Origin of the sequence: Proteiniclasticum sediminis (assembly GCF_018128025.1) — a bacterium.
Taxonomy (GTDB): Bacteria; Bacillota; Clostridia; order Clostridiales; family Clostridiaceae; genus Proteiniclasticum; species Proteiniclasticum sediminis.
In genome coordinates this window covers 170,781-228,451 of sequence record NZ_JAGSCS010000003.1, presented here as the reverse complement: position 1 = coordinate 228,451, position 57,671 = coordinate 170,781, and the positions used below count along the sequence as shown (strand labels likewise).

General features: G+C 52.8%; 59 protein-coding genes and 1 other annotated feature (2 of these 60 cut by a window edge). Of the genes, 5 read left to right on the top strand and 54 right to left on the bottom strand.

Annotation, left to right across the window (positions count from 1 at the left end; genetic code table 11):
• The 10 genes from KCG48_RS04195 to KCG48_RS04150 all read right to left on the bottom strand — a co-directional run.
• On the bottom strand, positions 1-84 hold the beginning of the coding sequence (locus KCG48_RS04195) for a DUF1292 domain-containing protein (protein WP_211800050.1). 186 nt of this gene lie to the left of the window's left edge; only the first 84 of its 270 coding nucleotides appear in the window; the start codon lies at positions 82-84; its stop codon lies off the left edge, out of view.
• A 17-nt stretch (positions 85-101) separates the two neighbouring features.
• Positions 102-521 carry a Holliday junction resolvase RuvX gene (gene ruvX / locus KCG48_RS04190; RefSeq protein ID WP_211800049.1) on the bottom strand — a complete coding sequence of 140 codons (420 nt, stop codon included), beginning with the start codon at positions 519-521 and terminating at the stop codon, positions 102-104.
• Positions 522-661: 140 nt separating this feature from the next.
• A complete protein-coding gene (locus KCG48_RS04185) occupies positions 662-919 on the bottom strand; it encodes an IreB family regulatory phosphoprotein (RefSeq protein ID WP_211800048.1) in 258 nt (85 codons plus the stop codon).
• Positions 920-1,008: 89 nt separating this feature from the next.
• Positions 1,009-3,639 carry an alanine--tRNA ligase gene (gene alaS / locus KCG48_RS04180; RefSeq protein WP_211800047.1) on the bottom strand — a complete coding sequence of 877 codons (2,631 nt, stop codon included), beginning with the start codon at positions 3,637-3,639 and terminating at the stop codon, positions 1,009-1,011.
• A gap of 27 nt (positions 3,640-3,666) precedes the next feature.
• Complete coding sequence (locus tag KCG48_RS04175; RefSeq protein WP_211800092.1) at positions 3,667-4,542, bottom strand: formate/nitrite transporter family protein; 876 nt, start codon at positions 4,540-4,542, stop codon at positions 3,667-3,669.
• A gap of 64 nt (positions 4,543-4,606) precedes the next feature.
• Positions 4,607-4,780: a binding site (T-box leader), on the bottom strand.
• A gap of 203 nt (positions 4,781-4,983) precedes the next feature.
• The gene (locus tag KCG48_RS04170) at positions 4,984-5,505 is read right to left on the bottom strand and encodes a GNAT family N-acetyltransferase (protein WP_211800046.1); all 522 of its coding nucleotides are present in this window, start codon (positions 5,503-5,505) and stop codon (positions 4,984-4,986) included.
• 53 nt (positions 5,506-5,558) lie between these two features.
• Positions 5,559-6,653, bottom strand: a complete 1,095-nt coding sequence (gene mnmA, locus KCG48_RS04165; RefSeq protein ID WP_331000371.1) for a tRNA 2-thiouridine(34) synthase MnmA — start codon at positions 6,651-6,653, stop codon at positions 5,559-5,561.
• A 32-nt stretch (positions 6,654-6,685) separates the two neighbouring features.
• Complete coding sequence (locus KCG48_RS04160) at positions 6,686-7,840, bottom strand: cysteine desulfurase family protein (RefSeq protein ID WP_211800045.1); 1,155 nt, start codon at positions 7,838-7,840, stop codon at positions 6,686-6,688.
• Entirely contained in the window at positions 7,833-8,282 is a 450-nt protein-coding gene (locus KCG48_RS04155; RefSeq protein ID WP_211800044.1) for an RrF2 family transcriptional regulator, read from the bottom strand. The genes KCG48_RS04160 and KCG48_RS04155 overlap by 8 nt, the downstream gene beginning before the upstream one ends.
• Before the next feature lie 53 nt (positions 8,283-8,335).
• The gene (locus tag KCG48_RS04150; RefSeq protein ID WP_211800043.1) at positions 8,336-9,622 is read right to left on the bottom strand and encodes a replication-associated recombination protein A; all 1,287 of its coding nucleotides are present in this window, start codon (positions 9,620-9,622) and stop codon (positions 8,336-8,338) included.
• A gap of 155 nt (positions 9,623-9,777) precedes the next feature.
• Between KCG48_RS04150 and KCG48_RS04145 the strand changes: the two genes are divergently transcribed.
• Positions 9,778-10,017, top strand: a complete 240-nt coding sequence (locus KCG48_RS04145; RefSeq protein ID WP_211800042.1) for a hypothetical protein — start codon at positions 9,778-9,780, stop codon at positions 10,015-10,017.
• A gap of 89 nt (positions 10,018-10,106) precedes the next feature.
• Here KCG48_RS04145 and aroD read toward each other — a convergent pair whose 3' ends face one another.
• The 12 genes from aroD to KCG48_RS04085 form a co-directional block, all read right to left on the bottom strand.
• Positions 10,107-10,880 carry a type I 3-dehydroquinate dehydratase gene (gene aroD / locus KCG48_RS04140; protein ID WP_211800041.1) on the bottom strand — a complete coding sequence of 258 codons (774 nt, stop codon included), beginning with the start codon at positions 10,878-10,880 and terminating at the stop codon, positions 10,107-10,109.
• Positions 10,877-11,515 (bottom strand): histidine phosphatase family protein, encoded by a 639-nt coding sequence (locus tag KCG48_RS04135; protein WP_211800040.1) that lies wholly within the window; start codon positions 11,513-11,515, stop codon positions 10,877-10,879. The genes aroD and KCG48_RS04135 overlap by 4 nt, the downstream gene beginning before the upstream one ends.
• A 66-nt stretch (positions 11,516-11,581) precedes the next feature.
• On the bottom strand, positions 11,582-12,049 hold the full coding sequence (locus KCG48_RS04130; RefSeq protein WP_331000369.1) for a MarR family winged helix-turn-helix transcriptional regulator: 468 nt from the start codon (positions 12,047-12,049) through the stop codon (positions 11,582-11,584).
• A complete protein-coding gene (locus KCG48_RS04125) occupies positions 12,046-12,819 on the bottom strand; it encodes a PHP domain-containing protein (protein WP_211800039.1) in 774 nt (257 codons plus the stop codon). The genes KCG48_RS04130 and KCG48_RS04125 overlap by 4 nt, the downstream gene beginning before the upstream one ends.
• A gap of 17 nt (positions 12,820-12,836) precedes the next feature.
• The gene (locus tag KCG48_RS04120; protein WP_211800038.1) at positions 12,837-13,346 is read right to left on the bottom strand and encodes a flavin reductase family protein; all 510 of its coding nucleotides are present in this window, start codon (positions 13,344-13,346) and stop codon (positions 12,837-12,839) included.
• A gap of 194 nt (positions 13,347-13,540) precedes the next feature.
• Complete coding sequence (gene sufU, locus KCG48_RS04115; RefSeq protein WP_211800037.1) at positions 13,541-13,975, bottom strand: Fe-S cluster assembly sulfur transfer protein SufU; 435 nt, start codon at positions 13,973-13,975, stop codon at positions 13,541-13,543.
• On the bottom strand, positions 13,962-15,185 hold the full coding sequence (locus KCG48_RS04110) for a cysteine desulfurase (protein ID WP_230976992.1): 1,224 nt from the start codon (positions 15,183-15,185) through the stop codon (positions 13,962-13,964). The genes sufU and KCG48_RS04110 overlap by 14 nt, the downstream gene beginning before the upstream one ends.
• 1 nt (position 15,186) lies before the next feature.
• Complete coding sequence (gene sufD / locus KCG48_RS04105) at positions 15,187-16,257, bottom strand: Fe-S cluster assembly protein SufD (RefSeq protein ID WP_211800035.1); 1,071 nt, start codon at positions 16,255-16,257, stop codon at positions 15,187-15,189.
• 10 nt (positions 16,258-16,267) lie between these two features.
• The gene (sufB, locus tag KCG48_RS04100) at positions 16,268-17,677 is read right to left on the bottom strand and encodes a Fe-S cluster assembly protein SufB (RefSeq protein WP_211800034.1); all 1,410 of its coding nucleotides are present in this window, start codon (positions 17,675-17,677) and stop codon (positions 16,268-16,270) included.
• Positions 17,650-18,429, bottom strand: a complete 780-nt coding sequence (gene sufC / locus KCG48_RS04095; protein WP_211800033.1) for a Fe-S cluster assembly ATPase SufC — start codon at positions 18,427-18,429, stop codon at positions 17,650-17,652. The genes sufB and sufC overlap by 28 nt, the downstream gene beginning before the upstream one ends.
• A gap of 177 nt (positions 18,430-18,606) precedes the next feature.
• On the bottom strand, positions 18,607-19,839 hold the full coding sequence (locus KCG48_RS04090; protein WP_211800032.1) for a serine hydroxymethyltransferase: 1,233 nt from the start codon (positions 19,837-19,839) through the stop codon (positions 18,607-18,609).
• 131 nt (positions 19,840-19,970) lie between these two features.
• Positions 19,971-20,876 carry a carbon-nitrogen hydrolase family protein gene (locus KCG48_RS04085; RefSeq protein WP_230976991.1) on the bottom strand — a complete coding sequence of 302 codons (906 nt, stop codon included), beginning with the start codon at positions 20,874-20,876 and terminating at the stop codon, positions 19,971-19,973.
• A 264-nt stretch (positions 20,877-21,140) separates the two neighbouring features.
• Here KCG48_RS04085 and KCG48_RS04080 point away from each other — a divergent pair, with 264 nt between their 5' ends.
• From KCG48_RS04080 to KCG48_RS04065, 4 genes are read left to right on the top strand one after another with little or no spacing between them, the layout of a single operon-like run.
• Positions 21,141-21,905, top strand: coding sequence for a threonine/serine exporter family protein (locus tag KCG48_RS04080; protein ID WP_211800031.1), 765 nt, complete (start codon positions 21,141-21,143; stop codon positions 21,903-21,905).
• Positions 21,902-22,351 (top strand): threonine/serine exporter family protein, encoded by a 450-nt coding sequence (locus KCG48_RS04075; RefSeq protein WP_211800030.1) that lies wholly within the window; start codon positions 21,902-21,904, stop codon positions 22,349-22,351. The genes KCG48_RS04080 and KCG48_RS04075 overlap by 4 nt, the downstream gene beginning before the upstream one ends.
• On the top strand, positions 22,338-22,520 hold the full coding sequence (locus KCG48_RS04070) for a hypothetical protein (protein ID WP_211800029.1): 183 nt from the start codon (positions 22,338-22,340) through the stop codon (positions 22,518-22,520). The genes KCG48_RS04075 and KCG48_RS04070 overlap by 14 nt, the downstream gene beginning before the upstream one ends.
• Complete coding sequence (locus KCG48_RS04065; RefSeq protein WP_211800028.1) at positions 22,517-23,236, top strand: HAD family hydrolase; 720 nt, start codon at positions 22,517-22,519, stop codon at positions 23,234-23,236. Before KCG48_RS04070 ends, KCG48_RS04065 begins: the two co-directional genes overlap by 4 nt.
• Before the next feature lie 113 nt (positions 23,237-23,349).
• Here KCG48_RS04065 and KCG48_RS04060 read toward each other — a convergent pair whose 3' ends face one another.
• The 32 genes from KCG48_RS04060 to ylqF form a co-directional block, all read right to left on the bottom strand.
• Positions 23,350-23,613: a GlsB/YeaQ/YmgE family stress response membrane protein gene (locus KCG48_RS04060; RefSeq protein WP_211800027.1), complete on the bottom strand. Its 264-nt coding sequence runs from the start codon at positions 23,611-23,613 to the stop codon at positions 23,350-23,352.
• Positions 23,614-23,858: 245 nt separating this feature from the next.
• Complete coding sequence (gene pgsA / locus KCG48_RS04055) at positions 23,859-24,449, bottom strand: CDP-diacylglycerol--glycerol-3-phosphate 3-phosphatidyltransferase (protein ID WP_211800026.1); 591 nt, start codon at positions 24,447-24,449, stop codon at positions 23,859-23,861.
• Between the two features lie 139 nt (positions 24,450-24,588).
• Positions 24,589-27,162 carry an FtsK/SpoIIIE family DNA translocase gene (locus tag KCG48_RS04050; protein WP_331000368.1) on the bottom strand — a complete coding sequence of 858 codons (2,574 nt, stop codon included), beginning with the start codon at positions 27,160-27,162 and terminating at the stop codon, positions 24,589-24,591.
• Positions 27,163-27,313: 151 nt separating this feature from the next.
• Positions 27,314-28,072, bottom strand: a complete 759-nt coding sequence (locus tag KCG48_RS04045) for a hypothetical protein (protein WP_211800025.1) — start codon at positions 28,070-28,072, stop codon at positions 27,314-27,316.
• On the bottom strand, positions 28,072-28,602 hold the full coding sequence (locus tag KCG48_RS04040; protein WP_211800024.1) for an RNA polymerase sigma factor: 531 nt from the start codon (positions 28,600-28,602) through the stop codon (positions 28,072-28,074). The genes KCG48_RS04045 and KCG48_RS04040 overlap by 1 nt, the downstream gene beginning before the upstream one ends.
• Positions 28,603-28,764: 162 nt before the next feature.
• Positions 28,765-30,882: a polyribonucleotide nucleotidyltransferase gene (locus KCG48_RS04035; RefSeq protein WP_211800023.1), complete on the bottom strand. Its 2,118-nt coding sequence runs from the start codon at positions 30,880-30,882 to the stop codon at positions 28,765-28,767.
• 279 nt (positions 30,883-31,161) lie between these two features.
• On the bottom strand, positions 31,162-31,425 hold the full coding sequence (gene rpsO / locus KCG48_RS04030; protein WP_211800022.1) for a 30S ribosomal protein S15: 264 nt from the start codon (positions 31,423-31,425) through the stop codon (positions 31,162-31,164).
• A gap of 113 nt (positions 31,426-31,538) precedes the next feature.
• Positions 31,539-32,468, bottom strand: a complete 930-nt coding sequence (locus KCG48_RS04025; protein ID WP_211800021.1) for a bifunctional riboflavin kinase/FAD synthetase — start codon at positions 32,466-32,468, stop codon at positions 31,539-31,541.
• An 8-nt stretch (positions 32,469-32,476) separates the two neighbouring features.
• On the bottom strand, positions 32,477-33,343 hold the full coding sequence (gene truB, locus KCG48_RS04020) for a tRNA pseudouridine(55) synthase TruB (protein WP_211800020.1): 867 nt from the start codon (positions 33,341-33,343) through the stop codon (positions 32,477-32,479).
• Positions 33,340-34,284: a DHH family phosphoesterase gene (locus tag KCG48_RS04015; RefSeq protein WP_211800019.1), complete on the bottom strand. Its 945-nt coding sequence runs from the start codon at positions 34,282-34,284 to the stop codon at positions 33,340-33,342. Before KCG48_RS04015 ends, truB begins: the two co-directional genes overlap by 4 nt.
• Before the next feature lie 16 nt (positions 34,285-34,300).
• Positions 34,301-34,657: a 30S ribosome-binding factor RbfA gene (gene rbfA, locus KCG48_RS04010; RefSeq protein WP_211800018.1), complete on the bottom strand. Its 357-nt coding sequence runs from the start codon at positions 34,655-34,657 to the stop codon at positions 34,301-34,303.
• Between the two features lie 44 nt (positions 34,658-34,701).
• Positions 34,702-36,780, bottom strand: a complete 2,079-nt coding sequence (infB, locus tag KCG48_RS04005) for a translation initiation factor IF-2 (protein ID WP_211800017.1) — start codon at positions 36,778-36,780, stop codon at positions 34,702-34,704.
• Positions 36,758-37,114: a ribosomal L7Ae/L30e/S12e/Gadd45 family protein gene (locus KCG48_RS04000; protein WP_211800016.1), complete on the bottom strand. Its 357-nt coding sequence runs from the start codon at positions 37,112-37,114 to the stop codon at positions 36,758-36,760. The genes infB and KCG48_RS04000 overlap by 23 nt, the downstream gene beginning before the upstream one ends.
• A complete protein-coding gene (gene rnpM, locus KCG48_RS03995; RefSeq protein WP_211800015.1) occupies positions 37,107-37,373 on the bottom strand; it encodes an RNase P modulator RnpM in 267 nt (88 codons plus the stop codon). Before rnpM ends, KCG48_RS04000 begins: the two co-directional genes overlap by 8 nt.
• Before the next feature lie 46 nt (positions 37,374-37,419).
• Positions 37,420-38,601 (bottom strand): transcription termination factor NusA, encoded by a 1,182-nt coding sequence (gene nusA, locus KCG48_RS03990; protein WP_211800014.1) that lies wholly within the window; start codon positions 38,599-38,601, stop codon positions 37,420-37,422.
• Positions 38,602-38,617: 16 nt separating this feature from the next.
• Positions 38,618-39,070 carry a ribosome maturation factor RimP gene (locus tag KCG48_RS03985; protein WP_211800087.1) on the bottom strand — a complete coding sequence of 151 codons (453 nt, stop codon included), beginning with the start codon at positions 39,068-39,070 and terminating at the stop codon, positions 38,618-38,620.
• A 199-nt stretch (positions 39,071-39,269) separates the two neighbouring features.
• Positions 39,270-43,532, bottom strand: a complete 4,263-nt coding sequence (locus KCG48_RS03980; RefSeq protein ID WP_211800013.1) for a PolC-type DNA polymerase III — start codon at positions 43,530-43,532, stop codon at positions 39,270-39,272.
• A gap of 23 nt (positions 43,533-43,555) precedes the next feature.
• A complete protein-coding gene (gene ispG / locus KCG48_RS03975; protein WP_211800012.1) occupies positions 43,556-44,608 on the bottom strand; it encodes a flavodoxin-dependent (E)-4-hydroxy-3-methylbut-2-enyl-diphosphate synthase in 1,053 nt (350 codons plus the stop codon).
• Positions 44,609-44,611: 3 nt separating this feature from the next.
• Positions 44,612-45,619: an RIP metalloprotease RseP gene (gene rseP, locus KCG48_RS03970; RefSeq protein WP_211800011.1), complete on the bottom strand. Its 1,008-nt coding sequence runs from the start codon at positions 45,617-45,619 to the stop codon at positions 44,612-44,614.
• Positions 45,620-45,621: 2 nt separating this feature from the next.
• Positions 45,622-46,779 carry a 1-deoxy-D-xylulose-5-phosphate reductoisomerase gene (locus KCG48_RS03965; RefSeq protein WP_211800010.1) on the bottom strand — a complete coding sequence of 386 codons (1,158 nt, stop codon included), beginning with the start codon at positions 46,777-46,779 and terminating at the stop codon, positions 45,622-45,624.
• 202 nt (positions 46,780-46,981) lie between these two features.
• Complete coding sequence (locus KCG48_RS03960; RefSeq protein WP_211800009.1) at positions 46,982-47,119, bottom strand: hypothetical protein; 138 nt, start codon at positions 47,117-47,119, stop codon at positions 46,982-46,984.
• A gap of 224 nt (positions 47,120-47,343) precedes the next feature.
• A complete protein-coding gene (locus KCG48_RS03955) occupies positions 47,344-48,135 on the bottom strand; it encodes a phosphatidate cytidylyltransferase (protein WP_211800008.1) in 792 nt (263 codons plus the stop codon).
• Positions 48,128-48,895 carry an isoprenyl transferase gene (locus tag KCG48_RS03950; RefSeq protein WP_211800007.1) on the bottom strand — a complete coding sequence of 256 codons (768 nt, stop codon included), beginning with the start codon at positions 48,893-48,895 and terminating at the stop codon, positions 48,128-48,130. The genes KCG48_RS03955 and KCG48_RS03950 overlap by 8 nt, the downstream gene beginning before the upstream one ends.
• Positions 48,896-48,919: 24 nt before the next feature.
• Positions 48,920-49,471, bottom strand: a complete 552-nt coding sequence (gene frr, locus KCG48_RS03945) for a ribosome recycling factor (protein ID WP_211800006.1) — start codon at positions 49,469-49,471, stop codon at positions 48,920-48,922.
• A 36-nt stretch (positions 49,472-49,507) separates the two neighbouring features.
• Positions 49,508-50,227, bottom strand: coding sequence for a UMP kinase (gene pyrH / locus KCG48_RS03940; protein ID WP_211800005.1), 720 nt, complete (start codon positions 50,225-50,227; stop codon positions 49,508-49,510).
• A gap of 104 nt (positions 50,228-50,331) precedes the next feature.
• Complete coding sequence (tsf, locus tag KCG48_RS03935) at positions 50,332-51,243, bottom strand: translation elongation factor Ts (RefSeq protein WP_211800004.1); 912 nt, start codon at positions 51,241-51,243, stop codon at positions 50,332-50,334.
• Positions 51,244-51,329: 86 nt separating this feature from the next.
• Positions 51,330-52,031: a 30S ribosomal protein S2 gene (rpsB, locus tag KCG48_RS03930; RefSeq protein WP_211800003.1), complete on the bottom strand. Its 702-nt coding sequence runs from the start codon at positions 52,029-52,031 to the stop codon at positions 51,330-51,332.
• Positions 52,032-52,205: 174 nt separating this feature from the next.
• A complete protein-coding gene (codY, locus tag KCG48_RS03925; RefSeq protein ID WP_211800002.1) occupies positions 52,206-52,985 on the bottom strand; it encodes a GTP-sensing pleiotropic transcriptional regulator CodY in 780 nt (259 codons plus the stop codon).
• Positions 52,986-53,366: 381 nt separating this feature from the next.
• Complete coding sequence (gene topA, locus KCG48_RS03920; protein ID WP_211800001.1) at positions 53,367-55,457, bottom strand: type I DNA topoisomerase; 2,091 nt, start codon at positions 55,455-55,457, stop codon at positions 53,367-53,369.
• A gap of 134 nt (positions 55,458-55,591) precedes the next feature.
• Complete coding sequence (gene dprA / locus KCG48_RS03915) at positions 55,592-56,587, bottom strand: DNA-processing protein DprA (RefSeq protein ID WP_211800000.1); 996 nt, start codon at positions 56,585-56,587, stop codon at positions 55,592-55,594.
• Between the two features lie 63 nt (positions 56,588-56,650).
• Positions 56,651-57,463 carry a ribonuclease HII gene (locus KCG48_RS03910; protein ID WP_230976989.1) on the bottom strand — a complete coding sequence of 271 codons (813 nt, stop codon included), beginning with the start codon at positions 57,461-57,463 and terminating at the stop codon, positions 56,651-56,653.
• Positions 57,453-57,671: the 3' end of a ribosome biogenesis GTPase YlqF gene (gene ylqF / locus KCG48_RS03905; RefSeq protein ID WP_211800085.1), read on the bottom strand. Its footprint extends 639 nt past the window's final position; only the last 219 of its 858 coding nucleotides appear in the window; its start codon lies beyond the right edge, outside the window; it ends in the stop codon at positions 57,453-57,455. The genes KCG48_RS03910 and ylqF overlap by 11 nt, the downstream gene beginning before the upstream one ends.

Sequence of the window (57,671 nt, the reverse complement as noted above, 5' to 3'; positions counted from 1 at the left end):
AATCTCCAGCCGGGTCACGATTTCGACTTCCACTTCATTCCCCTCTTCGTCGGTTAAAACGATCAGGTCGGTCATATCTTCCATAATGTTCACCTCTTTGCTTATTTTGTGCTGCTAAGTTTATCTAAATATCCTTGAAGTATATAAGTGGCTGCGATTTTGTCCACCAGCCCTTTTCTTTTTTTGCGTGAAAAATCAGCTTCGATCATGACTCTGTGTGCAGCCATGGTCGTCAGCCGTTCATCCCAGAAAATCACAGGGTAGCCGAAGGTCTCCTTCAGAATTTCACCAAAGGCCATGGCTTTTTCCGCCTGGGGTCCGATGGTTCCGTTCATGTTTTTCGGCAAACCCACAACAAATCCTTGAATTTCGTAACTCCGGAGTATTTCCCGGAGGTTCTCCAAATCCAGCTCCAGTGATTTTCTTCTGACCGTAGTCACGCCTTGGGCGGTGTAGCCCAGCGGATCGCTCACGGCAACTCCGATGGTCTTGTCACCGACATCCAGTCCGATATACCTCATAAATACATTTAAATCCTTTCGACGTTTGGTCTATTCTATTGTACCAAACTTTTCTAAAAAAATAATAAAATTTTCTTCGTTCCATTCTGACATAATTTGCCAGGGAAAGCAATAGGGATACCCGAAGGTATCCCTCATTCTCATTCCTTGATATCCAGATAGGCCTTCAGAACTTCTTCCAGGATTTCATCCCGTTCGAGTTTCCGGACGAGGGCTCGGGCCCCGTTGTAGTTCGTAATGTAGGTGGGGTCTCCGGAAATGATGTAGCCCACCAGCTGATTCACGGGATTGTACCCCTTCTCTTTCAGCGCATTGTACACCTCTTCGAGAATTGCTTTGGTCAGGTCTTTTTTATCCCTCTCAAAGTCGAATTGCATCGTATTGTCTTTATTTGTCATAAGAACGCTGCAAAGCAGCTCCACCCCCTTCGAAATCGGATTCACGATAGTTCTATTATAAATTATTCTTTCTAAATTGTATAGACAATTTAGGAATTAACTTGATCACTTAAGAGACTGTTTACAATCGCCAAGGCTTCGGGAAGCTTTGCCGGGTCTTTTCCGCCGGCCTGGGCCATATCGGGCCGACCGCCGCCACCGCCGCCGACGATTTTAGCCACTTCTTTAATGAGCTTGCCTGCATGGAAACCGTTCTTCACCTGATCCTTGGAGATCATGACGGAGAGGTTTACCTTGTCTTCCACGACGGATCCCAGAACCACCACGCCGGACTGGAGCTTATCCAGCACCTTTTCCGTAAGCTCTCGAAGATCTCCCGCTTCAATGTTTTCCAGGGCGCCCTTGACCAGCGTGACGCTTCCTACGGTTTCCCGGGAAGCCAACAGGGTATCCACATGGCCTAAGGAAGCGGACTTTCGAATATCCTCCAGCTCCTTGTGCAGGGACTTCACTTCGGCCTGCTGCGCTGAAACCTTAGCCACAAGCTCCTGTCGGCCGGTCTTCAGGATTTCCTGAAGGCTGGTGAGGATCCCCTCCCGCTCCTGGAAGAGACGGTAGGAGTTCATGCCCGTGACGGCTTCAATGCGGCGTACCCCCGAAGCGATGCCCGCTTCGCTGGTGATGCGGAAGAGGCCAATCTCGCCGGAGTTACGTACATGGGTGCCTCCGCAGAGTTCCTTGGAAAATTCTCCCACGGAAAGCACGCGGACTTCTTCCCCGTACTTTTCATCAAAGAGCGCCATGGCTCCGGAAGCCTTGGCTTCCGCCATGTTCATCACTGCCGTGGACACGGGCAGGGCCTTCAGCACTTCTTCATTGACAATTTCCTCCACCTGGCGAATTTCCTCACCCGTCATGGCCTGGAAGTGGTTGAAGTCAAAGCGGAGTTTATCGGGCAGAACGATGGAGCCCGCCTGATTTACGTGGCTTCCCAGAACCAGCTTCAGCGCCTTATGGAGAAGATGGGTGGCCGTGTGATTGCGCTCCGTGGAACGTCTCACCGTCTCATCCACCATAAACTGGGCAGTTCCGGCGGTGAGGGTTCCGGAAAGAACCTCCACCACATGGACTATATTTCCATTCTTGCTTTTGCGAGTATCCAGGACCTTCACCTGGGCATTCTCCTGGAGGATCATGCCCACGTCGCCCACCTGTCCGCCCATTTCGGCATAGAAAGGTGTGGCATCGGCCACCAGGAAGCCCTGGGCCGGTGCTTCCAGGGTTTCCACCAGTCCAAGATCCGTGTACACATGGAGGACCTCCGCCTCAGCTTTTGTGGCAGTATAGCCCAGGAACACGGTATTTACGCTTTCTTCCAAAGCGTCCATGCCAGCGGCTTCCGAACCCATGTAGGAGCTCTCTCCCCGGGCAGCTCTGGCCCGCTGACGCTGATCATTCATTTCTTTCTTGAAGGCAGAAAGATCCACGGTCATGGATTTTTCTGCTAGAATCTCCTGGGTCAGCTCCAGGGGGAATCCATAGGTGTCATAAAGCTTAAAGGCATTCTCTCCGCTAAACACGGATCCCTCGGTGTCCCGGATGAATCCTAACAGCATTTCCATGCCAGAATCCAGGGTTTCATGGAACTTGCGCTCCTCCAGATCCACAATCTTCGAAATATAGTCCTTCCGGTCCAGAAGATCCGGATAGGCTTCGCCATAGCTCTCCATGACCGCCTCAATGACGCGGTTAAGGAAAAGATCCGTATGCCCCAGCACACGGCCATGACGGGCAGCACGGCGCAGCAGTCTTCTTAAGACATAGCCCCGGCCTTCGTTGGACGGCAGCACGCCATCGCCGATGAGGAACGAAATGCTCTTGGCATGGTCAGCGATGATGCGCATGGAGATGTCATTCTTGGCATCCTCCCCATAAACCTTTCCGGTGACGGCGGATACCTTTCCGATGATATTCTTCAGAATGTCGATGTCGAAAATGGAGCTGACGCCCTGCATAATGGTGGCCATACGCTCCAGACCCATACCCGTGTCGATGTTGGGGTTCTCCAGGGGATTGTAGTTTCCCTCTTCATCCTTGTCAAACTGGGTAAAGACGAGGTTCCAGAATTCTGTCATTTCATCCTTGTCACTGGCGGCCACAAAATCCTCCACAGTGGCGATGACCTCGGTGCCCCGGTAGTAGTGGATTTCGGAGCAGGGACCGCAGGGGCCGACGCCGATTTCCCAGAAGTTGTCTTCCTTGCCTAAGCGGAAGATATGGGTAGGGTCGATATCCGTGGTGTCCTTCCATAAATCGAAGGCTTCATCATCTTCAAAATAAACCGTGGCGTAGAGCTTGGACTTGTCGATCTTCAGGACTTCCGTGACAAACTCCCAGGCCCAGGGAATGATTTCCTTCTTGAAATAATCGCCAAAGGAGAAGTTTCCGAGCATTTCAAAGAAAGTGGCATGACGCTTGGTAATACCCACATTGTCAATGTCTCCGGTACGGATGCACTTCTGGCAGGTGGCTACCCGCTTGGAGGGGGGAACCTTGACCCCGGTGAAATAGGGTTTCAGGGGGGCCATGCCGGCGTTGATGAGGAGCAGGGACTTGTCGTCCTTGGGCACAAGGGGGAAACTCTCCATGACCAGATGTTCTTTCTGGGCGAAGAATTCCAGGTATTTCTTTCGGATATCGCTGGTGCTCATATGTTGCATTTGACGTTCCTCCACTTCTTATATTCTTTACTTTACTTTCTGTACATCTTGCTGTTGGACTTTCTTCAGGTAGACAAACCAGTAGACCGCCCCCACAAAGAAGGCTCCCCCGATAATGTTGCCCAGGGTGACAGGCAGAAGATTACGGGTGAAAAAGGTGGTCCAGTTCAGGTGGTCCAGCTTCTCCGGGGTGACCCCAAGACTTAGGGCTGCTTCCACAAAAGTGCTGCTGCTTTTGGCCAGGATTCCGGCAGGAATATAGTACATATTGGCTACACTGTGTTCAAAGCCTGAGGTGATGAAGAGCCAGATGGGAAAAAACACGGCCAGAAGCTTCCCGGCCATATCCTTCGCCCCATAACACATCCACACCGCCAGGCAGACCAGCCAGTTGCAGAGAATACCCAGAACCACCGCCTGAAGGAAGGTGAGTCCGACTTTCCCCGCCGCAATCTTGATGGTGACGCCGCCCAAGAGGCCATGGCTGCTTTCAAAGAGGCCGCTAAGGTTCATTAGGTAGGCGATGAAGAGGGATCCCAGAAAGTTTCCCACATAGACAAAGAACCAGTTCTTCAGCATGGCACTGAGCTTCACCTTCCGCTCCAGGACCCCCATGAAGATCAGGGTATTGCCGGTGAAGAGCTCTCCTCCAGCCACGAGAACCAGCATGAGGCCTGTGCCGAAAATAGAGCCCGCCAGGGCCTTTCCCAAACCATAGGTTTCCGGTTTGGCCAAAAGGTTATAGGCCGCCATGTTGGAGCCCTCCGAGGCAAAGGCGATGAAGGCGCCAGCCAGGAATCCGAGAACCAGCATATGGAGGGGTTTGAGCTTTGCTTTCTTTTGTCCGGCTTCCACAGTATAAGCCGCAATTTCCGCAGGGGTGAGATACATTTTGTCCGTCATTTTTTGTAACATTCCTTTCTTCTTTGGTGCCTAGGTTTTCCCAATAAAAAAAGCCATCATCCCTCCAAGGGACGAAAGCAAACTTCCGCGGTACCACCCTAATTATGGATCCGAAGATCCATCACTTAAAAAACCAGACTCCAAGGCGGCGTTCATCAACACTCCCCAAAGGCTTTCACCAACTGCCTTCTCTCTGCGGGTGGAGATCTTGACTACTCTTCCTCTTCCACGTCTTCTATGATTACTTATTTATTATAAAGTTCCCCAGGAGTGAAGTCAATCCTTGCCTTGAAGAAGTCTGGCTCTTTCGCCGACAAAAAGAGGATCTTTCAGCTGCAGCGGATGTCGCCCCACCGAAGAGATCCCTTCAGCTTTTTCTTCTTCCCCGAAAATCTCTCGTCGAAAAGACGAAGTTTGGGGAGATTGTCTTTTTTCCAAAGATTACAGCTCCCGCTTCATGAGGTAATCCTTTTGCGGATCGTCGCCCAGCATGAAAATGTGAGAATCAAAAATCCGGAAACCCAGCTTCTCATAGAACTGAATGGCGGGATGATTATGTTCCCAAACACCCAGCCAGATATAGGCTAACGTCGTTTTTTTCGCTAGAGCCTCAGCTTCCAGGATCAGTGCCCTCCCAAGCCCCACAGCCTTATGGGTACGGAGCACATAGATCCGCTGAATCTCCAGGGACTGGGGATGGCCTTTCTCCGTCTGCGCTTCCTCGAAATTCACTTTCAGGTAAGCCGCGGGAACCCCTTCTTTTTCCGCAAGAAAGTACACCGAGGCGGGATTCTCCAGTTCTTGGCGCAGGACCTCTTCGCTGAAATTCATCTTCACATACTGCTGCATATCTTCTTCCGTATTCTCGCTGGCGAAGGTTTCCCGAAAAGTCTCTTCGCTGATCCTTTGAATCTTCTCCAGATCTTCCTTTCTACAGATACGGATTCTATACTCCTCACGCATCGTCATTCCTCCTTTGAAAAAAGCGAAAGTCACCTTTCGCTTTTCCTCATGTATTAATCCAGAACCTCCAGGATGGTTCCCCCACCCAAAAGGAAATTGTCTTCATAGAAGACCACAGCCTGTCCTGCCGTCATGGCTCGCTGCTTTTCGTTAAAGATAACCTTCACCTGACCGTTCTCCAAAGGATAGATGGTGCAGGGCGCAGGTTTTGCAGAGTAGCGGATCTTCGCCAGGGCTTCGTAGGGCTCCGTCACCGCCTCCCGGGATACCCAGTTCACAGTCCCGGCAATGAGGGTGGTCTTAAAGAGCGCACTCTCATCGGTTAAGACCACTTCGTTGCGGTTCTTGTCAATTTTCGAGACAAAATAGGGTTTTCCCAGGGAAAGGCCCAGCCCCTTTCGCTGTCCGATGGTATAATAGGCAATCCCCTTGTGGCGTCCCAGGACATTTCCCTTCTCATCCACAAAGTTTCCTTCCACCTTCAGCTCCGGTCTCACCTCATAGATGTATCGGCCATGGTTATTGTCGTCAATGAAGCAGATTTCCTGGGAATCCCGCTTGTTGTGGACCCCCAGGTCCATTTCCTTGGCAATTTCCCGGATCCGGGTCTTTCGGTAGTCTCCGCATGGCATCAGGGTCTTGCGCAGCTGCTCCTGGGTCAGGTTATACAGCGCGTAGGTCTGATCCTTGGTGTCATCCTCCGCCTTTTCGATGACCATGCGGCCATCTTTCTCGTAGATCCGGGCATAGTGGCCTGTGGCCACATAATCTGCGCCCAGAGCTTCCGCCCGGTGAAGCAGCTCATCAAACTTGATGTATTTGTTGCAGGCGATGCAGGGATTCGGGGTGCGTCCCTCCACATACTCTTCCACAAAATAGTCAATGACCTTCTCCCGGAAAACTTCCTTAAAGTTCATGACATAGAAGGGAATCCCCAAGGTGTCTGCCACCATGCGGGCATCATCCACAGCAGAAAGGGAGCAGCATCCGCCTTCCCGTTCCTTGAAACCTTCGTCATCCTGCCAGACCTGCATAGTGACCCCGATAACCTCGTAGCCCTGCTCCCGCAGAAGATATGCGGCCACAGCGGAGTCTACTCCGCCGGACATTCCTAATACGACTCTTTTTTTCATGATTAACCTCTTTATTTCTTGACCTAGGCAAGGATGTCCCCAAAAGACTATGATCTCTTCAGGGAACGAAGCCGCGCCGTCAGGCTGCGCAAAAGTTCCAGCACCTGCAGAACCTCTTCTTCCGTGGTGGCCTCGCCCAGGGTCAGCCTCAGGCTTCCCCGGATAAAGTCCTCCTCCACGCCGATGGCTTTCAGCACATGGGATTCTTCAATGGATCCGGAGGTGCAGGCGCTTCCCGAAGAAGCCATGACCCCGGCCAGATCCAGATTCATCAGTAAAGTTTCCCCTTCCAGATTCCGGAAAGAGACATTCACGTTATTGGGAAGACGCAACGCTCCCCGGGGGCCGTTCAATCGGGTACCGGGGAGGAGGAGAATCTCCTCGATCATTCGGTCCCGAAGATCCGTCATGCGGGAAAGAGCGGCTTTCCGGTGGGAAAGACTTTCCAAAGCTTTCCCCATGCCGGCAATGGCTGCCACATTTTCTGTGCCGCTGCGCCGTCCCCGCTCCTGGTTGCCCCCATGGAGAAGATTTTCAATGACGATGCCGCCGCGAACATAGAGAAAGCCCACCCCTTTGGGGCCGTGAAATTTATGGGCGGATACCGAAAGAAGATCGATATTCAGCTCTTCCACATTCAGATCCAGAACGCCCATGGCCTGGACCGCATCCGTATGGAAAATTACGCCTTTATCCCGGCAAAGGGCACCGATTTCCTTCAAAGGGTAAATGGTTCCAATTTCGTTGTTGGCCGCCATGACACTGACCAGGACTGTATCCTCCCGGATGGCATCGCGCAAATCCTCCAGATGGAGAAATCCTTGCTCATCCACGGGAAGAAGGGTCACCTCAAATCCCTGCTTTTCGAGAAACTCCAGGGCATGGAGCGTGGCATGGTGTTCCACCGCCGTGGAGATAATGTGACGCCCCCGGCGCTGGTTGCCCCAGGCAATGCCTTTTAGCGCCCAATTAATGGCTTCCGTTCCCCCGGAGGTGAAATAGATTTCCCGGGCTTTTGCGCCAAGAAGGCGAGCGGCGATCTCCCGCACCTTCGTCAGGGCTTGTTTCCCTTCGCGAGCAAAGGAATACACCGAGGAAGGATTCCCGTAGCTTTGCTGCAAATAAGGGACCATGGCCTTCCACACCTCGGGATCCATGGGGGTGGTGGCGGCATGGTCCATATAGATCATCGGATTACTCATGGAGCAGAATCCCTTCCCGGATGGGGGTGGACTGGCCGGCATGATAATCATTCAGCATATCCTCCAGGGTTACCCCCGCCATGACGCTGTTTAAGGAATCCCGGATCTTTTTCCACAGCATTCTGGTGGCGCAAGCCTCCAGCATATCACAGTCCTCATGGTCTAGGCAGTCGGAAATCTCCACGGGTCCTTCCAGGACATCCATAATTTCCAGCACCGTGATTTCTTTGGGCAGCCGGTTAAGAATATAGCCCCCTTGGGCTCCCCGGACGCTTTTGATGAGTTTCGCTTTACGCAAAGGCGCAAAAAGCTGTTCAAGATAATATTCGGAAATTCCCTGCCGCTCCGCTATGCTCTTGATGGAGATGGGCATCTCTCCATAATGCACCGCCAGATCCAGCATGGCCTTCACGCCATATCTTCCTTTCGTTGATAATTTCACTTCAGCACCTCCAGGCTTGATTCCCTAAATTGTACCAATTCCGAGTGAAAGTGTCAACTTTCCCCGGAAGTCTCTTCGTCCTTGATTTTCTTCCAGTAAAGCCGCGTGGCTTCCTCGTATTTATTGCTACCAGACCGGTAGAACTTCATCTTTTCCAGCCCCTTGGGCATGTACACCTGCTTCACGTAGTTATTTTTGTGCCCATGGGGATAAACATAGGCCTGCATTCGTACCAGGGCCTTGGCTCCCGCATAGTGCCCATCCCGAAGGTGAAGGGGCAGTTCCAGCACCGGCGTCGTATCCACGGCATGCATGGCCGCATCCACCGCCGTAATGACGGAGTTGGATTTCGGCGATGTGGCGAGAAGAATCACCGCCTGGGCCAGGGGAATCCTCGCCTCGGGCAGTCCCAGCACCAGTGCCGCATCGGTGCAGGCTTTGACGATGCTGATGGCCTGGGGATTGGCAAGACCGATGTCTTCAGCGGCGATGACCAGAAGGCGCCGATTGACGCTGATCAGGTCTCCGCCCTTCAGGAGCATGGCCAGATAGAGGAGCGCCGCATTCTCGTCGCTCCCGCGGATGGACTTCTGAAAGGCGCTGAGAAGATCATAATGGGCATCTCCATCCAGATCAAAATTGATGATCTTCTTCTGGAGAATCCGTTCCACATCCTCCTCCTCCACTTCCACCACCCGGGCATTGGTCTTGGCCTTGGACAGGAGGACCAGTTCCAGGTTATTCAGGGCTTTTCGAAGATCGCCATTGGCCAAACTGGTGATGAAGTTCAGAGAGGTTTGACTGATCTTCACCTCGTCCAGTCCCGCTTCCTCACGATAAAAATCCATGGCTCGATGAAGGCCTTTCAGAATGTCCGCGCTTTCCAGGGGTTTAAACTCCACCACGATGGCGCGGGAAACCAAAGCCTTGAAAACAGCAAAATGGGGATTCTCCGTGGTGGATCCCACCAGCACCACCCGGCCGCTTTCCATATAGTCCAGGAGCACCTGCTGATTGCGCCGGTTCATAAGATGAAGCTCATCAATGTAGAGCACCAGACCATGGACGCCCATGAACATGTTCAGTTCATCCAGTGCGTTCTTCACATCTTTCAGGGAGTCTGTGGATGCATTGAGACTAATAAATTTCCGATCGGTGAGATCCGCCAGAAGTCTGGCCACCGTGGTCTTCCCGATCCCCGGTGGTCCATAGAAGATCATATTCATCAGGGTTCCGCTCTTCACCATACTGGTTAACAGTTTGCCTTCCCCGATCAAATGCGTTTGCCCCAAAACCTCATCCAAGGTCCGGGGTCTGAGTTTGCTTGCTAAGGGTTCCATGGTCCACCTCCTACAGTCTATTATACCATGTTTTGAGGCATCCGCCCCTGATGAAGGGGCACATCCTTAAGCCCATCCCCCGCTGAGTTTCCGCTACTCTAGGCTCCCATTTTTCTCCCGGCATGCTATAATCAGGATAAGGCAGGTGGACGTCCATGGAGCAAAAATATGTTATCGCCCTCATCGTCGGGCTCATCATCTACTTTGGCGCCGTATCCGGCGTATACCTCATCTATAAGCCCAATCTGGATTATCAGCGCAACCGGAGAAAAAAACTCAAGGAAGAACGGCAAAAAGCCCTGGAAATGGCCCGAAAGGCAAAAGCTTTCCAGAAAGAGCATCCGGCACCAGAATCTTCGGAGGAGTCTGCTCCGGAAAACCCAGATAATAAATAAGAGTTGACTTCACGAAAAACCTCCCTGTCATCATGGACAGGGAGGTTTTCCGCATTCAAATTCATAATATGACAATCTTACCCCCTAAATCAAATCCCATTCTTCAACTTTTCCCGAAGAGTATCGGCATCCAGCTGTCCGGGAGCTGATGCGCTTGTCACGGCAGCAAAAGTGATGCAGCTTTGGCTTCGTCCTCGGGCATAACGGGTGTAGGCGCCTTCTTCGCCCATGGCCAGCGCAATATGGGGAATATCCAGCATCTCGGCACATCTGGCGGAAGCCGTCAGGAGGCGCTCCGCCTCTTCTCGAGTATTCGCCTTAACGGCAATTTTCGCCATATGGGCTCCTCTCATCCGAGCTTCCTGGAAACGGGCGCAAAGATACTCCACAGGAGGGGTTTCCTGGAAATCGTGCCAGGACAGCAGCAGCTTAACTTCGGTCATCTTAAGCTTTTCCAAAAGCTCCGCATAGGCTCCGGAGAGTGGAGAATCCGGCTCCAGAAGAGCCAGCTCCACATCGAGAAGATCCACCAGGCCGCTTTCTCCGGCAGCTTTTTGCAGGGTCAGGATCTCCTGTGGGGAAAGGTCGCTTTGCCCTCCCTCTTCTGTCCGCCGAAACGTGAAGATCAGGGGCATGTTGGGAAATTCCTGACCGATGGCCAGAAGCCCCTTCCCGATGGCATCCGCCATGGGGATTTCTCCAGGATCGAGATAGTCCGCCCGCCACTCCAAAAGATCAAAGAGTGAAGGGTTGAGGGTTCGAAGATCCTCGAAAAACTCGGGCATCGTCCGGGAAGTCAGGGTTCCACAGCAGTGAAGACTCCCATCCTGAAACGCCAGTCCTTTGATCCTCAGCGGTTTCATGACGTACCCTCCAATGAAGCCAGATCCTCCGGGTAATCCTCGATATTGATCAGCGCATCCAGGAAAAACCCATGGGCGTTTTCTCGGATGCGCATGAGGGAGCAGTTATAGATCTCAATCTTGGCAAAGGTGTCGATCTCTGCGCCAAAGACCCGGGCCAATACGGTTTTCATGGTCCCGCCGTGGCAAACCACCAGCAGTTTCTCCCCGTTATGGTACAGGGTCTTCATCTCATCCAGAAAATCTCGGACCCGGCTGTGAACGTCCAGGAGACTCTCTCCGCCGCCGGGACGATATTCCAGGAAGTTGCTTCGCCACTCTTCAAAAACGCCGGGATGGCGTTCCAGGAGCTCCTCATACCGGAACCCTTCCATGGTGCCCAAATGACGCTCATCCAGACGGGAATCCCGCTCCGCATCCTCCAGGGAATAGCCCATGGCCGTCAGGGTCTCATGGGTCCTGACTAGCGAAGAGACATAAATCCGGTCCGGCGTAAAATCCATGGCACGAAGAATCTTCCCGGCCTTTTCCGCCTGGGCTTTGCCCAGATCCGTCAGGGGATAGTCTGACGAACCATAAAACAGGTTCTTCACATTGGCCTCCGACTCGCCATGCCGTACAAAAATCAGTTCCATACTTTCAACCTCCTCCAAAGGAAAAGGGGAAATCGCAATTTCCCCTTCCGTTCTTTCGATTCCTTCTCAGCGGTACTTCTCATCGAAGAAGCCCATGAGGCGCCGAAGCGACTCCACCAGAACCGCTTCCTCCTGGTCATCCAGTCCGCTGATGACAGTATTGATCATATCCTGATGAAAGGCGTCGTGCATGCGTTTCGCCTCCACGCCTTGATCCGTAAGCTCCACCAGGACAATGCGCTTATCTTCTTCTGTCCGCTTTCGAACCACATACCCCTTTCGGATCAGTTTGTCGATGCCGGTGGTCAAGGTGCCCATGGTGACATTGAGATCCCGGGAGATCTCCGTCATGGTCCGGGGGTTCCCCTCCCCCACGGCATGGATGGTATGCATTTCGGTAATGCTTAAATCGCTGCCGTGATCCCGCAGAACTTTTTCTTCGATCTCCAGGATATCATGGAATAAATCCACCAGCAGTTCATTCAGGACAATCTTGCTCTTCTCGATGGTTCTCCCCTCCGTTCCATACTTCACCGTTCGCTGATGATGCGTTCTCTCTTCTTATAATAGCAAACTTTGAGGCCAATCTCCTCCATGAGTTTCAAAGCATCCTCAAAATTTCTGCCGATATCCTCCGCGATGTGGGCATCCGACGCTAAAGTGACAAACCGGCCGCCGGCCTTTTGGTATCCCGTGAAGATACTGCGAAAGCTCCGTCCCACTTCGCCTTCCAAAGGCCGCTTGAGATTCACCTCCAAGGTGACATCCGCGGCGAGGAGCGCTTCAAAAAGCCCTTGGAATTCTTCGGGGTAATCTTCCACGAAGAGTTCCGGGAAAGGCGCATACCGGGAAGGATAATCCAAATGAGCCAGAGACTGGATATAGGGATTTTCTTCCACCATTTCCTTGGCATAGGTCAGATACTGCCGGTAGAAATTCCCGGCCTCCATGCCCTGGAAGAACCGCCGGCTGGAGAGATTCTGTCCCGCCATGGTGTGGAGAGAGCCAATGACGAGATCAAAATCATATCCCAGGGCAATTCTCCGGTTTTCTGCGGTGTAGCCCCGATCCAGGCCCAGTTCGATGCCCAGGAGGTAGTTCTCGCTGCGGTAAGGCGCATAGGCCTTAAAATAGTCGTCCACGTTGAAATCGATGGGAAAACCCACGGCTTCCAGATAGTTCAGGTCTTTATGCTCCGTGGTAATCACCCCGAGATTCTTCTGCTTCGCCGAGGCCAGCACCGCCTCCAGTTTCTCCGCCGAATCAAAAGAAAACTCTGTGTGAAGATGGGTATCAAATATCATGGGTTCGTCATCCTTTTCTATAAGTCGTCTTGCGTGTAGGAGCTGACAATTTCTCCATAAAAAATCTCATGGTAATCGCCGTCCAGGTAACTGGTCACATCCACATCGCCCCGAAGAAGCTTGGGATCGACTTTATGGTTGTAGATAATCTTGCATTCATAGTAAATGTTGGCTTCCTTCACCACGGGAGTATCCATGGTCTTGGCCGGATGCTGGGTAATATTGGCCAGCTTCCACTTGTCCACTTCCCGGCCGGAATGGCTGCCCACGGTATTCAGGGCTTTCTTCATGGTGGAGGTGGTGGGGATGGACACGGTGAACTCCGTGTTGTCCTGAAGCAGTTCATGGTTATGGCGGGAGCTTCTCACCAGGATGGTGAAGACGGGTCTTCCCCATTCAAAACCGATATTGCCCCAGCTGATGGTACTCACATTGACTTCTTCCCCTTTTTTCACCGTGAGGAAGGCACCCTGGCGGTGCAGATATTTAATGCTCTTGTCTAAATAACGGATAAATTCCACAGACATCGTGAATTAACCTCCAATCTTTTCATTCTTCATTCATTATAGCTCATCCCTCAATTTAATTGCATAAAATTGATAACTATTCATAAAAAATCTACAACTTTTGAGTTTCAAAAGACTTTACACAAAAGCCAGGACTGGCCCCTCTCGGATCGAGAGGAGTCCAGCCCTGGCCATAGATTGCGTTTTTGACGGAGTTATGCCTTGGCCTTCACGGCTTCCTTCAGGGTATGCCAAGCCAGCACGGCACATTTCACTCGAGCCGGAAGATTGGAAATTCCCTGGAGAATGGAGGCCTCATCCAGCGTCTCTTCCAGGAAATCCACATCGGTGATTTCCCGCTTGATCATGCCCAGGAACACTTCCACCGTCGCCAAAGCTTCTTCCACCGGCTTACCCTTCAGAAGATCCACCATCATGGATGCCGAAGCCTGGCTGATGGAACACCCATGGCCCGTGTAAGCCAGGTCCGTGAGGATCCCGTCTTCTACCTTCGCCTCCACGGTGATCTCATCCCCGCAGCTGGGGTTGTGCCCCCGCTCCTTATGGGTGTAGCCCTCCACCTCCCGGCGGTTTCGGGTGTCCTTGTTGTGCTCCAGTATCACTTCGGTATACAGATTACCGAGATCCATAACCCATCCATCTCCTTACTTCATCCAGATTCCGCACCAGGGCATCGATGTCTTCCTTCGTGTTGTAGAAGGCAAAGCTGGCCCGGGTGCAGGCGTTGATTTTCAAGTACCGCATGAGCGGCTGTGCGCAGTGATGTCCCGCTCGGACACCCACGCCGTAGCTGTCCAGAATGGTGGACACATCGTGGGGATGAACATCCTCCACCACGAAACTCACCACGGCGCCCCGGTCCTTCAGATCGGAGGGCCCCACCAGACGGATATAGGGCAGCGCTTTAAGCTGGTCCAGCGCATAGGCCAGAAGCTCCATCTCTTTTTCATGGATGGCGTCAAAACCCAGTTCTTCCAGGTAATCGATGGCTGCTCCTAAGGATACCACCGCCTCAATGCCCTGGGTACCCGCTTCAAACTTAAAGGGCAACTCATTGAAGGAGGTTTCCTGCTCGTGAACGTACTCGATCATGTCCCCACCGTAGAGGAAAGGATCCATGGTCTCCAGCAGGGATTCTCGGCCATAGAGTACGCCGACACCCATGAGGCTCAGCATCTTGTGTCCGGAAAACACGTAGAAGTCCGCATCCAGATCCGTCACATCCACCTTCATGTGGGGAACGGCCTGGGCGCCGTCAATGAGGGCCACTGCCCCCACGGCATGGGCCCGCCGGATCACCTCTTTCACGGGAAAGATGGTGCCCAGCACGTTGGACATGTGGCTCATGGCGACGATTTTCGTGGCACTGTCGATCTTGTCCAGTTCCTTTTCCGGAAGACGGCCTTCCTCATCCACATAGAGATACGTCAGGACCGCGCCGGTTTTTTTCGCCACCTGCTGCCAGGGCACAAGATTGGCATGATGCTCCGCAATGGACAGGACAATCCGATCCCCGGGCTTCAGCTGGCTTAACCCGTAGCTGTAGGCCACCAGATTGATGGCCTCCGTGGCATTCTTGGTAAAGATGATCTCCTTCACGCTGCGGGCGTGGAGAAATCTGCGGACCTTTTCCCGGACGCCTTCAAAGGCTTCCGTGGCTCGCAGACTCAGGGTATGAGAACCCCGATGGGGATTCCCGTTATCCCGGTTGTCATATTGCCTCACGGCTTCCTGAACCTGCAGCGGCCGCTGGGATGTGGCTGCGCTGTCCAGGTACACCAGTTTTCTTCCCTGGATCTCCTGATCCAGAATGGGAAAATCCCCTCTGACCTCTCTCAATTTACTCACCTTTCAGTTCCCGTTCCACTGCATCGAGGATAATCTCCCGGATGGAATCCAGGGGGATCAGATCGATGATGGGCCGGATATGGGATTCGATGATAATTTTCTTGGCTTCTTCCTCGCTGAGTCCCCGGGACATGATGTAGAAGAGCTTTTCTTCATCGATCTGGCCGTTGGAAGCGGCATGATTTCCGATGACATCATCCTCTCGGCACAGGAGCAGCGGAATGGCATAGGACTTAACCTTAGGGCTAAGGAGAATGGTAAATTCTTCCTCATTGCCTTCGGAATGGGTGGAGCCGTGTTTGAAGTCCAGGGTTCCGCGGAAGGCTTTCTTGGACTTGTCCTTCAGGGCACCCTTGAAGATCATGTCGGATTTGGTCTTCTTCCCCATATGATTCATGTGGTGGGAAAGATCCAGGATCCGCTCGCCAAAGCCCAGGTACACGTTTTTCACGTGGCCTTCGGCCTCGTCGCCGGCAAGATCCGTCATGTAGTTGACCACCGCAGCTTCGCCGCCGATCTCCACGGAGATGTAGTTCACCTTGCCCCGGCTCTCCACGGTGGAGTAGCGGGATTCCAGATGGCGGGACCGGCTGTTCAGACGCTGCACCTTGATGATGTTGAGCTCCGCATCCTCGGCCACCTGAATTTTGTTTAAGGTATTGGAGAAGGTTTCCGTATCATCGGACGAATAGTCCATGACCAGGGTCATTTTTGCCCCGGCTTCCAGGACGATGACATTTTTCTCCAGGAGAACGTTGTTCTCCCGACCGAGACGATGGGCGATGAAGAGGGATTTTTCCTCCCCTTTCTTCACATGGATGTAGAGTCCGGCATTGGGGGATTCCTCCACCAGGGCCACCATGCGCTCATTGACGCCCCGAAAATCTTGAGACAGCGGCAGGTCTTCCCGGTCTCGAAGTTTAAAGCTGTCTCCTTCCAGTTTTCCATAGAAGTATTCCTTGGTCAGGTCCACGTCCATGGTGTCCAGGAGAAGTTCATTGGCCTTCACCCATCGGAATGTCAGACGAGGAAGGACGTTGTAGGTTTCTTTTATTGCACTCATTCTTCCACCCCTATCCTATTGTGCCTTCAAGTTCCAGCGTGATGAGATTGTTCATTTCCACGGCATACTCCAAAGGTAGCTCCTTGGAAATCGGCTCCACAAAGCCGCGGACAATCATGGCCTTGGCTTCGCCCTCGGAAATGCCTCGGGACATGAGGTAGAAAATTGCCTCTTCCGAAATTCGTCCGATCTTTGCCTCGTGACCCATATCCACATCATCATTTTCGATGTCGATGACCGGAATGGTATCGGAACGGGACTCATTGTCCAGCATGAGGGACTCGCACGTCACGGTGGACTTTACGCCGTAGGCATTGGGCGCCACCCGGAGAAGTCCCCGGTAAATGGCCTGTCCGCCGGATTTGGAGATGGACTTGGAGTTGATGTTGGACGTGGTGTTGGGGGCGGCATGAACCACCTTGGATCCGGTATCCAGAAGCTGGCCTTTTCCGGCAAAGGTAACGCCGGTAAACTCCGCCTTAGCTCCTTCTCCGCGAAGGATGCTCATGGGATAGAGCATGGACACCTTGGACCCGAAGGATCCGGAGACCCACTCGATGGTCCCGTTCTTGTCCACCACAGCACGCTTGGTGTTGAGGTTGTACATGTTCTTGGACCAGTTTTCGATGGTGGAATAGCGCAGGGTTGCGCCTTCCTTCACGTAGAGCTCCACAGCTCCGGCATGAAGATTATTTACGGAATACTTTGGCGCGGAGCAGCCTTCGATGAAATGACACTTGGCATTCTTCTCGATGATGATGAGCGTGTGCTCGAACTGCCCGGCACCGGGAGCATTGAGTCTGAAATAGGACTGGAGAGGAATATCCAGCTCCACCCCTTCCGGGACATATACAAAGGATCCGCCGGACCAGACGGCGCCATGGAGGGCCGCAAACTTATGATCCGTATTGGGGATGAGCTTCATGAAGTACTGCTTCACGATGTCCTCATACTCCACCAAAGCGGTTTCAATATCGGTGTACACCACGCCCTGCTTAACCAGTTCCTCCTTGATGGAGTGGTACACCACTTCGGAGTCATACTGGGCGCCGACGCCAGCCAGGGACTTCTTTTCCGCTTCGGGAATGCCCAAACGGTCGAAGGTCTGCTTGATTTCTTCCGGCACGTCTTCCCAGCTGGTGTTGAGGTTGGTCTTGGGTTTCACATAAGTGACGATATTCTCGATATCCAGATCGGAGATATCCGGTGCCCAGGTGGGCACATCCAGCTGATGGTATACTTTCAGGGATTCCAGCCGGTAATTGAGCATCCATTCGGGCTCGTTCTTCTTGGCGGAAATTTCCCGGATAATGTCTTCGGTCAGACCTTCCTTGGCCTTATAACTGTACTCGAAGTCGTTTTTGATGTCATAAACGCCCCGGTCCAGCTCATCTATATAAGTTTTATTTCTTTTTTCCATTCTGCGTCACCTTTCGCTTCCCTGTACTTGATGTAGCCGTTTTTCTCAATCTCACGGGCCAGGGAAATATCGCCTGTATCCACAATTCTGCCGTCGACCATGACATGGACCACGTCCGGAACGAGATAATCCAGGATGGAATTGTGATGGGTAATGAGGAGGATGGCGTTCTTCTCGTTCTTGAACTCCGTTACGCCCTTGGAGACGATCTTCACCGCATCCACGTCCAGTCCGGAGTCGGTTTCGTCCAGGATGGCCAGTTTAGGATTGAGAATCCGCATCTGCAGAATTTCATTCTTCTTCTTCTCACCACCAGAGTACCCCATGTTGAGGTAACGCTGGGCATAGCTGCGGTCAATGTCCAGGTCCTTCATTACCTGGGTCATTTCCTTCTTGAATTGGATGGCCTTCACCTGTTCGCCGGTGATTTGGCTCTTGGCGGTCCGCAGGAAGTTTTCCACGGTGATTCCCGGGATCTCCTGGGGAGCCTGGAAGGACATGAAGATTCCCTTCTTTGCCCGTTCATTCACGGCTTCGTCGGTGATCTCTTCACCCTCGAAGAAAATGGATCCTTCGGTGACTTCGTATTTGCTGTTGCCCATGATCACATTGGCCAAGGTGGATTTTCCGGCACCGTTGGGTCCCATGATCACATGGACCTCCCCGGCACGGATTTCCAGGTTGACTCCCTTAAGAATCTCTTTTTCATTCACTGTACTTTTCAGGCCAGTTATTTTCAACATTTCTGACATGCTAACTCTCCTTCAATTCTGAGCATTTTTATCTGATTTTACCTGTTTCCCATTTTACCCGTTTCTCCCCCGTGCGTCAACCGGTTTTGCCCAATTCAATCCCTAAGGGATTCTTTCCACACAAGGAAAAAAGCCCTGATGTAGGGCTTTTCACCGTTTAAGCAAATCTCGAAAGAACTAGTACAGGGGATATTTCTTGCAGAGCTCCGCCACTTTTTCCCGCAGGAACGTGAGATCATCTTCCCGATGGGTGATGGCATAATCGATGAACTCCGCCATGAGACGGATATCGTCCTCCCGGAATCCCCGGGTGGTCATGGCTGCACAGCCCATGCGAAGCCCTGAAGTCACAAAGGGGCTTCGGGTTTCGTAGGGTATGGTGTTTTTATTGGTGGTAATGCCGATGGAGTCCAAGAGCTTCTCCGCATCTTTGCCCGTGATGTCTTTATTGTTGAGATCCACCAGGATGAGATGGTTGTCCGTTCCGCCGGAAACCAGGCGATAGCCCCGTTTCTGGAGTTCCTCGGCCAGAACCTTGGTGTTGGCAATGACCTGATGCATGTAGTCCTTGTACTCTTCCCCCATGGCTTCCTGGAAGCACACGGCCTTGGCAGCGATGACATGCTCCAAAGGTCCGCCCTGCATGCCCGGGAACACCGACTTATCCAGGGCTTTGGCAAACTCTGCTTTGCAAAGCACCGCACCACCCCGAGGACCGCGAAGGGTCTTATGGGTGGTAGTGGTGACAAAGTCCGCATAGGGTACAGGATCGGGATGAAGGCCCGTGGCCACCAGACCCGCTATATGAGCCATATCCACCATGAAGTACGCGCCGGCCTCCTTGGCAATGGCGCCGATCCGCTCAAAATCGATAATTCGGGGATACGCCGAAGCACCCGCCACAATGAGCTTGGGCTTTTCGACCAGGGCCAGTTCCCGCAGCTGATCATAGTTGATGGTTTCCGTTTCCGCATCCACACCATAGGAGATGAAGTGGTAGAGCTTCCCGGAGAAGTTCACCGGGCTTCCATGGGTGAGATGCCCCCCATGGCTGAGATCCATGCCCAGAACCTTGTCGCCCGGCTCCAGAACGGTCATATACACCGCCATATTGGCCTGGGAGCCGGAATGGGGCTGAACATTGGCATGTTCGGCACCAAAGAGCTCCTTCATCCGCTCGATGGCTAACGTTTCCACCTTGTCCACCACGTGGCACCCGCCGTAGTAACGCTTTCCCGGATAGCCTTCGGCATACTTGTTGGTCAGGGCCGTGCCCATGGCTTCCATGACGGCTTTGGACGTAAAGTTCTCCGAGGCGATGAGCTCGATATTATACTCCTGCCGCTGTTCTTCTTCCTCAATGAGGTGGAAAATTTCGGGATCCTGGTCTTTTAGGTATTTGCTGTACATAATTACCCCCTAATTCAATGGTGATTCGTGGAAGAGAATTCAATACTCTTTCATCATACTATCGGATGAAAAAAAAGTATAGCCGAAACCGGAATGTAAACCGAGAGTGACCTTTTCAGCATTTCGCTCATTTAGCGGCGATAATCCCCCCGAAGGAAAGGCTCTTCAATTTTTTCCTCTAGAAGCTCCCTGTACTTTTGGGGATGCCGGTAGGCATTCCCCCAGACCTCGTGCTTTCGATAGGCGCGAAGCTCTTCCACAGGGAAATCTGCCAGGAAAATCCCCTCTTCCTCCCCGGCCTCCAGAAGAAGCATATCGTGGGAATGGGGTTCTCCGGGTTTGTATGCCATGCCATCGAAGGCCGTGGAATGCCCGTTGCAGTCGGGCTGTCCCGACGGATAATTCACCGTGGCGATGCCCACCATGTTTTCAAAAGCCCGAGCCCGGAGCTGGGCCAGCCTGTTGATCTCCATGGGACAGGCATTGGGCACCAGAAGGATCTCCGCCCCTTTCAGCATCAGGATCCGGGCGCTTTCCGGAAACTCCCGGTCATAACAGATCATGGCGCCCACCTTCAGGGGCCCTTTGGCCGTGTCCAGATTAGCCACGGCAAAATCCTCTCCGGGGGTGAGGAGGCGCTCATCATCAAAGTCACAGGTGTGGACTTTGGCATACTTCAGCACCGGGTTCCCCCAGCGGTCGAACAGACAAAGGGTGTTTCGGGGCAGGGGATCGAACTTCTCCAGATACGTGATGCCGATGGCCATGCCCAGCTCCTTAGCCAGGTTCCCAAAGGCACGGAGAAATTCATCCTCCTCCCCCACCGCCTGTTCCCGCATCTTTTCCAGATCCCGGGTAATGCCATAGCCACAGCTCCACATCTCCGGAAACAGCGCTAAATCCGCCCCGAGAGCCTGGGCTTTGCGACACTCCTCCATGCCCTTGCGAAGGTTTTCCTCCCGTGTGGATTCCGGCAGCAGCTGGAGCAGGGCAACGCGAAAATAATCCATGATCTTCTCCCCTTCCTTATGGTTCATCAGTTTCCCCTGGGGATCCAGAGGATTCCTCCAAAATGACCCCCCTGGGAATATTGCTCATAAGACGATACTAGCCTGAAGATCAGGGAATGTAAACCTTGGGCTTCTGCACCTCCATGTTCCGACTGGGATCACCATCCCCTCGTCCTCTCCACGGCAGCGTCCTAATCCCGCCAAAAGGATGCCTTGGGGCCTATTTCCTAAATTCGCAACTTCCCGTATAATAAGGGTATTATGTTGTACGGAAGAACGGAGTGGGATGAAATGGAGAACAGACGGCTTATCAAACTGGCAACCCTGGCGGGCCAGATTATCTTGGAGTCCGGCGGGGAGATCTACCGCGTGGAGGAGACCATTGTCAAAATCCTGAAATCCTATGCGGTTTCCGAGGCTGACAGTTTTGTGACCCCCACGGGAATCATGGTGTCCATGACCGATGAGAAGGGGGAAATCATCTCCATCATTCAGCGGGTGAACAAGAGCACCGTGGACCTGGAGAAAGTGTCACTGGTCAATGCCCTGTCCCGGCAGGTAGCCAAGGAGCCTCTGCCTCTGGATGACCTGGAAGCATCCCTCCGGGAGATTGATCACCGCTCCCCCTATTCCGTCCGCTTTCAGCTGCTCATGGCAGCCCTGTGCGGTTTCTCCTTCACCCTGCTTTTCGGGGGAAGCCTCTGGGATGCGTTCTTTGCCATCCTCATCGGCATCGGCGTTCGGGTGATCCAGCTGGAAACCCGGAAAATCAAGCTCAACGCCATCTTCATCAACATCATCGGCGGGGCTTTTGTGGCTCTGACCGCCACAGGACTGGCCGGATTTATCCCGGATCACACGAATCTGGATAAAATCATCATCGGCTCCATCATGCTCCTGGTTCCCGGCATCGCCTTCACCAACGCGATCCGGGACACCCTCATGGGAGACTACCTCTCCGGCGTGTCCAAAGGCATGGAAGCCTTCCTCATCGCCGTGGGCATCGCCATCGGCGCCGGGATTACCTTGGCCCTTTTAGGAGGTGTTCAGCGATGATCCTCAATCTTCTCATGGCGTATTTGGCCGCCCTGTCCTTTGCCTTTCTCTTTAATCTTAATCGACGAACGGCTTTCCTCTCGGCCATTGGCGGCTCCATCGGCTGGTTCTGCTATGCCCAGGGTCTATCCTTTGCAAAAGAAGCCAACACCGCCTATTTTCTGGGGGCTGTGGGGTTATCCCTCTACAGCGAGATCATGGCGAGGCAGACAAAGACCCCGGTCACCAGCTATATCACCCCCGCCCTCATCCCCCTGGTTCCCGGCGGCGGCCTCTATCGAACCATGCTGGAAACCCTGGCCGGCAACTATAACGGCGCGCTTCATGAAGGCATCAACACCCTCATGGCTTCCGGGGCCTTGGCCATCGGAATCCTGGTGGTCTTCACCCTCATTAAAACCTACTACTCCCTAAGGAGGAAAATTGATACTGATGAAAAGAACTAAGCTGGTCTATGCCACCCGTCAGGAGGATATCCGGGAAAAAGTGGCAGAAACCCTGAAGAAATATCATATTCCCGAAGAAGACGTTCTGGATGTGCGTTACCAGATCAAAGACAGCAACCAGAGCGCATTGATTCTCTACACTGTCCCGGACCAAGGAGGTACCCATTGAAGAATTTAACCACCGTACTGTTTGATCTGGACGGCACCTTGCTGCCCATCAATATGCAGGATTTTGAAAGAGTTTATTTTTCTCTCTTAACCGAAGCCTTTAAAGACATTGCCTCCCCCAAGGAGTTCATGACCCAGATCGGCGGTGCCATCACCACCATGGTAAAGAACACCGAACCGAGAACCAACGAAGAGGTCTTCATGACCACCTTGAAGAATACGGTGCAGGACAAGTTCCCCCTCTATGAGGAAACCTTTGCCCACTTCTACAACCATGGTTTTGACGGCCTTCGCCGAGCCGTTCAGGATACCCCCGCCATGCGGAAGGCTACGGAAATTCTGAAGACGAAAGGCTATGATCTCGTCATCGCCACGAACCCCCTCTTCCCCAGACTGGCCATCGAAAAGCGCATTACTTGGGCTGGTGTGAAACGCAGCCACTTCTCCTATGTGACCTCCTTCGAGGAAAACCACTACTGCAAGCCAAACCTGGAATACTATTCCGAAATCCTGGAAACCCTGGGAAAATCTCCTGAAGAATGCCTCATGGTGGGCAACGATGCCCTGGAAGATCTGGCCGCGGGAAAGCTGGGCCTGAAAACCTACCTCATCACCGACCATCTCCTGAACCGCCACCAGGTGCCCATCGAAGCGGATCATGTGGGCAGCTATGATGATTTTCTCCAGTTTGCCCAGACCCTTCCTTCCCTAAACTAAAGAGATCCCGCCCGGTTTACCCGGGCTTTTCTTATGCCCAAATTTCCTAAAAAACAGACAGCCGGGAACTTCCCGGCTGCCTGCCTTCAGGGTTTGTATGAAAGGGGAATTATCTAGTTTCGGTTAAGCAGGTTAATCACCCAAAGGAGGATGAGTGCACCGGCCACCGAAACGATGAAGCTCCAAAGGTTCAATCCTGTGGCGGGACCCAGGCCCAGAAGACCGGCGACCCATCCGCCGATGAACGCTCCGATGATTCCGACAATGATGTTGGCGACTAATCCCATTTTTCCGTTCTTCCCCGCAATGATGCTGGCAATCCAGCCGGAGATTCCTCCAAGGAGCAGCCAAACCAACAGATTTTGGATTTCTGGCATATTCTATCCCTCCTCTTTGCTTGGTCATCGGGAGAACCTTCATCAGGTTCTTGTCTAAATTCTAGCGGTGATGACCGATGCCGTCAACACACTGGACGGCGATTTTGGAAAGAGTTTTCAGATTGTTCCAACACTAATCTTTTTTTCAAAACTCTATTCATATTCTTCAGGACTTCGCCACGATTTGCCAAACCGCCTTAAGCCCATGAAAAAAGCAGGCCCATGAAGAGCCTGCGGTGGAATCGCTATTTGTTGGTGTCGATATAGGACCAGCCATTCTTAAAGTAGTCCACACCGGACATGATGGTGAAGAAGACGGCCACGTACATGACCACCGGGGGGAAGATACTGAAGAAGGATTCCAGGAACGGAAGCTTCTGGAACAGATTGATCAGATAGGTTTCCTTGGTGGAAATGAGCTTAATGAGCAGGGAAACAATGGCGATGATCTGGGTCGTGGTTTTCACTTTCCCCCAGATACTGGCGGCAATGACGACGCCTTCATTGGCCGCGATGGTTCGAAGACCGGATACGGCGAATTCTCGGGCGATGATCACGACGGCTACCCAGGCACCGATGAGGTTATGCTCCACCAGAGCGATGAGGGCTGAGGTGACCAAAAGCTTGTCAGCCAGCGGGTCCATGAATTTTCCAAAATTCGTGATGAGGTTGTCTCTTCGTGCAATTTTTCCGTCCAGATGATCCGTATACGCGGCGATGATGAAGACCACCGTTGCCAGCGTCACATTATAGGGAATCGCACTGACGGACATCAAGAGAAGAAAAACCGGGACCAGGATGATACGGAACAAGGTGAGTTTATTTGGCAAATTCATAATATCCACTCCAAATTCAAATTGTGCTGTGCTTAGCCCAAAGGCCCAAGGCTTTCTACAGCTGATTATAAGCGCTGGGGCTTAAGAAATTCATAATCCTTGATATCATCTTCTCACAGTTTGAAAAGATAAACAAGAACTAGTCATCCAGGAAATCAGCAGAACTGCGGAGAACCTGTCTCGGTTTCGAGCCGTCCCTCCCCGAAATGACCCCCTGTTCTTCCAACTGATCCATGATGCGGGCTGCCCGGTTGTAGCCGATGCGCATTTTCCGCTGCAGGAAAGACGTGGAGGCCTGCTGGGCCTCAATGACCACACGAACGGCTTCCAGGAAGAGCTCATCGCTCTCTTCATCCTCTTCTTCCGTCTCCCGGCCCTTTTCAATATGATTCAGGATGCTTTCATCGTAGACCAGCTGATCTTTGTGAACCTTGATCCGGGAGACAATGGCTTCCACTTCCTCCTCAGAGATAAAGGCCCCCTGGACTCGCTTGGGCTTTTGTTCCCCCACGGGATAGTACAGCATATCGCCCTTGCCCAGAAGTTTCTCGGCGCCTCCGGAATCCAGAATGGTCCGGGAATCGATGGCGCTGGAAACGGCGAAGGAGATGCGGGAAGGAATATTCGCCTTGATGACGCCCGTGATGACATCCACCGAGGGACGCTGGGTGGCAATGACCAGATGCATCCCTGCCGCCCGGGCCATCTGGGCCAGACGGGCAATGTAGTCCTCCACCTCGTTGGCGGAGACCATCATGAGATCCGCCAGCTCATCCACGATGATGACAATATAGGGCAGCGGAGTCAGTTCTTTCTTCTTTTTGGTGAGCTCATTGAAGCCCTCGATGTTCCGCACGCCATGTTCGGCAAAACTCTGATAACGGCGGGTCATCTCATTCACAGCCCAGTTCAGGGCTCCTGCGGCCTTTTTCGGATCCGTGACCACGGGAATGAGCAGATGGGGAATGCCGTTGTAGACATTCAGTTCCACCACCTTGGGGTCCACCATGAGCAGCCGGACATGCTCTGGGTCATACTTGTAGAGAATGGAGATAATCAGGGAATTGATGCAGACGGATTTTCCCGAGCCTGTGGCTCCGGCAATGAGCACATGGGGCATTTTCGCCAGATCCCCGATGATGGGTTCTCCGGAAATGTCCTTGCCCAGGGCGACGGAGATTTTGCTCGTGCTTTTTTGGAACTTACCGTCCTCAATGACTTCCCGAAGATACACCGGTGTGGTTTCCCGGTTGGGAATTTCAATGCCCACGGCAGCCTTCCCCGGAATGGGGGCCTCGATGCGGACCCCCCGGGCTGCCAGAGCCAGGGCGATATCATCGGATAGGCTGACGATGCGGGAAACCTTCACCCCAGCCTTGGGCTGGAGCTCATAGCGGGTCACGGAAGGTCCCTTGGACACATTGACCACCCGAGCCTCCACCCCGAAGGATTGGAGGGTCTCTTCCAGTTTCTTCGCGTTTTCCAGAATCTCATTGCGATCCTGGTTATCCAGCATTCCCTTGATGTTCTTCTTCAGCAGCGCGATTTCCGGAAACTCATACTGAGGTTTCTGTTCAATCTCTTCCAAAGCGATTTGCGCACCTTCCAGCTTTGCCTCTGGCGTTGCAGTTTCTTTTTTCCGTCTCTCTAAAGGAATGCGGATCTTCTCTTCCACCGCTTCCTGGGGCTTTTCTTCCAGCTCCAGGCCTACGGGAAGATCAGAATCTGGAGTTTTCAGTTCCACATGCTTCGCCAGATATTCCGGATTTTTCCCGGTGATCTGGATTTCCCGGGAAACCTCATCTTCTCCGGACAGCACCTTGGTCAAGGCTTCCTCCGGATCCAAATCCAGGGAGATAAAGGGAGACTTGGTGGTTTGCTCCGGGGCCACGGGGGCCGCTCCTGCGGGGTCGCCCTGATCCATCATCTCCAGGATCTTCAGTTTTTCTTCAATCTTTCGCGCTTCATCGCCGGCCTTTCGCTGGGCTTTGGCTTCCAGTCTCCCCTGGGAACGAACCGCCATGCGGTCCTTGGCCACGAGACGCGCCTGATTTCCCTTCTTGAGGAAATCATACACCGTGGTGTTGAACATGAGCACCAAGCCCACGATGTAGAAGCATCCGGCGATGAGGTATGTGCCCAGAGGGCCCGTGAGGCGATAAAAAGGGATGGCCACAAGAAGTCCAAGAATACCCCCGTGATGACCATCACTGAGATTCAGGAGATTCTTCAGCGTCACCAGGATCCCTTCCTTATGCACCGATTCCATGCGGTTCAGCGAGAGCAGCATGGCGGTGGTCACCACCATGAGGAGAAGTCCGTAGGTTTTCTTGTTGGAAAAGATCCCCGGACGACGAAGAATCAGCGCGGTACCCATGAGAATAAACAGGATGGGAAACACGTAGGCCAAAAGTCCCAGCAGGCCCACCATGGTGTTTCGTATAGATTGGCCCAGGATTCCCACACTGGAGGAGAGCATGGAGATCAGCGTGAAGATTCCCAAACTCAGGAGAAAGAGTCCCGCCAGCTCCAGATAGAAAATCCGGCGGTTCTCGTCGAGAGGGGTTTTTCCGCTTTTCCTCGGGGATTTACCCTTGGTGGTTTTGGTGGTTTTGGTGGTGCGGGAGGCTGTTCTCCCTGCTGTTCCAGGAGATTTGGTTCCCGTTTTTGTCCCGGTCTTTCCCGGCTGTCCTTTTCCTTGTGTGGTCTTCACGTGACCCACCTCCTGCCTTGGTTCAATACACTATGTCCATTTTACCATAATTCTGCGCACAATGGGAACTTCAGGGCCTTCTGCCCCCTGAACCCGGTGATTTTTGCCGACAAAAAAGAAGAGGATTTCTCCCCTTCTTCTCTACAACGCGTTAGTCTGCAGGAATCTCTACAATCCGGAACTCGCCCAGCATGTTGTTGAACCGCGCCCCGTGACCGGATTCGGCCTCGATGGTCAGCATTTGGCGAATCTCAAAGCTTCCGCCCTTGGTATTGTCCACATAATAGTACCGCTCCAGAACCATGGCGCCGGTATAGCTTTTTCCTCGAACTGCCCAGCCTTTCACCGGATCTTCCACTTCCTCCGGCCCTACGGTCTGCTCGTAACGCTGGGTCAGTTCCAGTCCCTTGGCTGTGGCCAGCTCCTCAGGGGATTTATCCTCCTCCTGCCGAATCTCCATGAAGTACTTGTCCGAAAGGGTCATCCCGTCCACCGGCAGTGGCGCGATGATGTCATAACCCTCCTTCTCCTCGATGAAGTAGCGGTTTTCATCAAAATAGATCGTATAGCCTGCCTTCATTTCCTTTAGGGTCACTTCCGTCTCTTCCTTCTCCCCTTCCAGCTCTTCCACAATTGTCTTTTGGGGCACCAGAAGATCGTAGAGGTTTCGTATGGCTGCCTGCCCTTCCTTGGTGGTTAGCGTTCCCACTACCAGGAAGATCAGGGCAGCGGCCGCATATTTCAGCCAGACCCACGGTCTTTTCTTCTTCGCGTTCATTCGTCCTCCCCCTTTTTCAGCTACGCTGATCCCAGTTTTTACCGCCTGCCACAGTTCCTCTTTCTCCTCCTCCTCCAGCAAAGCCGAAGAGGATAGTGCTTTTTTTAGCTCTTCGTCTACATTCTTTCCCATTATCGTGAATCCTCCTTTCTCGATTCCAGTTCCTGACGTAGCTTTGTTCGAAGTCGGTACAGCTTCGTTTTGACTTTCCCCGGATGCATGTCCAGCATGGTGGCTAGCTCCCTTTCCGAAAACCCCTGAACATATTTCAGCTGCAGAAGAATGCGGTCCTCCGGGGGCAGCGCCTCCACCATTCCTTCCAGGGGAGAAACCTCTGAAGGAATGTCCTCTTCCGGCGATGCCAGCTGAAGCTCCTCCACCGGAATGGGCCAGCGCTGAGATTTTCGCTGATACCGCCGGCATTCATGGAGAAGAATCCGGAAAAACCAGGGTTCAAAGTCGCGGCGGGGATCATACCGATCCCAATGGGTATAGACGCGGATAAAGGTTTCCTGGAGCACTTCCTTGGCGCTTTCCCGGTCCCGTAGGACCGCCAAAGCCACCGTCATGGCTTCCTCCACCATGGCATCATAAAGAGGCCGGAAGGAGCCCGGATTTCCTTGCTGCATTTGTCTTATGGCCTCAGTCCTGTCCTTGGTCATGGCTTTTCCCTCCTGTACCCTATCTACCCCCAAAGGTGTATAAAAGTTTCGTCTGGTGTGAAAATTCACGATTTGTTAATATTCCGGTTTCAAAACTTGGGAATCGAGAGTTCCTCGCGACGAAAAAAAGGATGGACTTTCGTCCATCCTTCATCGCGAATCTTATTCAGACTTCTGCTCGGCTTCGCGCTTGGCCATTTCCACCAAGGCATCCTTGCGGGAAAGATTGATTCTTCCCTGCTGATCGATTTCCGTGACCTTGACGAGGATCTCGTCACCCATGGAAACCACATCTTCCACCTTCTCCACACGCTTGGAATCCAGCTTGGAAATATGAACCAAACCTTCCTTGCCGGGGAGAATTTCGACGAAGGCGCCGAAGGTGGCCAGTTTCACAACCTTGCCCAGGTAGATTTCCCCGGGAACCACTTCCTTTACGATGCCTTCGATGATGGCGATGGCTTTCTTGACCATTTCAATGTCCGGTCCGCCGACAAAGACCTTTCCGGAATCATCGATGTCGATCTTTACGCCGGTATCGGCAATGATCTTGTTGATGACTTTACCGCCGGAACCGATGACTTCACGGATCTTGTCCGGATTGATGGTGATGGTGAAGATCTTGGGTGCATACTGGGAGACCTCAGGACGGGGTGCCGTAATGGCTCCAGCCATGACTTCCAGAATCTCCATACGGGCGGTCTTGGCATCCCGGATGGCTTTTTCGATGCACCAGGGAGAAAGTCCGGCAATCTTCGTATCCACCTGGATGGCGGTGATGCCTTCGGATGTTCCGGCCACCTTGAAGTCCATGTCGCCGAAGAAGTCTTCCACGCCCTGGATATCGGTGACAATTTCTTCCTGAGACAGATCATCCGTGGTGAAGAGTCCCATGGCAATACCTGCCACCGGCCGCTTCAGCGGAACGCCTGCATCCATCAGGGCCAAAGTAGAGGCACAGACGGATGCCTGAGAAGTGGATCCGTTGGAGGAAAGCACTTCGGAGACGACACGAATGGTGTAGGGGAATTCTTCTTCGCTGGGCACCAGAGGCTCCAGAGCCTTCTCGGCCAGAGCGCCGTGTCCGATTTCCCGACGTCCCGGTCCACGCATGGGGCGGGTTTCGCCGACAGAATAGGAAGGGAAGTTATAGTGATGAATATAACGCTTGCTTTCTTCTTCGCTGACGCCATCCAGAATCTGGATATCGCCGATGGCCCCTAAGGTCGCCACGGCAAGAACCTGGGTAGATCCTCGGGTAAAGAGGCCTGAACCGTGGGTTCGGGGAAGAAGGGCCACTTCTGCCGCCAGATTTCGAATCTGGTCGAAGGCACGGCCATCCACACGCTTATGCTCAAGAATAGCCATATCGCGCACGGTCTCCTTCTGGAGCATGTACAGGGTTTCAGCGATATCGCTCTTGTTTTCCGGATACTTGGCATCAAATTCTGCAGAAACCGCAGCCTTTACCGCATCCATTTTCACGCTGCGCTCATCCTTGTCGGTGATATGCATGGCTTCCGCCACCAGATCCTTGGCGAAGGCTCTGACTTCATTCTCCACATTCTCATCCAAGGTGTAGAGCACAGGAACTTTCTTTTCCTTGCCGTAGGCGGCCATGAGTTCCTTTTCGAAGGCGATGATGGGCTGGCAAGCCTCAAAGCCAAAGGAAATCGCCTTGATCATGGTGTCTTCATCCACTTCATAGGCGCCGGCTTCAATCATCATGACGCGGCTCTCTGTGGCACAGACGGTGAGGTTCAGTTTGCTGACTTCCCGCTCCTTGGAGGTGGGGTTCAGAACCAACTCGCCGTCCACCAGGCCCACCATCACTGCCGCTAAAGGCGTGGTGTAGGGAACTGAGGAGAGAAGCAGTGCCAGGGAGGCGCCGTTGATGGCGAGAATTTCCGGCAGATTGTCATTTTCCACGGACATGACGGTGCACACGACCTGCACGTCATTGCGGTATCCCTTGGGGAACAGCGGTCTCAGCGGTCTATCCACAGCTCTTCCGGACAGAATTGCCTTTTCGGAAGGACGGCCTTCACGCTTGATGAATCCTCCGGGAATTTTTCCTACGGAGTAAAGACGCTCTTCATATTCCACGGACAGGGGGAAGAAGTCGATGCCGTCTCTGGGCTTCTCGGAAGCATTGGCATTGACCATGACGACGGTGTCGCCGTAGTTCATGAATACGGCGGAGTCGGAAAGCATTCCCCGGTCACCGAATTCGACGCCGAAACTTCTTCCGGCCACTTGGATCTCTTTCTTGATTTGCATGGGTTCATCTCCTTTTAATTCACTGCCGCCTGCAGTCAAGGATTTTCATGAGACCCTCGGTTCCAGTGGATTTTTTAAAAAGCGAAAGATACAGCTGTTCTCTTTCCTCCGGCTATATCCTTGGGTTTTTAAAAAATACCAGAACGATCATCCCAAAAAATCCCTGTCTGCCTGCAGATCAGCTGATTTTTTGATTGTTTTTGAGCCGCAAAACGTTTGCGACTCCGGATATACTAAAAGCCTGCTTGAAAATAAGCAGGCTCAGAGCACATGGTTTAATTATCTTCTGATTCCAAGCTTAGCTATGATATCTCTGTAACGTTCAATATCTTCAGCCATCAGATAGTTGAGAAGACCTCTACGCTGACCAACCATCATGAGCAGACCTCTTCTGGAATGGTGATCCTTCTTGTGGATCTTAAGATGCTCGGTGAGGGAGTTGATTCTCTCGGTGAGCAGAGCGATCTGCACTTCCGGTGAACCGGTATCTCCTTCGTGTCTTGCGTGAGTCTGAATCAGTTCAAGTTTTCTTGCCTTATCCATTTGCTATTCCTCCTGAATGTTTATCCCCAATGACCAAGTTAAAAGACAGCAAACCTAATAACATAGTTCATGGTTCGTAACGTATTATATCACAAAGACCCCTGCCCTGCAACTTATAATAAGGTGCAAAGTTCCATGCCGCGGGCATGCTGCTCGTCTTTATGCAGCTGCTCCACCAGGTCATCCAGGGAGCGGTATTTCACTTCATCGCGCATATACTCCAGGAAATAGAGCTGCAGCTCTTCTCCGTAGATCTCAGCGTCGAAATCCAAAATATGGGTCTCAATGGACAATCCCTGGCCATCCACCGTGGGGTTGTAACCAACGGAGGTGATGCCCTTGTGGAGCTCGCCATGGAGCAGAACATTGGTGTAGTATACTCCGTTTTTCGGAATGACATACTTGGTGTCATAACTCATATTGGCCGTGGGGAAGCCCAGCTTTCGGCCCAGCTTTTTGCCCCCGATGACGGTGCCCCGAAGCATGAAGGGCTCGAAGAGAAGCTTGTTGGCCTCCTCCATCTCCCCCTTCAGAATCAGATTCCGGATCCGCGTGCTGCTGATCACGTCATCGTCACTGAGGGCGGCATCCATGACGAAGAGCTTGAAGCCCACCCGGTCGGCCATTTCCCGAAGGGTGTCCACGTTGCCCTTGTTCTGGTATCCATACTTGTAGTTGAAGCCCACCACAAAACCTTTGGCGTTGTACTCGCGGATCAGAAGCTGGATGAAATCCTCCGCTTCGATCTGCATGTAGCTCTGGGTGAAGGAGACGAAAATCGTCACATCCACGCCCTTGCTGGCCAAAAGATGAATTTTTTGTTTGGTGTCCATGAGAAGCTTCGGCGCCAAGGTGGGATTCGCCACCGTCAAGGGGTGATTCTTGAAGGTGTAGACCGCACTTTTCAGTCCGTCGGCCATGGCTTCATCCACCACCTTGTTGATCAGCGTCATATGGCCCTTGTGGAGCCCATCAAAGCTTCCCAGGGCGATGTAGGTTCCGTCTTTAAAATCGCCTCTGGCTTTTTCATCTATTATTAACATGTTCAACCTCACCTAAGATTTACTTTCAGGAAAAGGGTTTCCGCATCCCGCTCCAGGATCCCCATGAAGATCCCTTTGGCCGTATATCCCCGGTACAGTCCGGGTTTGACCTCTGCGGTGAGCCGGGCATCCCGCACTTTCATGCCATTGAGAATCAGTTTCTCGAAGGCCTCCGGCACAGTCAGTGCCGCGTAGCCTCGAAGGACGTCCTCCATGGACAAAAGATACGCTGCCGGTCCTTCCTCGTCCAGGGTGTTCAGACGAACGGCTGTGGTCAGGTCAAAATCACCTGTTCCTTCCCGCACCAGCGAAGTCATAATGGCTCCGCAGCCTAAAGCCCGGCCCAGGTCATCGATGAGACTCCGGACATAGGTTCCTTTGGAACAGGTGAGGAGAAGCTCGCCTTCCCCTTCCCCGTATGCGGTTAGGACTAGGGTCTCGATGGTGACCTGCCTGGCTTCCCGTTCCACTTCCACCCCTTGGCGGGCCAGCTCATAGAGCCGCTTTCCCTCTTGCTTCAGAGCGGAGTACATGGGAGGAATCTGCGAGATCTCTCCCACAAAGGCCAGAAGCGCCTCTTCCACCTGTGCTTTTTCCGGAATGGGCTTGCCCGTGGGGGTTACCTCTCCGAAGGCATCCAGAGTGTCGGACACGGCGCCAAAGCGAAAACCCGCCCGGTAGATCTTTTTTCCTGCCATGAGGTAATCCACCAGTTTCGTGGCTTTTCCCACACAGATGGGGAGAACTCCTTCGGCCTCCGGATCCAGGGTGCCGGTATGCCCGACTTTTTTTACGCCCAGAATCCGCCGGACTCTTGCTACGGCGCCAAAGGAGGTGATCCCCCGTTCTTTGTAGAGATTGATGACTCCGTTCAAGCTGTCCTCATCCTTTCAATTTCCTGGAGAAGCTGTTTTTTTGCCCCTTCCAGGGTATCCGCCTTGAGATTGCATCCCGCAGCCCGCACGTGGCCTCCTCCGCCAAAGATGGCGCAAAGAGCTGCCGCGTCGATGACTGCCTTGGTCCGGACACTGACTCGATAGAACCCTTCCGCTTCCTTCAGCAGAATGGAAACGTCCGCTTCCGGAGGCTCCAGGCCATAGTTGACGATTTCTCCCGAATCCCGGTCAGGAATGCTCAAGGTGTTGAAATCCGCCGCGGCCAGGTTCATCATGCTGACAAATCCGTCCGAGGAGCGTTCCAGGGTCATGAGCGCCCTTCCCAAAAGCTTTATCCGCTTAAAATCCCGGGTGGCAAAAAGAATCCGCTGAATTTTTGAAAAATCCAGCCCGGTTTCCAGGATTTTTGCCGTCCAGCGCAGAGTGGCGGCGGTGGTGGACGGGTAGCGGAAGGATCCCGTATCCGACACGATCCCTGTATACAGGCATTCAGCCATGGCTACACTGAGGGTTACGCCCAGATCTTCAATAAGCTCCGTCACCATCTCCGCCGTGGAGGACGCCGTGGGATCCACATGATTAAGATCCCCATAAAGGTCATTGGACACATGGTGGTCCAGATTGATCTTGAACACCATGTCGAATCCATCCCGCTCCATGGAGAGACGTTCCTTGTTTCCGCAGTCCAGCGCCAGAAGCAGCTCCGTTTCCGGGGGCATGACCGAAGTCAGGCCGTACTCCTCGGCCAAGGGAAGAAACATCAGATTTTCCGGCACCGGTTCCTTGGAAAGCACCGTGACGGTCTTTCCCAAAGCGCGCAGTGCCAAAGCCAGGGCCAGGGTGGACCCCACGGCATCCCCGTCCGGGGAGGCGTGGGTCACCAGGGCCAGCCGGTCTGCCGCATGGATTTTTTCGGTCAATGCACGGCTCCTCATCTTAGCTTTCCTTCTTTTCGTTGGCTTTGCGAATGAGTTCGTCAATATGCATACCCCGGTCGATGGTGTCATCCACCGTGATAATCAGCTCCGGCACATAGCGCAGCTGAATCCTCTTGCCCACTTCCCGGCGGATGAACCCGGCCGAGCTCTTCAGGGCTTCCAGAGAATCCGCTTTCTGCGTTTCTGTTCCAAAGATGCTCACAAAAACTTTCGCGTAACGAAGATCCGAGGTGACCTCCACATCGGTTATGGTGACCATGGCGGTGATTCTCGGGTCCTTGAGGCCATTCATGACGATGGAGGAAATCTCCTTCTTCATTTCTTCATTGATACGTCCCGATCGGTATTTTGCCATATTCTGCACCTCACTTTCTTATACTCCTGAGGAAGGAGCTGTGATTACAGCTCGCTTCGCTTGATTTCTTCCATATAGAAGGCTTCGATGATGTCGCCTTCCCGTAGATCATTGAACTTATCGATGGAGAGTCCGCATTCGTATCCTGCGTTGACTTCCTTGGCATCATCCTTGAATCGCTTCAGGGACGCCAGATGGCCTTCGTGAATGATGACTCCGCCACGCAGAACGCGCACTTCGGAATTTCGGGTGATCTTGCCGGTTAACACATAGCATCCGGCAATGGTGCCCACATTGGAAACCTTGTAGGTCTGACGGATTTCCACGCGGCCCTGGATCACTTCCTTGATGTCCGGGCTGAGCATACCGATCATGGCAGACTTCACATCATCCAGCGCATTGTAGATGACGCGGTAGGTCTTCACATAAACCTTTTCCTTCTCCGCTACGGCCTGGGCATTGTTGTCCGGACGGACATTGAAGCCGATGACGACAGCATTGGACGCTGCAGCCAGGGAAATGTCGGTTTCCGTAATGGCGCCGACACCGCCGTGGATGACGCGAACCTTGATCTCATCGGTGGAGAGCTTCTCCAAAGAGCCGCGAAGGGCTTCGATGGAACCCTGCACATCAGCCTTGATGATGATGGGCAGTTCCTGAATCTTGCCTTCCTTGACCTGGCTGTAGAGATCCTCCAGGGAGACGCGCATGGAGCTTTGCTGCAGGCTCTTCTCCTTGATTTTTCTGGCTTCAGCCATACCTCTAGCGGTTTTCTCGTCCTTGACTTCATTGAACTTGTCTCCAGCCACAGGCACTTCGGAAAGACCCAGGACTTCCACCGGAATGGAAGGACCAGCGCTCTTGATCTTCTTGCCCTTGTCGTCAAACATGGCACGGATACGTCCGTAGGTGGAACCCACCAGGATGGAATCGCCCACGTTGAGGGTTCCCTTCTGCACGAGAAGGGTGGCCACGGGGCCTCTACCCTTATCCAGCTGGGACTCGATGACGGTACCGATGGCGCGCCGGGTGGGATCCGCCTTCAGCTCTTCCACTTCTGCCGTCAGGAGCACCATTTCCAGAAGGTCGTCAATGCCGATCTTCGCCTTGGCCGATACGGGGACGCAGATGGTGCTTCCGCCCCATTCTTCCGCCACCAGGCCGTACTCGGTGAGTTCCTGCTTGACGCGGTCGGGGTTGGCGCTTTCCTTGTCGATCTTGTTGATGGCCACGATGATGGGCACGTTCGCTGCCTTACAGTGGTTGATGGCTTCGATGGTCTGGGGCATGATGCCGTCGTCTGCAGCCACCACGAGGATAACGATGTCCGTGACCTGAGCTCCGCGGGCACGCATGGCGGTGAACGCCTCATGGCCAGGGGTATCCAGGAAGGTGATCTTCTCGCCGTTGATGGTGATGGTATAAGCACCGATATGCTGCGTGATGCCGCCGGCTTCGCTTTCCGTGACCTTGGCCTTTCGGATGGCATCCAAAAGGGAGGTCTTGCCATGGTCCACGTGGCCCATGACGGTGACGATGGGGGGTCTCTTCTGGAGATTGACATCCAGAGCATCATCATTTTCATCTTCTTCGACGCTGCTGGATTCATCCTTGATCTTCACCAACTTGACTTCCAGCTTCTTGGCGGCTTTTTCCGCCGTCTCAAAGTCGATTTCCTGGTTGATGCCGGCCATGATGCCGCTGAAAATCAGGGCCTTGATGACCTCGGCCACAGGCTTTTCCATCTTTTCGGCAAAATCCTTGACGGTGATGAACTCGCCGATTTCAATGCCGTCCACGGCTTCCAGGGCCTTCCGGGCATCTTCTTCCGCCTTCAGTTCTCGCTTGGACTTCTTCTTTTTCTTGGAAAGATCCACCACTTCTTCTTCGAGAATTTCTTCGTACTCTTCCACGATGCTCTTCTCGCGCTTGATTTCTTCCTCGGTCATGGGTTCCTTTTCCTTGTCCGCCAGAAGTTCCTTGATGAGGGCTGCATCTTCCTCTTCGACCACACTCATATGGTTCTTTACTTCTATTCCAAATTCATCCTTCAGTAATGCAATCAGCTCTTTGCTGGTAATTGCCAGTTCCTTCGCCAGTTCATATACTCTGATCTTTGACAATAGGACCACCTCCATTTATTTCTTCATCTTCTTTGCTGTCATAAAAACTCCGGATCTTCTTCGCCATGTTCGGATCTTTGACCCCGAGGACAGCAATTCCTTTTAATCCCAATGCGCTTCCTAATTCTTCAGGAGTGAAATCCTCAAGGATGGGTACATGGTATCGCTCACTGAACCCGTAAAACTTGTCTTTTGTGTTCTGTGAGGCACCGGTGGAGATGAACAGCAGCCTCAGCTGCCGCATTTTCACCGCTTCCTCGCATTTATTGTAACCCAGAACGAGATTACCCGATTTTCTGGCGATGCCCAGAAAAGCCAGCACGCGGTTATTCATGGACCACGGCTTTCTGAAGATCCTCGTAGATCTCCACACTGATGGCTGTTTCCAGATTTCGGGACAGTCGTTTGGTTTTAAATGCCTTTTCCAGACACTCTGCACTGCGGCACACATAAGCGCCTCGTCCGGGTTTTTTGCCCACCAGGTCCAGGGAGATTTCCCCTTCCTTGTTTTTAACTACACGGATCAGTTCTTTTTTGGGCTTCATTTCCATGCAGCCCGTGCACATTCTCATTGGTATTTTTTTCACCTTCATGCAAAACACCTCTCTTTCCCATGATCAGGATCATGGCCCTGTGATATTATTCTTCGCTGGTATTCTCCAGGGTTTCTGCGGATGCTTCATCCCCGGCCTCCACAGCCTCCGTCAGCACCTCATCCTCCAGGATCTCGGCTTTTTCCGCAGCCTTGGCTTCCAGCTCCGCCTCGTACTGGCGGCGGCTCTTGATATCGATCTTCCAGCCCGTGAGCTTGGCGGCCAGACGAACATTCTGTCCTTCTTTGCCGATGGCCAGGGACAGCTGATTGTCTTCCACAATGACCTTGCAGGAGTTGCCGTTATCCTCGATGATGACTTCCAGCACCTTGGCAGGGCTTAAGGCATTGGCGATGAACTCCTTGGGATCCTTGGACCACTTGATGATGTCGATCTTTTCATTGCGCAGCTCGTTGACAATGCTCTGGACGCGGGTTCCCCTTGGGCCCACGCAGGCGCCCATGGGCTCCACTTCCGGATCATTGGACCAGACGGCGATCTTGGTTCGGGAACCGGCTTCTCGGGAAATGGCCTTGATCTCCACGATGCCTTCGTAGATTTCCGGCACTTCCTTTTCGAAAAGTCGCTTCACCAGTCCCGGATGGGTACGGGAGACGGAGATCATGGGTCCCTTGGGATTCTGCTTCACTTCCACGATATAGAGCAGAATTCGGTCATTGAACTCATAGTTTTCTCCAGGCATCTGCTCCTGCAGGGGAAGAACCGTTTCGGTCTTGCCCAGGTCGATGTAGATGTTTCCCTTTTCCTTCCGCTGCACGGTACCCATGATGATGTCGAATTCCTTCTCATGGTACTCATTGTAGAGGATGCTTCTTTCCGCTTCCTTGATTCGCTGGGTGACAATCTGCTTGGCAGACTGGGCAGCCACCCGGGCAAAGTTTGCTGGGGTCACTTCATTCTCCACATAGTCCAGAAGCTCGTAGCGGGGGTTGATTTCCTTGGCTTCCGCTAAAGAAATTTCATCATTGTCGTCAAAAACTTCCTCCACCACCTGCCGCAGGGAATACACCTTGATTTCGCCCGTTTCCCGGTCAATGTTCACCCGTACGTTCTGACTTCCCGTGTTGGCATAATTCTTCTTGTAGGCTGCGATCATGGCATCTTCCAGTGTCATGAACAGCATTTCCTCACTGATCCCCTTTTCTTCGGCGATGGCCTTGAGGGCCAGGATCACTTCGTCTTTCTTTTTTTCCGTTGCCTTTGCCATTTTTTCCTCCTACCTTTTATAAGTCAACTTCAATATTCAGCTGCTTCAGATTGTCCATGGGAATCTCCACGTCCTCATTCCCCAGGGTGACGACGATCATCGTCTCATCGGCCATTTTCAGGATGGCTTTGAATTTCTTCGCGCCCTTGACGGGTTTTTTCGTCCGTACCATGACCTGGGCCCCCAGGGCTTCTTTCATGTGCTCCAGGGTGAACAGGGTCCGGAAGATTCCCGGGGAGGAGACCTCCAGATTGTAATCTTCGGCAATGGGATCCTTCTCATCCAAGAGATCGCTCATGCGTCGGGAGACTTTCTCACAGTCTTCCAGGGCGATGCCTTCCGGCCGGTCGATGTAGAACCGGAGGATGTTCATGCCCTCCTCCTTGACGTACTCCATATGATACAGGCGGTACCCCAAACCTTCCACTTCCCTGCGGAACAGGTCTTCCAGCAAGTTCAGCTTCTCCATTTTTTCACGCTCCATTTCTTTTCTTGTGCTCATTTTACCATACATCTTCCCATCTTTCCCCCAGGGGGGGAAGATATGGAAAAACGCAACTTCAATCCAGTTGCGCTACAAAAACAAAGAGCGGGTTTTGCCCACTCTCGAAGTTCTAGTTATTGTACGGTAATAGGATAACACAAATAGTCCCGGTTTTCAAGCCTTTTTAGAGATTGAAGAAGGAAAGCTGATTGGTCTCTTCCATGCCTTCCAAGGCTCCACAGGCTTCCAGGGTCTCGATGACCGTCTTGGACACCTTGCTGCGAAGACGCAAGTCCTCCTTGGAGATAAACTCTCCCCGGCGGGCTTCGTCGTAGATGCTGTTTGCCGCATTGGACCCCACCCCCACCAGGCAGCTTAAGGGTGGCCGGATGGCTCCTTCCTCGATGAGGAACTTCGTGCCATGGGATTTGTAGAGGTCAATGGGCTTAAAGGTCAAGCCCCGTTTGTACATCTCATAGACGATCTCCAAAATGGTGATCATGTTTTTTTCCTTGGCCGAGGCAGCATTGCCCAGTTCATAGAGCTCCTCGGTTTTCTTCTTCACAGCCACTTCCCCTTTCAGGATCAGTTCACCGTCAAAGTCTGTGGCCCGAGTGGAGAAATAGGCCGCATAATAGGCCAGAGGGTAATACACCTTAAAGTAGGCGATGCGCACAGCCATCATGACGTAGGCCACGGCATGGCCCTTGGGGAACATGTACTTGATTTTCTTGCAGGATTCAATATACCATTCCGGCACCTTGAACTCCCGCATGACCTTTTCATCGTCTTCCTTCAGCCCTTTTCCCTTACGGACGCTCTCCATGATGGTAAAGCTCTTCTTGGCGGGGAGCCCCATATAGATGAGGTAGGTCATGATGTCGTCACGGGTACTGATGCAGTCCTTCAGGGTGGTGAAGCCCTCCTTGATGTAGTACTGGGCATTGTTCAGCCAGACATCGGTGCCGTGGGAAAGACCGGAGATTCGGACCAGATCGGCAAAGGAGGTGGGCGTCGTGTCCAGGAGCATCCCGCGAACAAACTTCGTGCCAAATTCCGGCAATCCGTAGGAGCCCACGGGAACCCCCAGTTCCTCCGGGGTCAGGCCCAGGGCCTTGGTGGAGGTGAAGAGGGACAGCACCTGGGGATCGTTCAGCGGCAGGGTCTTGGGGTCAATCCCCGTGAGATCCTGCAGCATTCTCAGCATGGTGGGGTCGTCATGCCCCAGAATATCTAGCTTCAGCAGTCGTCCCGAAATGGAGTGGTAGTCAAAATGGGTAGTGGTGATGTCCGAGCTCTGGTCATCGGCCGGCCGCTGCACCGGGGTGAAATTATGGACATCGTTATCCCGGGGAACAACCATGATGCCTCCCGGATGCTGTCCGGTGGTGCGCTTGACCCCCACCATACCTGCTGCCAGGCGCTCAATCTCCGCTGTGGGCAGGCTGATCTCCTTGTCCTCCAGGTATTTCTTGACATAGGCATAGGCGGTTTTATCCGCCACGGTGCCAATGGTTCCGGCTTTAAACACGTACCCTTCGCCAAAGAGCTCCTCGGTGTACTTATGGACCACCGCCTGATACTCTCCGGAGAAGTTCAAGTCAATATCCGGCTCTTTATCCCCTTCAAAGCCCAAAAAGGTTTCAAAGGGAATATCATGGCCGTCGTGGATGTAGAGCGTCCCGCACTGGGGACAGTTTTTCTCCGGCAGATCCGCTCCGCTGCTCACGGAGCCGTCCAGGAAGAACTCGCTGTGACGGCAGTGGGGACAGCGGTAATGGGGCGGAAGTCCGTTGACCTCGGTGATCCCGGTGAAGGTCGCCACTAAAGAAGAGCCCACGGAGCCTCGGGAGCCGACGAGATACCCGTCGGACAAGGATTTCGCCACCAGCTTGTGGGCGATGAGGTAGAGCACGGCATAGCCGTTGGAGATGATGGAGTTCAGTTCCTTCTGGACCCGCTTGTCCACCACGTCCGGCAGCACCTCCCCATAGAGCTCATGGGCTTTGTCCAGGGTCATCTGTCGGATTTCCTCCTCCGCCCCTTCAATTTTCGGGGGGAAGGTCCCATTGGGAATAGGCAGGAAATCACCGATGAGGTCTGCGATGCGATGGGTATTGGTAATGACCAGCTCCTCCGCCTTTTCTTTCCCCAGATAGGCGAAGGCCTGGAGCATTTCCTCCGTGGTTCTGAAGTAGAGATCCAGCTCCCCGTTCTGGGTGCTGTACCCCTGGGCCGACAGAAGAATCTGCCGGTAGATCTTATCCTCTTTATTCAGAAAGTGCACATCCCCCGTGGCCACCACGGGTTTTCCCAATTCGTCTCCCAGCTCCACGATCCGGCGGTTCAGCTGCCGGAGGCCTTCCAGGTCCCGGATACGGCCGTCCTTCAGAAGATCCAGATTGTTCTCCACGGGCTGGACCTCCAGATAGTCATAGAAGGAAGCCACTTGCCGAATTTCCTCTTCGGTTCGTCCCTCCAGGATAAACCGCACCAGTTCCGAGCTGATGCATGCGGAGCCCAGAAGGAGCCCTTCCCGCTTCGCCCGCAGCATGCTCTTTCGGATGCGAGGCTTTTGGTGGAAGGATTCCAGATGGGAAGAGGACACCATCTCATAGAGGCTTTTCAGCCCCGTGAGATTCTGAACGAGAATCGTCCCGTGGAACATGGGGAGTTTCGTCAGATCCATCTCCGCCTTGCTTCGCTCATTCAATTCCCGGAAAGTCTCAATGCCCATGGCCTTCATTTTCTCCATGGACTTGTGGAGAATTTTCACCGTGGTCACGGCATCGTCCACCGCCCGGTGATGACTGCCCATGTCGATGTTCAGGTGTTTGGCAATGACATCCAGCCGGTGTCGCTTCAGCTCCTTGTAGAGGAAGCGGGCCATGGGTACCGTGTCCATGATGGGATGGTTGAGGGTCATGTTTAGATCCGCCAGGTTCTTTCGGATAAATCCCACGTCAAAATAAGCGTTGTGCGCCACCAGGGTGGAGTTTTGAATAAAAGCATAGAAATCCTGAATTACCTTCTCCACCAAAGGGGCATCCTTCACCATGGCATCGGTGATCCCCGTGAGCTCCGTGATTTTCGCCGGAATGGGCACCTGGGGATTGATGAAGCTGGAGAACTCTTCGATGATTTCTCCATCCCTTACTTTCACCGCCCCGATTTCGATAATCCGGTCATGGGCAGCGGAAAAACCGGTGGTCTCAATGTCAAAGACCACCAGATCCGTCAGGGACTCATCGATGTTTTCGATGATGTTGATGTCGTCATTGACGATATAGGCTTCCATGCCATAGATGGCTTTCACTCCGGTGTCCTTGGCACTGTCCATGGCCTCGGGGAAGGCCTGGACCACGCCATGGTCTGTGATGGCCAGGGCCGGGTGTCCAAACTCCTTGGCCTGTTTCATGAGCTTCTTCGCTGACACCAGACCGTCCATACTGCTCATGCTGGTGTGGGCATGGAGCTCAATGCGCTTACGCTCGGCCTTGTCCTGGCGCTTTACCTTCTCCATGCGCATGATGTCCTTGACAATCATGGTCAGCTCTTTGGAATACATGTCGTAGGTCACATTCCCTTTGAAGCGGAAAACTTCCCCCACACGGATGGGAAGCTCTTCATTTTCCTTGAGAAACGCTTTCACGGCGATGGAACTGGTGTTGTCCGTCACATAGAGAATCAGGAGGGTCTTGCCGGTCTTCAGCTCCCGGGTGTCCATTTTGAAGACTTCCCCATCGATGACGCAGTTCCCCGCATTGTCATCCAGATCCCGGATCTGCAGACTGGTTTCTTTGATGGTTTTCCCCAGAAGCACATGCTCGTCCTTCACCTTGGCGGTCTTGACACCGGCGGGGGCAGCGGTTTTCTTCAGGGGAACGGCCACAGGAACGGAAGTTCCCGAAATCTCCCCCGGGATGCCGGCTTCGGCGCGCATCGCCTTCAGTTTCGATTGTACATCAATTTCCGGCTTTTCCGGGGTCAGGGCTTCGCTGAACTCCACCGTAACCTGGAGCTCCTGGCCGTAGTATTCCGAAAAGATGCTCTGGATCCATTTCACCGTTTCCGCATCCCGGAAATTCTTGATGAGCACCGGGCTGAAATGGGTGAGAATCAGTCTCCCGTCCTGGACGCTCATCCGGGCATCCTTGAGAAAACTGTATTTCAGCGGGTCCGTCAGAAACATCCCCTGGAGAATCTCCGGAAGCAGATCCCGGTGGAAGGGATGAATCAGGTTGATCACCTGCACATCCCGCTCCGTCCCCGTGAGTTTTCCCAGAAATTTTGCCAGGGGTTCTTTGACTTTAGGATCCAGAATTCGCGGTGACGTCAGATAGACGCGGAAATTCTGGGTCTTTTTCAGAAACTCCACCTTGGGCACTTGGGTGATGGTAAATTCTGTCAGCGAGGATTCTTGGCTGAACAAATCCTTAAGCTCCAATAGTCCTCCTCCTTTCGTTCAGGTCAGTCCATTTTTTCGATTTCTTCCAGAAGGGCGGAAACCAGTTCCTCCTCCTTCACCTTTTTGATGATGAGGCCCTTTTTGAAGATGAGGCCCACCCCATTGCCGCCGGCAATGCCGATGTCCGCTTCCCGGGCTTCTCCAGGTCCGTTGACCACGCAGCCCATGACGGCCACCTTAATGTTCTTCTTGCTGTCTTTTAAGGCTTCCTCCACCTGAGTGGCGATGCCAATGAGATCGATCTGGGTCCGTCCGCAGGTGGGACAGGAGACAAATTCGATGCCTTCCTTCAAATGCCCCACGGCTTTCAGAATTTCCCGGCCTGCTTTGATCTCCTCGATGGGGTCTCCTGTTAAAGAGACGCGGATCGTGTCTCCAATCCCCTCGGAAAGAAGTCCGCCGATGCCGATGGAGCTTTTGATCGTTCCTCGCCAAATGGTTCCAGCTTCCGTTACCCCCAGATGCAGAGGGTAATCCACCTTCTTCGAAAGGAGGCGATAGCTGTCCATCATAGTCATGACATCGGAGGATTTTATGGAAATGACGATGTCCCGGAAATTGGCATCCTCCAGAAGCTCCACATTTCGAAGGGCGCTTTCCACGAGCCCTTCCGGCGTCACCCGGCCATACTTCTCCAGGATATCCTTTTGAAGGGAACCGGAGTTCACACCAATGCGAATGGGAATACCCTTGGCGGTGCAGGCGTCGGCCAGCAGACGAACTTTGTCTTTTCCTCCGATGTTTCCCGGATTGATCCGAAGCTTCGAGATTCCGTTCTCGATGGAGGCTAAGGCCAAACGGTAGTCAAAGTGAATGTCTGCCACCACGGGGATGGGAATCTGCCGGGTAATGTCTTTTAAAGCCTCCGCCGCTTCCATATCCGGCACGGCGCAGCGGACAATGTCACAGCCCGCCACCATGAGGGCGCGGATCTGGTTCAGGGTCGCTTCCACATCCCGGGTATCCGTGTTGGTCATAGACTGAATGGTGATTTTATTGTCTCCGCCCAGGATCTGATCCTTGATCCGGATGGGTCTTGTGGGTCGTCTATTCATGAACTAAAAACCTCCTGGAAGAAAAATATCCTTGAATGTGATGAGCAGCATGAAGCCCATGAGGACAACAAACCCGATGGTGTTCCAAATCCCCACAAACTTATCCGGCAGCTTCTTACGGGTGATGAGCTCCACCAGAAGGATCAGAATCCATCCGCCATCCAGGGCCGGAAAGGGGATGAGATTCAGCACCGCCAGATTGATGCTGAGGAAGGCCGCAAAGCTGGCCAGGTTCCACAGGGAGATGCTGGCTGCCTGGGTGGAGTACTTAAAGATGGTCACAGGTCCGCCAAAATCATTGAGGGAGGCGTTCCCGGAAAAGAGCACTTTCAGGGAAAAGAGGGTCTGATTGATCAGGGAGAGGGTCTGATTGGAGGTGGCCCCCAAGGTTTCTCCAAATCCCGGGTTCGCCTGGGAAACAGGCACGATGCCCACATAGGGCCGTCCTTCCTCCGTGGCGATGGGCATGATGGAGAGCATGACGTCCCCTTCTTCCTTGGCCACTTCCAGGGTCAGCTTGTTCATGCCGTTATAGCTGATGTAGGTGGAGATATCCTGGAAGGTAAAGACTTTTTCCCCATTGACGCTGAGGATCCGGTCTCCCGGCTCCAGACCCGCTGCCTGGGCGGGGGTATTGGGGAGCACTTCCTTGATGACACTGCTGGTGTAGCCATTGAAAAGAACAAAGACAAAGATCACCAGGAGGGCCATGACGATGTTCATGAGGGGACCTGCGGCAATGATGCTGATCTTGCGCAGGGGGCTCTTGGAGAAGAAGGAATCCTCCCCTGTGGCCTCCTCGGTTTCCCCGTACATCTTCACGGAACCGCCGATGGGCAGAGCCTTGATGGAGTAGAGGGTATTCTTCCCCTGTTTCTGGAAAAGTCTCGGCCCCATGCCGATGGAAAACTCCTCCACCTTGACACCGTTGAGCCGGGCAAGGATAAAATGTCCAAATTCATGCCCCAGGACCAGAAGTCCGAAGGCAAAGATTGATAACGCCAGATACATGCTTACACCTCTTTATACTTTCTGCGGATGTGGGCCCGCACGGCCTCATCGGCGGCAAAGACCTTTTCCAGAGTGATGTCGCCCAGATCCCGGAACCGTTCCATGGCCTCTTCCACCACGTCGTAGATGTCCAAAAATCCGATCTTTTCCTTCAGGAATAAGGCTACGGCTTCCTCATTGGCGCTGTTCATGACGGCGCACTGGAGTCCGCCGCGTTTTCCGGCAAGCTCCGCCAGATCCAGTCCCCGGAAGGTCTGTCGGTCCGGCGCCTCAAAGGTGAGCTGCCCCACGGCCAGAAGGTTCAGGGGCTTCGCCACGGCTGGATGCCGATGCGGGTAGTTCAGGGCATACTGAATGGGCAGGGTCATGTCCGGAGATCCCAGCTGAGCAATGATGCTGTGATCGCAAAACTCCACCATGGAGTGGACAATGCTTTGGGGATGAACCAGAATGTCGATGTTCTCATAGGGCACATCGAAAAGCCATCGGGCTTCAATGAACTCCAATCCTTTATTCATCAGGGTGGCGGAGTCAATGGTAATCTTCGCTCCCATGACCCAGTTGGGATGCTTCAGGGCCATGGCCCGGGTCACGCCCTGGAGAAAGGCTGTGTCTTTTCCCCGAAAGGGTCCGCCGGAGGCGGTGAGGAGGATCTTCGCCACTTCATGCGGCTGGGATCCCTGGAGGGACTGGAAGATGGCCGAGTGCTCAGAGTCCACGGGAAGAATTTGAACCTGGTGTTTTCGGGCGAGAGCCATGACCAGTTCCCCGGCAGCCACCAAGGTTTCCTTATTGGCCAATGCGATGTCCTTGCCGGCCTTGATGGCTTCCACCGTGGGGCGAAGCCCCACCATGCCCACTAAGGAGGTGACCACCAGGTCAATCTTCGGCAGGGTTGACACATGGATGAGCCCCTCCATGCCGAAGCACACTTCTCCCGAATAGTGCAGGGAGCGCATCAGATCCTGGGCCTCCTCCTTTCGGTCTTCATCGGTGATGCAGACCACCTCGGGATGAAATTCCAGAATGATGGCTCGCAGACGCTCCAGGTTGGAATGGACGGAAACGCCCACCAGCTGAATCTCCTTCTCTTTTCGCAGCACCTCCAGGGTCTGGGTGCCGATGGAGCCGGATGCTCCGATAATGGATATATATTTCAAGGGAATGTCTCCTTCCATGGTTTTGCTGATTCTTCTTTTTATTATACCGAAGAATTATTAAGTTTTTCTGAGTTCAGGAGAATTAATTGCCAAAAGTCCCGGAAGCCTCATGAACAGGCTTTGCTTTTTTCCGACGGAACCGCAAACAAATAAAGACCGGGACCTGACGGTTCCGGCCTGGAAAAGTGTGTCCAGACAAGTCTTATTTGTTTCGCTTGAGAAGCAGTGTCAGAATGTAGTTATTCAGGGAACGATTCTCTTTATCCGCTTCCTTGAGCAACTCTTCTTTCAGATCCACGGGCAATGTGAACAGGATCTTTGTTTTCGGCTCTTTTTTCATAATCTCCCTACCTCCTTTGGCCTATAAAGCCAAATGATCTTATATATAATATAGTCCTATCGGCCCAATGATACAATATACAGTATTTAAACTTCTTATGAACAACTTGAAGTTTTGTCTATAAACGTGAAGAAAAGCCACCTCTACGAAATGGCTTCTTGTTATCATCTTGGACGACACCTTGCATCATTGTCATGGCGAAGGATTCTTTTGAAGAACGTACCTTACAGAATATACGTCACATAGGCATAGACAAGGACTCCTACAAAGAGAATGGAGTCAAACCGGTCCAGCACCCCGCCGTGGCCGGGAATCAGTTTCGGATAGTCCTTTTCTCCGGCATAGCGCTTGATGGCCGAAGCCGCCAAATCGCCGATCTGGCCGAACATGGCCCCGAAAAATCCCATGACGAGAAAATGCCCTGGGGCGATCCCCGTTTGCGCCGTGGTAGCCATGCCGAGAAGATATGCCCCCAAGGCTCCCCCCAGGAGACCGCCAATGGCCCCTTCCACAGTTTTCTTGGGACTGACCCGCTCGATGAGCTTATGCCGACCGAAGAGTCTTCCGGTGTAATACGCTAAAGTATCGCAGACCCAGGAAATGACAAAAACCGAATAGACGAAGATAATGCCTGAAGGCCGATTTTCCAAAAGGATAAGAAATCCGAAAAATCCTCCCGCATAGAGAAATCCCGTGACGGTGAGGGCTGCATCCTGAATGGAGGTGTCCTGGCGAAAAACCATGAGCACAAAGGCTACCGCTGTAAGTACCGCAACGAAAATTCCCAGGTGCGCTGCAGCATCCTCGCGGGTGAACAGCAGCGCAAAGTAACCCAGAAGCGCGAGATAACCCAAGACGCGGGAAGGGTTATGCCCTTTCACCGAAAGGACATGGAAATACTCATAGAGCGCACGAAGCGCAAGGAATAAAGTGGTGATCCGCAAAAACCAGCCCCCGAGAAAAAGGAGCACCAAAAGGGGAACCAGCGTCAGAGCGCCCAGATATCGCTTATTCACTCTTCAATCCTCCAAATCGCCGGCTGCGGGACTGATAGTCCGCAATGGCCTGCCGAAGATCCGCTTCCTGGAAATCCGGCCAGTTGATTTTACTGAACCAAAGTTCGCTGTAGGCTCCCTGATAGAGCAGGAAATTGGAAAGCCGAAGCTCCCCGCTGGGCCGGATAATCAGTTCCGGGTCCGGCTGCCCCTGGGTGTAGAGATAATCGGAAAAAAGCCCTTCCGTTAGATCTTCCGGGCGGAGTTTTCCCGCCAGGGCATCTTCCATGGCTTGACGGACCCCTTGGACGATCTCTTCTCTTCCCCCATAATTCAGGGCCAGATTCATCTGGACCCCGGTATTGTTTCGGGTCTTTTCCTTGGCGTCTCGCAGGGCTTTTTGCGCCGCTTCCGGCAGCCGGTCGATCTTCCCCAGATAGTTCACCACCACCTGGTTCTGATGCAGCTCTTCCAGTTCATTTTCCAGGTAATCCACCAGCAGCGTCATGAGCGCCCCCACTTCTTCCTTGGGCCGTTTCCAGTTTTCCGTGGAAAAAGCGTAGAGGGTCAGATAGCGGACCCCCAGACGCTCGCATTCCTTGAGTACCTTCCGGATGGTCTCCACCCCGGCCTTATGCCCCATGGTGCGGGGAAGCATCCGTTCCTTGGCCCAGCGGCCATTGCCGTCCATGATAATTCCGATATGCCGGGGGATATTGTTCGGATCCAGCGTCAGATCTGACGCTTTTGGGACGGCCTTCTTCTTTAAGAACTCAAACATCTTAACCTTCCTTACCCAAAGAAACTAGACCTTCATGATCTCCTTTTCCTTGTCTGTGACGATTTTGTCCACGCGCTTGATATATTCATCGACTTTCTTCTGGACATCCTCTTCACCCTTCTTGATTTCGTCCTCGGAAAGTTCCTTCTTCATGGCCTTGATTTTATCAATGGTGTCCCGGCGCACATTGCGGATGGCAATCTTCGCCTCTTCCCCCTTCTTGTTGACCACTTTCACCAGATTCTTACGGGTTTCTTCGGTGAGTTCAGGGATAATGAGACGAATGACCGAACCGTCATTGTTGGGGTTAATGTTCAGATCCGACGTATTGATGGCCTTTTCAATGGCCTTCAGTGCAGACTTTTCCCAAGGGGTGATCATGAGTATCCGAGGTTCCGGGGCAGAAATACTTCCCACCTGGCTGATGGGGACCATGCTTCCATAATATTCCACTTCAATTCTGTCCAGCATGGTGGGATTGGCGCGACCGGCTTTCAAGGTTGCCAGCTCCGCCTCCAAGTTTTTGATGGACTTGCTCATTTTTTCTTCCAGATGAACAACTAAATCTTTAATCATCGTCGATCCTCCTATTTTTCTGATTTTCTAGCTTTATTATAGCTCTTGACTGTCGATAATGGTACCATTGGATTTCCCTTCAATGGCTTTGCGAATATTCCCCTCGCCATCCAGTCCAAACACAATAATGGGAATATCATTGTCTTTGCACAGCGTGATGGCGGTGATATCCATGACTTTGAGATCCTGCTCCATGACATCCCGGTAGGTCAGATGATCATACTTCACGGCATCGGCATGGAGATTGGGATCACAGTTGTACACCCCATCCACTTTCTTGGCCAGGAGGATACACTCGGCATCAATTTCCGCAGCTCTGAGCGCCGCTGCTGTATCGGTGGTGAAGTAAGGATTTCCCGAGCCTGCGGCGAAGATCACCACGCGCCCCTTTTCCAAATGACGAACCGCCCGTCGACGAATAAATGGCTCCGCAATCTCCCGCATTTCGATGGCACTTTGCACACGGGTCTCAATTCCCAGATCCTCCAAGGAGTTCTGAAGAGCCAGCGCATTGATGCACGTGGCCAGCATTCCCATGTTGTCTGCGGTTACCCGGTCCATTCCGCTTCCTTCGCGACCTCTCCAGATGTTGCCTGCTCCAATGACGGCTCCGACTTCTACGCCCATGTCCACAAGTTCCTTGATTTCCTTGGCAATTCTCGTGGCCACCGTAAAGTCAATCCCAAAGCCGTTTGCTCCAGCCAGAGACTCACCCGACAGTTTCAGCATGACTCTTTTGTATTTCGGTTCGCTCATATTATCCTCCGTATGTGAATTATAGTTCCATTCTAGCATTATTTCAAAAAAAGAGAACACTTGAGGTGTTCTCTTCTTTAATTCTACAAATTCCCGCAGGAATTTTACTTGTTAAGTCCCATCTGAGCCGCAACTTCTGCTGCGAAATCAACAACTTCCTTTTCAATGCCTTCGCCCTTTTCAAATCGGACAAAGTTCACCAGGGCGATCTCGCCATGCTTCTTGGATTCTTCCTTCAGGAAGCCTTCGATGGAAAGATCAGGATTCTTGACAAACATCTGGTTCACCAGGCAGACTTCCTTGAAGAACTTGTTCATTCTTCCGTCAACCATCTTGTCAACGATCTTCTCGGGCTTGCCTTCGTTCAAAGCCTGCACGCGGTAGATTTCTCTTTCGCGGGCGATGGTGTCAGCATCCACGGAGGTGCTGTCCAGGAACTGAGGATTGAGCGCAGCCACGTGCATGGCAATGTCTCTGGCTACAGAGGTCACTTCATCGGAAGTGTTCTCGGTCTTGACCTGAACCAGTACGCCGATCTTTCCGCCCATGTGAATGTAGGAGGAAACCAGTCCGTCTGGAGCATCCATCTTGATGACTCGTCGGAGGGACATGTTTTCGCCAAGCTTTGCGATGAGGTTGGTGACGGCATCCTGTACGGTGGTACCGTTCAGTTCCATTGCCTTCAGCTCTTCCACATCCTTAACTTCGCTCTTGGCAGCCACTTCAGCAATTTCATTGGCCAGCTGAACGAAGGCTTCATTGGAGCTGACGAAGTCCGTCTCACAGTTCAGTTCGATGACTGCAGCGTGCTTCTTGTCTTCGGTGACGAAGGTGGCGATGACGCCTTCAGAGGCAACTCGTCCAGACTTCTTCGCGGCGGAAGCCAGGCCCTTTTCTCTCAGGATGTCGATGGCCTTTTCCATATCTCCATTGGCTTCGGTCAATGCCTTTTTACAGTCCATCATACCTGCGCCAGTTTTTTCTCTTAATTCTTTTACAACCTGTGCACTTATCACGTTTTATTCCTCCTAAATTATCGTTGATGGGGTATCCGTTTCTATAAGAAAAGGTAAATGGAAAACCACCTACCTTTTACCCTTCATTACTCTGCTAATTCTTCGCCCTGTCTTGCTTCAAGAATGGCATCCCCAAGTCTGGATGTGATCAGCTTAACTGCTCTGATGGCATCGTCGTTTCCGGGAATGATGTAGTCAATTTCATCGGGATCGCAGTTGGTGTCCACGATGGCCACGATCGGAATGTTCAGCGCCTTAGCTTCTGCAATGGCGATTCTTTCCTTTCTGGGGTCAACGATGAAGATTGCGCCGATGTTCTTCACATCAAGATTCTTGATTCCGCCCAGGTTCTTTTCGAGCTTTTCCAGTTCGTTCATGAGGGAAGCAACTTCCTTCTTGGGAAGAACGTCGAAAGTTCCATCTTCCTGCATCTTGCGGATTTCTTCCATTCTGCCGATTCTCTTCTTGATGGTTCCGAAGTTGGTCAGCATGCCGCCCAGCCATCGGTTGTTCACGAAGTGCATGTTTGCGCGCAGTGCCTCTTCCTGGATAGCTTCCTGAGCCTGCTTCTTGGTTCCCACAAAGAGAACGTCCTTGCCTTCAGCGGAAACCTGGCGTACGAAGTCATAAGCGACATCGATGAGCTTTACGGTCTTCTGCAGGTCGATGATGTAGATCCCGTTTCTCTCGGTGAAGATGTAAGGAGCCATTTTGGGGTTCCAGCGACGGGTCTGGTGTCCGAAGTGAACACCGGCTTCGAGAAGCTGTTTCATTGAAATTACTGCCATTTTTTATTACCTCCTGGTTTTTAACCTTCCATCTGCCTCTTTTCCCAGGGAAACCCTTGGGGGCACCCTCCCTGAAATCAGCAGATGTGATTATTTTTATCCTTACGTAGTATACCACAACACTTTGACCGAAGCAACAAAAACCGGCATTAACACCGGTTTTTGTCTCAAGATTTAACCCTTCTTGGGGATTTCCAGCTTTTCCAGCAGCTTGTCATTGAGAATGGTGATGCGGGTGCCCTTCATGCCCAGGGATCTGGACTTGATGACGCCGGCGCTTTCCAGCTTGCGCAGCGCATTGACGATGACGGAACGGGTGATGCCCACTTTGTCCGCAATGCGGGAAGCGACCAAGAGACCTTCATCGCCGTCGAGTTCGCGGAAAATATGATTGACGGCTTCCTTCTCGCTGTAGGAAAGGGTATGGATGGCCAAATCCACCACATCATTTTTACGCTGATCTTCTTCACTTTCCAGCTGCTTGGAACGGAGAATTTCCAGACCAATGATGGTGGTGGAGTACTCCACCAGCACGATATCCTCGTCGGAGAAGGGGCTTCCCAGCGTGGTCAGGATTACGGTTCCCAGTCTCTCCCGGTTGCCGTTGATGGGAACGATGGTGGTGAGCTTATTTTTGCCTTCATACTCCTTTTCCACATTGAGCACATAGCGCTCATCGGCAGAAATATTCGTCAGGGTTTCCCCAATCTTCAGCAGTACGTCATTGTAGTCGTCGCTGAACTTCATATCTTCGAAGATATGGGCATGCTCATCCTTGGCGGTGAAGGCATGGGCAAACTTATGGCCCAGGATTTTTCCTCTGCGGCTGACGACATAGACATCAGCCCCCAGCTCATCGCTGAGAATCTCGCAGATATCGTCAAACACCACCGGGTCAGTTCCGGATTTCTGCAGTATCTTGTTTAATTTTCTGGTTTTGTTTAATAGTGACATCCTTGATCCCCCCTAATTCTAATCATTAATATTGTGAATATTTAGAATTGTCCACTTACCTTTTCAAATAATAGCATAAATTAAAGCATTATTCAATAATTTTACACAATTCTGTGAATGAATTTTAAGAAAACTTTTCGGTAACCCCCCGTGAATAACCCGCTAAGCCATAAACCATGGCCTTTTGGAGGCAAACAACGGGTGGGCGGTTTCAATCCGGTGGGGATTGGGGAGCGTGATTATCTCCGATACCACCGCCATATTGCATTATATCGTTATTTTTTAGCAAAGGCAACGTAATTTTTTCATTTTCTGCACTTTTCGGAAATCATTCACAAAACCAAAAAAGAGAGATCCGCAGATCCCTCTTTCGGCATGGTTTTATTCTTCAGATTCTTTGGAGATCAGAACCTTTTGCTTGCATCCTTCGTTGGAGCACTCCAGATAAGTCCCCTCTTTCTTGGAATACTTCTTGTACATGAGGCTCTTGCAGACTGGGCAGGGGTCTTTCACCGGCTCATACCAGCTGACATAGTTACATTCAGGATAGCGGGAACATCCGAAGAACTTCCGTCCCTTCTTGGACTTGCGCTGCAGCACATCGCCCTCGTGACAGGTGGGACATTTCACATCCAGTTTGTCCACGATGGGTTTTGTATTTTTGCAGTCCGGATACCCGGAACAGGCCAGGAACTTGCCGAAGCGGCCATTCTTGATGACAAAATGGCTTCCGCATTTTTCGCAAATCTCCTCGGAAACTTCATCTTCGATGGTCACCTTGGAAACTTTGCTCTCGGCCACTTCGATATCTTTCTTCAGCGGTTCATAGAAGGATCCCACCACATCGGTCCACTTCTCGCTACCCTCTTCAATGAGATCCAGCCTAGACTCCATGCCGGCGGTGAACTCCACGTCCACGATGCTCTTGAAGTACTCCACCATGATGGCATTGACGATTTTTCCCAAATCTGTGGGCACCAGGCTTTTCTTCTCCCGCTCCACATAGAGGCGGTTCAGCAGGGTGGAAATGGTCGGAGCATAAGTGGAGGGTCTTCCAATCCCCAGTTCCTCCAGGGTTTTGACAAAGGATGCCTCGGAATATCGGGCCGGGGGCTGGGTGAAATGCTGCTCCAGAAGAATCTTCTTGGCTTTCAGCTTCTCATTCACTTCCAGATCGGGGATGGAGGTGTTTTCCTCCTCATCCTCCCCTTTATAGTCATAAATCTTCATGAACCCTTCAAACTCCACCGTGGAACCGCTGGCGCGGAACTTATAGTCCCCGTTGAGCACTTCCAGACTGATGGTGTTCATTTTGCAGGAGGCCATCTGGCTGGCGATGAACCGCTCCCAGATGAGCTTGTAGAGCTTGTACTCCTCGGACTTCAGACTGTCCTTGACCTTATCCGGAGTGAGGGTCACATCGGAGGGACGGATGGCCTCATGGGCATCCTGGGCATTCTTCTTTCCTTTATATACCCGCGGGGTCTTGGGATAGTAGGCTGCACCATAGACACCGGTGATGAACTCCCGGGCAGCAGCCTGGGCTTCATCGGAGATCCGGGTGGAGTCCGTTCGCATATAGGTAATGAGACCCACGGTGCCGTGGCCCTTGACGTCCACACCTTCGTAGAGCTTCTGGGCGATGCTCATGGTGCGGCGGGTCTGATAGTTCAGCCGCCGGGACGCCTCCTGCTGCAGCGTGGAGGTGATGAAGGGGGCCAGAGGATTCTTCAGCTTGGTTCCCTTTTTCAGATTGGAAACCACAAACTCGCCCCTGTCCAGCTCCGCTTTGATGGCCTCCGCCTGCTTTTCGCTGCCGATTTCGATCTTTTTGTTTTTATGCTGTGCCAGCTTGGTGCGGATCACAGTGCGATCTTTTTGAAGATCCGCTTCCACGCTCCAGTATTCCTTGGATTCGAACTTCTCGATCTCCGTCTCCCGATCGCAGATCAGCTTCAAGGCTACGGACTGAACGCGTCCGGCACTGAGTCCCCATTTCACATTGCGCCAGAGGATGGGGCTGATTTCATAGCCCACCAGACGGTCCACCACGCGGCGAGCCTGCTGTGCATCAAAAATCTTCTCATCGATGGGACGGGCGTTCTTGATGGAATTTTTTACCGCATCCTTGGTAATTTCGTTAAACTCGATTCGGATATTGTCCTTGGGATTTAGTTTTAAGATGTTGGCCAAATGAAAGCTGATGGCTTCCCCCTCGCGGTCAGGGTCAGTGGCCAGATAGATTTTATCGGCTTTCTTGGCGGCTTTGCGTAACTTATCCAGCAGTTCGCCCTTCCCTCGGATGGTGATGTATTTTGGCTCAAAATTATTGTTCACATCCACACCCAGCTGACTTTTGGGCAGGTCCCGGATATGACCCATGGAGGCTTCCACCGTGTATCCGCTTCCCAGGTATTTTTTTATGGTTTTCGCTTTGGCCGGTGATTCCACAATGACTAACTTCTGACTCATACATTCTCCCTTAAAATTTCTCCGAATTCCAAAATCGGATTCATTGTTCTCGAATTGTCTATCTTTTATATATGCTGATTATGCACCATTCCGATAGACCTGTGAATTAATTCCCTATTCTATACTATGGTTTTTCAAATGTCAAAAGAATCTTTCCCGGTGCCCCCCTCGACGCCCCCCACTGAAGGAGGAGGATCCGGCACGAAGAGATCCTCTTCTCCAGAAATTCGGGAAAAAGAAGACCAGCCCAAAAGCTTCTTTTGGGTATCTTCGGCCATGGAGATCCCTGCCAGGCCTAAGTCTTTTATCCGGTACCTCGCCATTTCCGGATGAAGGGCTAAAAGATCCAGCAGAAGATCTTCCTGCCTGTAGAGGATTCTCGCTCCCATCTCGATGAGCCCGTGGGTCCCGCTTTTATTGGGAGCATAGATGTCTCCGGGTACGGCATAGACCGGACGGTTCAGTTCTTCCCCATAGGCCGCCGTGTGGAGGGAGCCGCTCTTCTCTTCCGCTTCCGTCACCAGAACCGCGGAAGAGAGGGCAGCGATGATCCGGTTTCGCATGGGGAACGTCCAGCGTTTGGGCCCATAATCCCGGGGATACTCACTAAGAAGAAGCCCCTCCTGGGCAAGAACCCGAAAAAGTTCCCGATTTTCCGGAGGATAAGCCACATTCAGGCCGCAGCCCAGGACGCAGATGCTTTTCCCCTGAACCTCCAGAGCGGCTTCATGGGCTACCGTGTCGATCCCCCGGGCACCTCCGCTCACCACCACCATGCCGCTTTTGGCCAAAAGCATGGAGAAGTCTTTGGTGACTCGACGTCCGTAGGTGCTGCATTTTCGGCTGCCCACCACCGCCACCGACGGCCGGTGGAGAAGCTTGATGTCCCCTTCATAGTAAAGGAGAAGCGGTGGCCAGGTCATATCATAGAGCCTGGGCGGATAGCCCTTATCCCCAATGAGAATATGCCGGGGATTTGCCCGCTGCCGTGCCAATATTTTTTCCCGAATTTCCCGGTCAAACGCCGGCGGAGAGAGCATAGCCTTCAGCGCCGCCTCATAGTTCATCGTATGGAAGGCCGCCATGAGCCGGATCTCCCGGGGAAGGTCCTCAAAAAATTGTCGTTCCATGGAAAAACCTCCGGATATTAATAATGTAGATTCTCCACATTATTATCCTCCGGAGGATAATAATCATTCATTCGAGGAATCCCCATCCCCCAAAATTCCCCGCAGAAAACTCATGCGGTGAAGGGGTGTGGGTCCATGGGCTTTCAGGGCTGCCACATGATCCGGGCTGCCATAGCCCGCATTATGGTCAAAGCCGTACTGAGGATAATACTGGTGAAGGTTTTCCATGAGCCGGTCCCGATGAACTTTGGCGATGATGGAAGCGCAGGCAATGGCGGCACTTTGGGTATCGCCTTTGATTACGGACAGATTCTCCCCCGGGTAGTCCTTCACCGGATACCCGTCGGACAGCACCAGCTGGGGAGCTACCGAAAGACTGCGCAGAGCGCCCCGGAACACTTCCTGATTGCAGTAGCCAATGCCCAGGCGGTCAATGTCCAGGTTGCTCATCTCATAGATGGCATAGGTCAGCGCTTTTTCCCGGATGATTTCATCCAGCTCTTCCCGCATTTTTTTGCTCAGTTTCTTGGAGTCATTGATCCCCAGAATCAGATCTTCCAGCTCGCTGCCGGGGGGTAACATCACCGCTGCGGCGACAATGGGACCCGCCAAGGGACCTCGACCCACCTCGTCCACCCCAGCCACCCGCTTTCCGAAGGCTTCGTCGAAGGTGTATAACGCCTTCACCCGCTGGATCTCGCGGTTTCGTTTTTCCCTTTCCTTTTGGATTCGGAGCCCCAGGGCCTGGACGGATTTTCGGGGATCCGCAGCCAGCGCCTGAAGGATCTCCTCCGGCGCGCTTCGCACTTCCTCCTCATGGGCCTGGAGAAACTGCCGGATCTCTTCCACGCTGCCTGACGGCATCTTATCCTTCATTCTCCACCTCCGGCCACTCCAGGGAAATGGGCCCCATCTTGGCGCCGCGGAACTCATCCAAAAGCATGACGGCTACTCGGCGATAGTCCACTTCCCCGCCCCTGATGATGCATCCGCGTTTTCGGGCGATGTTCTCCAGATTCTCCAGGGGATCCTCGGAAAACTCTTCCAGTCCATAGCGTTCCACAAGGCGGCTCTTGTAGTTCTT

Coding starts and splice junctions, on each gene's coding strand:
- sufD (WP_211800035.1), bottom strand. CDS start 16,257: ATGAGTGCAATAAAAGAAACCTACAACGTCCTTCCTCGTCTGACATTC.
- KCG48_RS04000 (WP_211800016.1), bottom strand. CDS start 37,114: ATGAATAACCGCGTGCTGGCTTTTCTGGGCATCGCCAGAAAATCGGGT.
- pyrH (WP_211800005.1), bottom strand. CDS start 50,227: ATGAGCGAACCGAAATACAAAAGAGTCATGCTGAAACTGTCGGGTGAG.
- sufB (WP_211800034.1), bottom strand. CDS start 17,677: ATGGAAAAAAGAAATAAAACTTATATAGATGAGCTGGACCGGGGCGTT.
- KCG48_RS04090 (WP_211800032.1), bottom strand. CDS start 19,839: ATGTACAGCAAATACCTAAAAGACCAGGATCCCGAAATTTTCCACCTC.
- KCG48_RS04125 (WP_211800039.1), bottom strand. CDS start 12,819: ATGATATTTGATACCCATCTTCACACAGAGTTTTCTTTTGATTCGGCG.
- KCG48_RS04185 (WP_211800048.1), bottom strand. CDS start 919: ATGACAAATAAAGACAATACGATGCAATTCGACTTTGAGAGGGATAAA.
- KCG48_RS03910 (WP_230976989.1), bottom strand. CDS start 57,463: ATGAAGGATAAGATGCCGTCAGGCAGCGTGGAAGAGATCCGGCAGTTT.
- KCG48_RS04080 (WP_211800031.1), top strand. CDS start 21,141: ATGGAGAACAGACGGCTTATCAAACTGGCAACCCTGGCGGGCCAGATT.
- KCG48_RS04120 (WP_211800038.1), bottom strand. CDS start 13,346: ATGTCTGTGGAATTTATCCGTTATTTAGACAAGAGCATTAAATATCTG.
- topA (WP_211800001.1), bottom strand. CDS start 55,457: ATGAGTCAGAAGTTAGTCATTGTGGAATCACCGGCCAAAGCGAAAACC.
- KCG48_RS04040 (WP_211800024.1), bottom strand. CDS start 28,602: ATGACCAAGGACAGGACTGAGGCCATAAGACAAATGCAGCAAGGAAAT.
- rpsO (WP_211800022.1), bottom strand. CDS start 31,425: ATGGATAAGGCAAGAAAACTTGAACTGATTCAGACTCACGCAAGACAC.
- pgsA (WP_211800026.1), bottom strand. CDS start 24,449: ATGAATTTGCCAAATAAACTCACCTTGTTCCGTATCATCCTGGTCCCG.
- KCG48_RS04175 (WP_211800092.1), bottom strand. CDS start 4,542: ATGACGGACAAAATGTATCTCACCCCTGCGGAAATTGCGGCTTATACT.
- alaS (WP_211800047.1), bottom strand. CDS start 3,639: ATGCAACATATGAGCACCAGCGATATCCGAAAGAAATACCTGGAATTC.
- KCG48_RS04145 (WP_211800042.1), top strand. CDS start 9,778: ATGGAGCAAAAATATGTTATCGCCCTCATCGTCGGGCTCATCATCTAC.
- sufC (WP_211800033.1), bottom strand. CDS start 18,429: ATGTCAGAAATGTTGAAAATAACTGGCCTGAAAAGTACAGTGAATGAA.
- KCG48_RS04070 (WP_211800029.1), top strand. CDS start 22,338: ATGAAAAGAACTAAGCTGGTCTATGCCACCCGTCAGGAGGATATCCGG.
- codY (WP_211800002.1), bottom strand. CDS start 52,985: ATGTCACTATTAAACAAAACCAGAAAATTAAACAAGATACTGCAGAAA.
- KCG48_RS04035 (WP_211800023.1), bottom strand. CDS start 30,882: ATGCAAATCAAGAAAGAGATCCAAGTGGCCGGAAGAAGTTTCGGCGTC.
- KCG48_RS04135 (WP_211800040.1), bottom strand. CDS start 11,515: ATGGAACTGATTTTTGTACGGCATGGCGAGTCGGAGGCCAATGTGAAG.
- ruvX (WP_211800049.1), bottom strand. CDS start 521: ATGAGGTATATCGGACTGGATGTCGGTGACAAGACCATCGGAGTTGCC.
- KCG48_RS04060 (WP_211800027.1), bottom strand. CDS start 23,613: ATGCCAGAAATCCAAAATCTGTTGGTTTGGCTGCTCCTTGGAGGAATC.
- KCG48_RS03950 (WP_211800007.1), bottom strand. CDS start 48,895: ATGTTTGAGTTCTTAAAGAAGAAGGCCGTCCCAAAAGCGTCAGATCTG.
- KCG48_RS04045 (WP_211800025.1), bottom strand. CDS start 28,072: ATGGGAAAGAATGTAGACGAAGAGCTAAAAAAAGCACTATCCTCTTCG.
- aroD (WP_211800041.1), bottom strand. CDS start 10,880: ATGAAACCGCTGAGGATCAAAGGACTGGCGTTTCAGGATGGGAGTCTT.
- KCG48_RS04150 (WP_211800043.1), bottom strand. CDS start 9,622: ATGGAACCCTTAGCAAGCAAACTCAGACCCCGGACCTTGGATGAGGTT.
- dprA (WP_211800000.1), bottom strand. CDS start 56,587: ATGGAACGACAATTTTTTGAGGACCTTCCCCGGGAGATCCGGCTCATG.
- KCG48_RS04170 (WP_211800046.1), bottom strand. CDS start 5,505: ATGCGTGAGGAGTATAGAATCCGTATCTGTAGAAAGGAAGATCTGGAG.
- KCG48_RS03985 (WP_211800087.1), bottom strand. CDS start 39,070: ATGGAGAAGCTGAACTTGCTGGAAGACCTGTTCCGCAGGGAAGTGGAA.
- rnpM (WP_211800015.1), bottom strand. CDS start 37,373: ATGAAGGTGAAAAAAATACCAATGAGAATGTGCACGGGCTGCATGGAA.
- rpsB (WP_211800003.1), bottom strand. CDS start 52,031: ATGGCAGTAATTTCAATGAAACAGCTTCTCGAAGCCGGTGTTCACTTC.
- sufU (WP_211800037.1), bottom strand. CDS start 13,975: ATGGATCTCGGTAATCTGTATACCGAAGTGATACTGGAGCACAACAAG.
- rseP (WP_211800011.1), bottom strand. CDS start 45,619: ATGTATCTGGCGTTATCAATCTTTGCCTTCGGACTTCTGGTCCTGGGG.
- KCG48_RS04160 (WP_211800045.1), bottom strand. CDS start 7,840: ATGAGTAATCCGATGATCTATATGGACCATGCCGCCACCACCCCCATG.
- KCG48_RS04085 (WP_230976991.1), bottom strand. CDS start 20,876: ATGAACCATAAGGAAGGGGAGAAGATCATGGATTATTTTCGCGTTGCC.
- ispG (WP_211800012.1), bottom strand. CDS start 44,608: ATGAATAGACGACCCACAAGACCCATCCGGATCAAGGATCAGATCCTG.
- nusA (WP_211800014.1), bottom strand. CDS start 38,601: ATGGCAAAGGCAACGGAAAAAAAGAAAGACGAAGTGATCCTGGCCCTC.
- KCG48_RS03960 (WP_211800009.1), bottom strand. CDS start 47,119: ATGAAAAAAGAGCCGAAAACAAAGATCCTGTTCACATTGCCCGTGGAT.
- KCG48_RS04075 (WP_211800030.1), top strand. CDS start 21,902: ATGATCCTCAATCTTCTCATGGCGTATTTGGCCGCCCTGTCCTTTGCC.
- frr (WP_211800006.1), bottom strand. CDS start 49,471: ATGATTAAAGATTTAGTTGTTCATCTGGAAGAAAAAATGAGCAAGTCC.
- rbfA (WP_211800018.1), bottom strand. CDS start 34,657: ATGGCAAAATACCGATCGGGACGTATCAATGAAGAAATGAAGAAGGAG.
- KCG48_RS04025 (WP_211800021.1), bottom strand. CDS start 32,468: ATGTTAATAATAGATGAAAAAGCCAGAGGCGATTTTAAAGACGGAACC.